Consider the following 56,594-nt stretch of genomic DNA (forward strand, 5'->3'; position numbering starts at 1 on the left):
CTCCGCGAGATGCCACTTGTGCACGCGACACGCCGTGAAAGGCGTGCACAAGTGGCATCTCGCGGGGGGCGCCGGGTGTCAGCGGAAGGGGACGGGGACCGCGTCGGGGGTCGACCATCGGAGGGCGAGCCGCTCACGGAAGCCGTCGCGCCGCAACTCCGCCTCGAGAGCGTCGATGACGATCGGCAGCAGCGCCCGCCGCTCCACCAGCACGTCGAGCACGAGCTCGGCGCCGTCCGTGAGGAGCACCGAGCCGACCTCGGGCAGCACCGCGATCCACTGACGCCCGCCCACCTGCACGTGCCGGTGCCGGCGGAGTCGGCGGAGCAGCTCGGGCAGCGCCCGCGAGTCGAGGCCGCCGACGTCGGCGCGGAGAGCGATCATGTTACCGACAGTGCCCACCCTCGGCATCCGCCCGGTGAACACGCGCCCCTCCCCCGGTGTCCCGGCGTCGGCGAACGGCTCGGGAACGACACGGCCGGGAACAGCACAGCCGGAAACAGCACAGCCCCCGACCGGATTCCGATCGGGGGCTGTGTCTCTGGTGCGCGAGGGGGGAGTTGAACCCCCACGCCCTTTCGGGCACACGGACCTGAACCGTGCGCGTCTGCCTATTCCGCCACTCGCGCTCACCAACGGCACCGAAGCACCGACGAGAAAGACTAGCACCCCCACGGCCGACACCGGAAACCGGGCCCCGCGACCACGGGATTCGCGTGCCACCTCGGGCTCGCAGAACGGTCCTCGGCTCGCGAGATCGGCGTATTCGAGCGTGCCGGACGCCGTTCCACACGCCGGAGCCCACCCGTCCGCACCGGCGCGCTCCGCAGCCCGAATCCCGCTCGGGGAGGCCGTATCCAGAGCATCCCAGTAACATGCCCGTAGCCGTGCGCGGCGCAGACACGAGATCGGAAGCGGACCGGGCGCGCAGACACCTCGATCCCAACGCGACCGCCGAGAGGCGAAGAAACGGAAGATCGGAAGACTGTGGGCATTCTGGACAACTTCGAGAAGGGACTCGAGCGCGTCGTCAACGGCGCTTTCGCTCGGACCTTCAAGTCGGGTCTGCAGCCGGTCGAGCTCGCCTCCGCTCTCCGCCGCGAGCTCGACACCACGGCGGCCGTGGTCACCCGCGACCGCATCCTCGTGCCCAACCAGCTGACCCTGCGCATGTCCGCCGCCGACCTCGACCGGATGGAGCGGATGGGCCCGACGCTCATCGACGAGCTCACCACGGTCGCCACCGAGCACGCCAAGAAGCAGGGCTTCCGCTTCTCCGGCCCGATCGACATCTCCCTCGCCGCCGACGAGTCGCTCAGCGCCGGGATGGTCGAGGTCGACTCCCGCAGCGTCAAGGGCGTCGTCGCCTCCACGCCCGCGCTCGAGATCGACGGCAAGCGCTACCCGATCACGAAGTCCAGGACGGTCATCGGCCGCGGCAGCGACGCCGACATCACGGTCGACGACTCCGGCACCTCCCGCAAGCACGTCGAGATCCTCTGGGACGGCGTCCGCGCCCAGGTCCACGACCTCGGCTCCACCAACGGATCCAAGCTCGACGGCAAGCCCGTCACCCAGGCGCCGCTCTCGCCCGGGCAGACCATCTCGATCGGACGCACGCGGATCGTCTTCCGCGTCGTCCAGGGCGCCGCACCCGCGCGCGCCGACCGCTCGCCGTCCGGTCCGTCCGGGCGCTCCTCCGAGGGATTCTGGGACGACCGGCTATGAGCGAGCTCACTCTCTTCCTCCTGCGCATCGCGTTCCTCGCGCTGCTGTGGTTCTTCGTGTTCGGCATCGTCTACGCGCTGCGCTCCGACCTGTTCGGCCAGCGGGTGCGCAAGCTGCCCGCCGGCCAGCAGCCGGCCGCCGGCCAGGACGCCGCTCCGTTCGTCACGGCCGCGCAGCCCGTCGTGGCCGCCGCGGCGGTCCCCGCCCCCGCACCCCAGCCGTCGGCCCCCTCCGCGCGGCGCCCCCGCGAGGAGCGCACCGACTCCGGCGGCGTCGCCACCGTGCACACCGCGCAGCGCCTCGTCATCACCTCGGGCCCGAAGCGCGGCACCGAGCTCGAGCTCAACGGCGAGCCGCTCACGATCGGCCGCTCCTCGGAGTCGGCGCTGGTGATCCGCGACGACTACACCTCGACGCACCACGCGCGCCTGCTGATCTGGAACGACGAGTGGATGATCCAGGACCTCGACTCCACCAACGGCACGTTCCTCGACGGCCGCCGCGTCGGCGCCCCCACCAAGGTGCCGCTGAACACCCCGGTCAAGGTCGGCACGACGACCTTCGAGCTGCGGCGGTCGTAGCGCGTGGCAGCCACACCCGACAGCGCCGCGGAGACGGGCGTCACGCGCGAGAGCGCCGCCGTCTCGCACGTCGGCCGCATCCGCTCCAACAACCAGGACTCCGGCTACGCGGGCCGGCAGCTCTTCGTCGTCGCCGACGGGATGGGCGGGCACGCGGGCGGCGACGTCGCCTCCTCCATCGCTATCAAGCGCATCGCCCAGGCCGACCGCACCTACGCCTCCACCTACGAGGCGGAGGACGAGCTGAAGCGCACCCTCCTCGCCGCGAACACGATGCTGGCCGACGCCGTCGTCGACCACCCCGAGCTCACCGGCATGGGCACCACCGTCAGCGCCATCGTCCGCGTGGGCGAGTCGGTCGCCATCGCGCACATCGGCGACTCCCGGATCTACGTGCTGCGCGACGGCAAGCTCGAGCAGGTCACCACCGACCACACCTTCGTCCAGCGACTCGTCGACTCCGGCCGCATCACCGAGGAGGAGGCGATGACGCACCCGCGCCGCTCCGTCCTCATGCGGGTCCTCGGCGACGTGCACACGAATCCCGAGATCGACACCCTCACCCTCGAGACCGAGCCGAACGACCGCTGGCTGATCTGCTCCGACGGCCTCTCCGGCGTCGTCCCGCACGACGAGATCCAGAAGGAGCTCTCCCGGGACGAGACGGCGCAGCAGGTCGCCGACCGCCTGATCCGCGACAGCCTCTCGCACGGCGCACCGGACAACGTGACCGTCGTCATCCTCGACGTCCCGGGCGCCGGCGACACCGCGCAGATCCTCGCGCCGACGGCAGAGCCCGTGATCGTCGGCTCCGCCGCCGCGCCGACGCCGCTCAGCACCGACGACTCGCAGAACCGGATCCGCATCCCCGGCCTCCGCCTGCACACCCGCGCCCCGGCCGCCCAGGGCCCGACCCACTTCGAGCCCGCGTCCGAGGACTACCTCGACGAGCTGATCGAGGAGGACCGCCGCCGGCACCTGCGCCGCCGGATCACCTGGCTCGTCGGCCTCTCGCTCGTGCTGATCGCCGGTTTCCTCGGCGTCCTGCTCGCCTACGACTGGACGCAGTCGCGCTTCTACGTCGGCACCGACGGCCAGAACGTGATCATCTACCAGGGCATCCAGCAGTCGGTCGGCCCGCTCTCGCTCTCCGGAGTGAAGGAGGACACGGGGATCCCCCTCGACTCCCTCCGCGACTACGACGTCGAGCAGCTCGAGCAGACGATCAGCGCCGACTCCTACGCCGGCGCGGTCGACATCGTCGAGCGCCTGACGGACGCGAACGGAGCACCGTGACCGCCACCGCCACTCCCCCCGTGACCCGCGAGCGCCCGCGCTTCCTCCGCCAGCGCCTGCGCAACCTCGAGCTCCTGCTGCTGATAGGCGCCTGCCTGATCGACGCCTCGGCGATCGTCCTGGTCCAGCTCGGCGCCCTCGGCGCGGTCGACACCACCCTCGTCTCGCTCGGCGCCGGCCTCTCCGGCCTCGTGCTGGTCGTCCACGTCGTGCTGCGCTTCGCGGCGCCCGAGGCCGATCCCTTCCTCCTGCCGATCGCCACCGTCCTCAACGGGCTCGGCGTCGCCGAGATCTACCGGATCGACATCGCCGACGGCGCGACCGGCTGGGAGTCGGTCGCCGTCCGGCAGATCATCTGGAGCGGCCTCGCGATCGTCGCCGCGATCGTCGTCCTGCTGGTGATCCGCAACCACCGCGTCCTCTTCCGTTACACCTACGTGGCCGGATTCGCGGCGATCGTGCTGCTCCTGCTCCCCCTCCTGCCGTTCATCGGCAAGGAGGTCAGCGGCGCCCGCGTCTGGATCGGCATCGGCGACTTCTTCAGCTTCCAGCCCGGCGAGATCGCCAAGATCGCGCTCGCGGTCTTCTTCGCCGGCTACCTCGTCCGCAACCGCGACTCGCTCTCGATGGTCGGCAAGACCTTCCTGAAGATGCGCTTCCCGCGGCTGCGCGACCTCGGTCCGATCCTCGTGGTCTGGGCGGTGACGATGGGCGTCATCGTCTTCCAGCGCGACCTCGGCACCGCGCTGCTCTACTTCGGCCTCTTCCTCGTGATGCTCTACGTGGCGACCGGCCGCACCAGCTGGGTGCTGATCGGCGTCGGCCTCTTCCTCGGCGGCGCGATCCTCGCCAGCCAGACCCTCGGCTATGTCGGCAACCGCTTCGCGAACTGGCTCGACGCCTTCAGCTCCGACCGCTACGGCGCCGACCCCGGCGGCAGCTACCAGCTCGTGCAGGGACTGTTCGGCCTCGCGCACGGCGGCCTGCTCGGCACCGGCCTCGGCCAGGGCATGCCCGACATCACCCCGGTCCCGCAGTCGGACTACATCATCGCGAGCCTGGGCGAGGAGCTCGGCCTCGCCGGCCTCTTCGCGATCTTCGGCCTCTACCTCCTGCTGGTCTCGCGCGGCTTCCGGATCGGCTTCGCCGGCCAGGACGACTTCGGCAGGCTCCTCGGCGTCGGGCTCTCGTTCGTGATCGCCCTGCAGTGCTTCATCGTCATCGGCGGTGTCACCCGCGTCATCCCGCTCACCGGCCTCACCACGCCGTTCCTCGCCGCCGGCGGCTCGTCGCTCGTCGCGAACTGGATGATCGTCGCCGTCCTGCTCCGCCTGTCCGACACAGTGCGCAATCAGCCGCGTCTGGTGGTGTGACTCCCCGATGAACCGAGAACTCAAGCGCGTGAGCTTCGTCGTCCTGGCGATGTTCGTGGCCCTCTTCGTGTCCACCTCCACCATCCAGGTCCTCCAGGCCGACACCCTCTCCGAGGACTCCCGGAACACCCGGACGCTGTACGAGAGCTTCTCGACGGAGCGCGGCGTCATCCTCGCCGGCGGGGAGCCCATCGCCTCCTCGACGCCGTCCGACGACATCTACAAGTTCCAGCGCCAGTACGCGAACGGACCGCTCTACTCGGCGGTGACCGGCTACTTCACCCTGAACCAGGGCACGACGGGCATCGAGCGCTCGCTGAACGACTACCTCTCCGGCACCTCGAACTCGCAGTTCTTCGACGAGATCAACAACCTCGTCACCGGCCAGGACCCCAAGGGCGCCTCGGTCGAGCTCTCGATCGACCCGGTCGCGCAGCAGGCGGCGTTCGACGCCCTCGGCGACTACACCGGAGCGGTCGTCGTCACCGAGCCGGCCACCGGCCGCATCCTCGCGATGGTCTCCAAGCCGACCTTCGACCCGACCGCTCTGGCGTCGCACGACACCGACGACGTCCTCGCGGCGTACCGCGCGCTGAACGACGACCCGACCGATCCGCTCGTCAACCGCGCGATCGGCGGCTCGCTCAACCCGCCCGGCTCGGTCTTCAAGCTCGTCGTCGCCTCGGCCGCCCTCGAGTCCGGCCGCTTCACGCCGGACTCCAGCTTCCCGAACGTCCAGGCGTACACCCTGCCGGGCTCGAGCTCGCAGGTGACCAACTCCGGCGGCGGCCTCTGCGGCTCCGGAGACACGGTGACCCTCGCCACGGCGGTCTCGCTCTCCTGCAACGTGCCGATGGCCGAGATGGGCGTGCAGCTCGGCGCCGCCGCGATCCGCGCCCAGGCGGAGAAGTTCGGCTTCGACACCGAGCTCGAGATCCCGATGTCGGTCGAGGCGAGCACCTACCCGCAGACCACCGACGACGCGCAGACGGCGCTGACCGCCTTCGGCCAGTACGAGGTGCGCGCGACTCCGCTGCAGATCGCGATGGTCTCCGCGGCGATCGCGAACGGCGGCGAGGTGATGCAGCCGAACCTCGTCGACGTCATCCGCTCGCAGGACCTCAGCGTGCTGCAGCGCTTCGAGGAGAAGTCGCTCGGCCGGGCCGTGAGCACCGAGACGGCGGACGCCGTGAAGGCCATGATGGTCGCCAGCGTCCAGGGCGGCGCGGCGACGAATGCAACAATAGGTGGCGTCACGGTGGCCGGTAAGACCGGCACCGCTGAGAACGGCGGGGACGACCCGTACACCCTCTGGTTCACCGGATTCGCTCCTGCGGACGATCCGCAGTACGCCATCACCGTCCTCGTGGAGGACGGCGGGGGGCTCGGCCAGACCGGGTACGGCAACCTGATCGCCGCACCCATCGCACAACAGGTACTAGAGGCGGTGCTGAACAAATGAGACCCACATCAGGCCTCACCTTCGGGGGACGCTACGAACTGCAGTCCCGGATCGCCATCGGCGGCATGGGAGAGGTGTGGCAGGCGACGGATCTCGTCATCGGCCGCACGATCGCGATCAAGATCCTCAAGGACGAGTACCTCGGCGACCCCGGGTTCCTCGAGCGCTTCCGCGCCGAGGCCCGGCACGCCGCGCTCGTCAACCACGAGGGCATCGCCAACGTCTACGACTACGGCGAGGAGGACGGCTCGGCCTACCTCGTGATGGAGCTGGTGCCCGGCGAGGCGCTCTCCACGGTCCTCGAGCGCGAGCGTGTGCTGTCGACTGACAAGGTCCTCGACATCGTCGCGCAGACCGCGCTGGCCCTGCACGCAGCACACGCCGCGGGCCTGGTGCACCGCGACGTGAAGCCCGGCAATCTCCTGATCACGCCCGACGGCCGCGTGAAGATCACCGACTTCGGCATCGCCCGCATCGCCGACCAGGTCCCGCTCACCGCGACCGGCCAGGTCATGGGCACCGTTCAGTACCTCTCCCCGGAGCAGGCGAGCGGCCAGCCAGCCTCCCCCGCGACGGACATCTACTCGCTGGGCATCGTCGCGTACGAGTGCCTGGCAGGCCGCCGGCCGTTCACCGGCGAGTCGCAGGTCGCCATCGCGATGGCCCAGATCAACGACACCCCGCCGGAGCTGCCGGTCACGGTCGCGGAGCCCGTGCGCAACCTGGTCTACTCCTGCATCGCGAAGAAGCCGGTCGACCGGCCGGCGACCGCCGCGCACCTCGCCCGCGCCGCGCAGGCCCTGCGCTCGGGCGACGTCCGCGGTGCCGCCCTCGCGGTGCCGGCCGTCGCCGCCGACCTGCCCAACACCCAGGCCACGACCGTCCTGCCCTCCGCCGCGGGAAACGCGACCCAGGCGACGACGATTCTCGGCGCCGGAGCGACCACCGCCTTCGCGGCGAACCCGCCGACGGGCGCCCTGGACGAGACGATCGAGGCCGAGGAGCCGCGCAAGCGCAGCCCCTGGACCTGGCCGCTCGTCGCCCTGATCGTGATCCTCGCCGTGGTGATCGGCGGCACGATCTTCGCGCTGACCAGCAACGGCGGCACCGAGGCCGAGCCGACGCCGAGCCAGACGGTCAGCCAGACCCCGTCGCAGGCGCCGTCCCCCTCGCAGACCCCGTCGGCGACGCCGAGCTCGAACATCGTCGTCATCAACTCCTCCGACTACGTCGGCCGCCCCTTCGACGAGGTCGAGGCCGAGCTCACCGAGCTCGGGATGGGCGTCCAGCGCGAGGAGGGGTCCAGCGCCCCCAGCTCGGACCAGGTCGGCGCGGTCGAGGAGGTCAACCCGACCGCCAACGTGATCAAGGGCACCACGATCGTCGTCACGACCTACACCGAGGTCGCCGTCCCCGGTGCCCCGACCGCCGTCCCGACCGTCACCCCCGCCGCGTCGAGCGTCGAGCCCGGCGACACGTTCAACGTCACCTGGAGCAACTACAACCAGTGCCCGAGCGGAACCTCCGTGACCGGTTACCGCGTGACCGTGGCCGGCGAAGGCGCGACCGTGACGAGCACCAACCCGTCGACGTCGACCACCGCGACGATCCAGGCCGGCGAGTCCGCGGGCACGATCGACATCACCTACACGGTGCTCTGCGGCGAGCCCGAGTCCCCCGCCTCGCCGACCCTCTCGGTCCCCGTCGTGGCCCCGACCCCGACGCAGACCCCGACGTCGACGGCCACCCCGACCTCGTCGGCGCCGGCATCGAACGCCCCCGACGAGCGCTGACCCTCCCCGCTCGAACGAGCCCGCCCTCCGACCGCGACCGCGGAACCGGAGGGCGGGCTCCTCGCTTTCAGCGGCCTTCCGGTCGGCGCGTCGAGGACCCGGCGTCGCGCGCCGGGCTGCCAGGAGGCGCCCGGGTACACTTGCCGTGGCTCCCCGGGGGCCGTGCCACACGGAAGTACAGGGCGGGAGCGTGCGCGTGACGGATGAGGGACGCCTGATCGCAGGACGGTACCAGGTCGGGCCCCGGCTCGGTCGCGGTGGGATGTCCGAGGTCTACCTCGGCACCGACACCCGCCTGGGGCGCACGGTCGCGATCAAGGAGCTCAAGCTCTCGCTGTCCTCCGACTCCGCGTTCCGCCTGCGCTTCCGGCAGGAGGCGCAGTCCGCGTCCCGCATGTCGCACCCGACCATCGTCCGCGTGTTCGACGCCGGCGAGGAGGTCTCGCTCGACGACACCGGTGCGGAGTCGCGCCGTCCGTTCATCGTGATGGAGCACATCGAGGGGCGCCTGCTGAAGGACGTCATCGCGGAGGGACCGGTCGAGGTCGACGAGGCCGTCCGCATCACCGAGGGCATCCTCACCGCGCTCGAGTACTCGCACCGCGCGGGGGTCGTCCACCGCGACATCAAGCCCGGCAACATCATGCTGACCCCCTCGGGCCAGGTGAAGGTGATGGACTTCGGGATCGCCCGCGCCGTCTCCGACTCCGCCGCGACCGTGGCGCAGACCACCGCCATCCTCGGCACCGCCGCCTACTTCTCGCCGGAGCAGGCGAAGGGCGAGCAGGTCGACGCGCGCAGCGACCTCTACTCCGCCGGCATCGTCCTCTTCGAGCTGCTCACCGGCCGCGCTCCCTTCCGCGGGGACACCCCGGTGGCCGTCGCCTACCAGCACGTCAGCGAGACGCCCCCGGCGCCCAGCTCGATCAATCCCGCCGTCTCGCCCGCCCTCGACGGCGTCGTCGCCCGAGCGCTGTCGAAGGACCGCTACGAGCGCTTCCAGGGAGCGGCCGAGTTCCGCGACGACCTGCGCGACGCCGCGGCCGGCCGCCTCCCCGACCACCGCCCGATCGACGAGCTGACCACGTCTCTCTTCGCCGCACGCAGCGGCGGCGGCATGAACGACTCCGAGCTCGCGCTGCGCCAGCTCGCGGAGGACAACTCGATCGTCCGCACCCAGCGCCGCCCGCCGGTGCTCTGGATCTGGTCGTCGATCGTCGTGCTCGCCGTCATCGTTGCGGCGCTGGTGATCTGGGTGCTCACGCTCCAGCCGACGACCACGCTGCCCTCGCAGTCGCGCGAGGTCCCCGTGCTGACGGGCACCAGCTACGACAGCGCGCAGTCGACCCTCACCGAGCTCGACCTGGTGGCGAGTCAGCTCGCCGAGTTCAGCGACACGGTCCCGGCCGGCGAGGTGATCCGCACCGATCCCGGCTCCGGCACCATCGTCGCGCCCGAGACGGTCATCCGTGTCTACGTCTCTCAGGGCGCCCAGCCGGTGGCCGTTCCCGAGACGGCGGGGTCGACCCTCGAGGAGGCGATCGCCGCCCTCACCGGGGCCGGCTTCTCGGAGGGATCGCAGACCCGCCAGAACTCGCCCACCGTGCCGGGCGACGTGGTGCTCTCCAGCACTCCTGCCGGCGGCCAGCAGCTCGCCCCGGGAACGCCGGTCGACCTCGTCGTCTCCTCGGGCCAGGTGACCCTGCCCGACCTCGTCGGCCAGACGCTGAGCACCGCCCTCGCCACCCTGGCGTCCGAGCAGCTCCAGCTGATCGGCGAGGAGGCTCCCGACGAGACCTGCGACTCCGTCCGGGCCAACCCCCCGATCACCACCCAGTCGATCGCCCCGGGCGACGTCCCCCAGGGCTCGACCGTCGAGCTCGGCTTCTGCGCCGGTTGACCCTCGCGCCCTGAGGGGCGTATCGAGACCCACCGTCGCCAGCAGAAATGGTCTGCCGACTCGTCCTCCCGGCGCTGGTGGATCTCGAGACGCCCGCGGCGCGGGCTCCTCGATCAGCATGAGGATCCCCACGCCGACAAGGTGATCTCTCGCGGGAGACCCGCCGTGGAAGAGACGCCTGCAGAACATGCTGGTCGAGTAGTCCCGGAGGGGCGTATCGAGACCCGCCCACCCCGAGGACGTCGGTCTCCTCCCCGCCCTGCGCTGGCGCCGAAGGCGCCCTCTCCGCTCGATACGCCCGCTGCGCGGGCTACTCGATCAGCATGGACGACACCCGCTGCTCTACGCGCGCCAGGCAGCGTCCGCGAGCGGCGGCGCGAGCCGCAGCACCCCGTCGTCCGGCGAGCCGGCCTCCATCGACGTCCCCACCCTTCCGCGGATGTCGCTCGGAGTGAGACCCTCGCGGCGCTTCAACGCCCGGCGGAGGTGATCGGCGGACGAGAAGCCCGACGCCGCAGCGATGGCCTCGAGCGGCACCTCGCGCGGTCGGCGCCGGAGCAGCTCGACGGCGCTGGCGACCCGCGCGCGCTCGATCTCGCTCGCCACCGTCGTCCCCGCGTCCTCGAAGAGCCGCTGCAGCGACCGCGTGGACACGTTGACCGCGTCCGCGACCGCCTCCGGGGTGCACCGCGGGGTCCGGTGAGTCCGGTCGATCACGGTCCGCGCTCGGCCGAGGGTCGCCGCGCGCACGCTCGTCGTCCCGGGCTGAGAGCCGGCCGAGGCGAGGAAGGCGCTCACGAGCAGCTGCTTGACCACGTGCCCGAAGCCGTCGACCTCGTGGTCGGACGGGAGTCCCGTGCCCGACTCCGCCGCGAGCGCGAACGCCGTCGTGAAGGCGAAAGCCGCACGGGTGGACCGGGCGTCCGGATCGAGCGCGTACACGTTCGAGCCGAGATCGAAGCCGTAGCGGCGCATCTCGTCCGCGCGGATCGTGATCTGGAGGGAGGTGACGGGCATCGTCGACTCTGTGGTGAAGGTGGTGGTCCCCGGCTGGTAGGCGATCGAGCCCGGCCGCAGGAGCACCGTCCGATCCGGCCCGACGAGCCGGACTGCGCCCTCGATCAGGAAGCTGAAGCTCAGCATCGACGTGTCGTCGGCGCCCCAGGTCCCCCGGAGGACCCGCAGCGGCGAGGTCGTCAAGAGGACGACGCTGATGCCGGCCGCGGTGAAACCGGAGCCCGCCATGCGCGGAACAGTGCCCGGCTTGACGACGATGCGCGGGCCCAGTGTCTCGAGCTCGCGAATTCCGGAATAAGCCCAAGAAATCGATTCCACCATGTGATGCCTCGGAATTCTCTTCTCGACGGCACCGGTCCCCTAACCGGCGCCCTCCGATTATGCCCGTCGAGCCCCCCGCATCATCCGCCAGGGCTCCGTCAAATCACGCCACCCGCTCGGGGGGATCGCGGAAGCACGCGAGTGGGACTTCCCTGTCGTGGCGCGGATCCCGGAACGAGTGCGCGCTCTCATAGCGCGTCGGTGGCGCGGATCGCACCCCTTCTGACGCTCATGTGGGACCCCCATCAGGGGGACACAAGTACGGGTGATTTCTCGGACAGCAAGCTGCGAATGGTGCGTCGATAAGCGGTGAATGAGCCTGCTCGGCCGGTTCGATAAGCGGTGCCCGAGCGTTCGCAACGACTGGGCTCCGCATTCCGCTCCGCGCCTATCGGGTCGGACGGGGCAGCTCCGTCTCGACGAGCCAGTTCGAGATCAGCCGACGACCGCCCTCGGTGAGAACGGATTCGGGGTGGAACTGGACGCCGACCGCGGGCGCGGACCGATGGCGCAGCGCCATCACGACCCCCTCGGCGGTCCCCGCGATGACGGCGAGCTCCGCAGGCAGTGTCGAGCGCTGGACGGCCAGCGAGTGGTAGCGCATCGCCGTGAACCCTGACGGGATCCCGGAGAACAGCGGATCGCCGTCGTGCACGACCGCCGAGGTCCGGCCGTGCATCAGCTCCGGGGCCTCGCGGACGCGGGCACCGAGGGCGTGAGCGAGAACCTGGTGCCCGAGGCAGACCCCGAGGAGCGGCTGCGCCTCGGCCAGGGCGTGCCGGGCGAGCGCCACCGACGTGGGGACGACCTCCGGTCGGCCCGGCCCGGGCGACAGCACGATCCCGTCGCTCCCCGCTGCGCGCTCGATCGCGTCGCGCGGAGCCAGCTCCGCTCCCTCGACGACGTCGACCTCCGCCCCGGCCTCGCGCAGGTAGGCGACGAGCGTGAAGACGAAGCTGTCGTAGTTGTCGACGACCAGGATCCGCGTCATCGCGGCGACCGCCTCGGGGGCCGGCTCACGTCCCGACGGTGACGTTCTGATCGAGCACGAGCGACTGCACCCAGGGGAAGACCCACTCGGCGAGTGCGGCGAGCACCGCCACCACCAGCACGATCACGAAGAGCAGCCGGAGCCACCAGGGTCCGGGCAGGACCCGCCAGAGTGCCGAGTACACGGTCAGCCCTCCTGCGCGAGAGACGCGGCGATCTCGGCCGGCGCACCCGCGGAGCGCGGCTGCCAGGACTCGAAGACGCCGTAGGCGATGATCCGCTCGGCGGTGGAGTAGAGCGGATTGCAACTCGTGAGGGTGATCAGCCGGTCGGTCGCGACGGCGCCCGTCGTCCACGGGACGGGATCGATGACCTGGATCTCCGAGGGCTGCACGTACTCGAGGTTCCGGAACCGGTAGGTGTACCAGCCGTCCGCCGTCTCGATGTAGATCGCGTCGCCGAGCTGGAGCTCGTCGATCAGGTGCATGCCGCCGCCGTAGGCGCTGCGGTGCGCCGCGAGGGCGAAGTTCCCCACCTCGCCCGGCATCTGCGTGCCCGGGTAGTGGCCGATGCTGCCTTCGTCGAGGACGTTCTCGGCGTCCACGCCCTCCGCGATGGTGCGGACCCAGCCCTCGCCGTAGCGCGGGATGTAGAGGTTGCCGAAGGAGGTGTCGAGTGCCGCCACCGGAGCGATCACCGGATCACCGAAGCCGGCGGGGGTCTCGCTCGGCACCGTCGAGGGCTCCGGTGCGGGAGCGGCATCACCCCAGCTCTGCCGGAGCTCCGCGGCCTCGGAGGTCTGCTGGCCGGCGATCACCGCGTCGTTCCACCAGAGCTGCCAGCCCAGATAGAGCAGGACGAGCGCTCCGGCCGTCATGAGCAGCTCGCCGAGGACGCCGAAGAATGTCAGGCGGCGGCGCGGTCGCCCTGTGCGCTCTCGTCGGTCGCGCGGTCGCAGCGGTGCGGCAGCGGGCGACGGGGCGGTCATGCGACGAGTCTAGGCGCGGGGCGCGCGCGTCCGACGGGCTCCGCGGCCCCTGGCGCGTTCCGCACAGCCGCTCCTGCGCGCCTGCACGGCATCCCCCCGGCCTCGCGCTCCCGGTCGACGGCCGTCGCCCGGTACAGTGGAAGGCATGGCACGAGCGACGAAGAGCCCGAAGCCCGAGCGCGACGAGGCCCGGACCGGTGAGGACGCACCCAATCCGGTGTGGTTCAAGCCCGTCATGTTCGGGTTCATGCTGCTGGGTCTCGCGTGGATCATCGTCTTCTACGTGAGCCAGGGCACGCTCCCCGTGCCGGATCTCGGCAACGCGAACATCCTCATCGGCTTCGGGATCGCCTTCATCGGCTTCCTCATGACGACCCGCTGGCGCTGATCACACCAGCATGAACGACGCCCCGTCCGGTCCGCCGACGGGGCGTTCGTCGTCCCCGGGATCGGGTCTCCCGCCGGCCCTCGCATCGTCCGTCGCGCGCCTGCGTGCGGCGGGCTGCGTCTTCGCGGAGGAGGAGGCGGAGCTCCTGCACGAGGCGGCGGCCGACTCGGACCGCCTCGACGCGCTCCTGCGGCGCCGTGAGGCCGGGGAGCCGCTCGAGCAGATCCTCGGCTGGGTCGCCTTCCGCGGGCTGCGCGTTCCGGTCTCCCCCGGCGTCTTCGTGCCCCGACGGCGCACCGAGGCCGTCGTCGACGCGGCGCTCGAACTGCTGGACGGGAGAGGGCCCGCGACCGTCCTCGACCTCTGCTGCGGTGTCGGAGCGATCGGGCGGGCCCTTCTCGAGGAGCGCGACGGCCTCACCGTCCACGCGGCCGACCTCTCCCCCGCCGCGGTCGCCTGCGCCCGGCGGACCCTGGCGGGACTCGCCTCCGTCCACCGGGGCGACCTGTTCGCTGCCCTCCCCGAGGATCTCCGAGGCCGGATCGACCTCGTCGTGGTCAATGCGCCCTACGTGCCGACCGCGGCGATCGCCCTGATGCCGCCGGAGGCCCGCCTGCACGAGCCGGCGTCGACCCTCGACGGCGGAGGTGACGGCCTCGCGCTGCACCGCCGGATCGCGGCGGAGGTCCTGCCCTGGCTGAGCGACGACGGCGCGGTCGTCATCGAGACCAGTCGAGAGCAGGCGGAGCGGACGGCGGCACTCTTCGCGGACGTGGGATTCGACCCGTCGATCCTCCTCGACGAGGACCTCGACGCCACGGTCGTCTCCGCCCCGCGACGGCGAACTACACGCGTGTAATTATCCCCAGGTGTTGAAACTCCTGTGGACAACTCCGGACCTCGCGCCAGTCCGCGGATGCGGAGCCTGATCGGGCACGCATCGGCGGCGTGACAGGGCAGGATCGCCGATCAGGAGGCCGTCCCACCGGCTGCTCCGAATGACAGCGGCGTAGTTCTCCCCAGTGTTAACAACTCTGTGGATAACTTCGTCCCCAGCTGTGGACGGATGCTGTGGACAGTCTTGGACGCCCTGTGGACGAGCTCGTGGGGCGGCGCCGAGGCGGCTCAGGCCAGGACGTACGCCCCGACGGTGATCGCCACGAGGCCGACGCCGATCAGCCCGACGAGAAGGTTCTGAGTGCGCCGCTGCGAGCGCTGCCGCGTCCGCGTGAAGACCAGCCCGATGAGAGCACCGGCCACCAGGCCGCCGACGTGCGCCTGCCAGGCGACGTTCATCCCGGGCAGGAAGCCGATCACGAGGTTGAGCCCGACCAGCACCAACAGCTGCGAGGCCTGCCCGCCGAGGTGGCGGAGGATCACGAGGTATGCGCCCATCAGCCCGAAGATGGCGCCCGAGGCGCCGATCACCGGCGTCAGCGGGCTGGAGAGGAGCAGGACGCCGACCGAGCCGGCGAAGCCGCTGAGGAGGAACAGCGTCAGGTAGCGCCCGCGGCCGAGCATCCGCTCGAGCGCCATGCCGAAGACCCACAGCGTGTACATGTTCAGCAGGAGGTGGAAGGGCACCACGAAGAAGAGGGATGTGCTGTGCGCGAAGATCGACGTGATCATCCGCCACGGCTCGAAGCCCGCGCCGAAGCCGGGCAGCGTGTACGCCGGGAAGTAGGCGATCGCGTTGAGCACGGTGTTCCCGATGAAGGGGAGCACCTCGAGGATCCAGACCAGGACGCAGAGCGCGATGATCGCGTAGGTGACGGTCGGCTGGTCGGCCCGAGTCATCGCCCGGACCCGTGACACGAGCGGTCCGCGGACGCGCGGGGCCTCGCTGCGCTGCTGCGCCATGTCGTCCGGGCAGATGACGCCGACCGGGGCGGGGGTCTGGCACTCGCCGCAGATCGTGCGACCGCACCGCTGGCAGCGCACGAAGCTCTGGCGATCGGGGTGGCGGTAGCAGGTGTAGGTGCTGCTGCTCGGCGGGACCTGGGTCACGGACGTTCCTCCGGGAGAGAGAGAACGAGGGCCGGGCCCAGACGGACCCGACCCTCGATGAGTGGTGGAGAGGCGCTCAGACCTCGGTGATCTCGACGCTCTCGATGACGACGTCCTCGAGGGGCTTGTCGCGACCGTCGGTCGCCACGGCCGACAGCGCGTCGACGACCTTCTTGGACTCGTCGTCGGCGACGGCGCCGAAGATGGTGTGCTTGCCCTGGAGCCAGGTGGTCGGCGCGACGGTGATGAAGAACTGCGAGCCGTTGGTGCCGCGCCCCGCCTGCTTGCCGGCGTTCGCCATCGCGAGGATGTAGGGCTGGGTGAAGTCGAGCTCCGAGTTGATCTCGTCGTCGAACTGGTAGCCCGGGCCGCCGATGCCCTGGCCGAGCGGGTCGCCGCCCTGGAGCATGAAGTCGGGGATGATGCGGTGGAAGACGGTGCCGTTGTAGAGCGGCTCCTTCGTCTTCGCGCCCGTCGCCGGGTGGGTCCATTCGATGTCGCCGGTCGCGAGACCGACGAAGTTGCGGACCGTCTTCGGCGCGTGGTTGCCGTAGAGGTTGACGACGATGTCGCCCTTGGTCGTGTGGAACGTCGCGACTGCGGTGTGCAAAGGCATGGGTGGATTCTCGCACAGCGGCTCTGTAGGGCTCCGCAACGCCGGGTGTCAATGCGCTGGGTGCGCTATGCGCGGGTCGCGGGATGAGTGGCAGTATTGAGCCGTTGTTCGCCGCTCGTAGCCGATGGAGGACCAAGTGGGTCTGTCACGTAAGCACAAGAAGGATCTCAAGCGCCTCCGCAAGAACGCCGAGGCGGTCTGGAGTGAGCAGCAGGAGGTGCTGGCGCACGCCGCCTCCGTTCTCGAGAAGAGCCGCCGCCACGCGACCAAGTACGCGAAGAAGGAGGTCGTGCCGGCCGTCAAGGACGCCTACTCGAGCCGGGTGAAGCCCGTCTACGACAACGGGGTCTCCGCCGTCGAGGGCACGTACTCCTCCGCACGCGACGCCTACAAGCACAAGGTCCTCCCGACCTTCGCCGCTGTCGGCGGCACCGCCGCGGCCGCGTTCGAGGCCGCCAAGGACTCGAAGAACCGCGCGAAGCTCGCCGAGATCTCGAAGGCGCGCTGGGAGGAGCTCACCACTCCCCCGAAGAAGAAGAACAAGGTCGGCACGGTCTTCGCGATCGGCGCCGCCCTCGTCGCCGTCGGAGGCATCGGCTACGCCGTCTGGCAGACGTTCCGCGCCGACGACGAGCTGTGGGTCGCCGAGGACGAGCCGGCCAGCGCCGCGCAGTCGCCGGCGTCGACCGCTTCCTGAGTCGCCGCGTGAGGCCCGGACACCGCACTGCGGGTCCGGGCCTCACGCGTGTCCGGTGGTGCGCGGTCCGCGGTTAGGCTGCTGAGGTGGACATCCGGGTCGCCGCGTACGGCGTGATCATCGACGGCGAGCGCATGCTCCTCGCGCACTGGAGTCAGGGGCCCTGGGAGGCGTGGACGCTTCCCGGTGGCGGGATCGACGAGGGCGAGTCGCCCGCGGACGCTGCCGTGAGGGAGATCTTCGAGGAGACCGGCTACCACGCCGAGCTCGAGGGGCTGATCGGCGTCGACTCGCACGTGATCCCCGCGCATCGCCGCAGCGACCCCGACGCCGGCCCGCTGCACGCGATCCGCGTCGTCTACCGCGCTCGCGTGACCGGCGGCGAGCTGACCCACGAGGTCGACGGGTCGACCGACGCCGCCGCGTGGTTCCCCCTGGCCGAGGTCGAGGGCCTCGAGCGCGTCGAGCTGATCGACGTCGCCCTGACGATGAACGAGGCCTGGTCGCTGCGCTGACGACGGGTCTCGATACGCCCCTGCGGGGCTACTCGACCAGCATGCAGCGCCGGCCGGCCGTGCTGCATCGCCGACGGACTGCGATGCTCCTCCGCGTCAGCCTCGGTCCGCCGCGGTCCGGCCGCTCCATGCTGATCGAGCAGCCCGCGCAGCGGGCGTATCGAGATCCGCCTCCCGAGGAATCGTCTGATGCCCGCCGGCGTTGTCTCCCCTGTGATCGTCGAGCTCTACACGTCCGCGTTCTGCGGCGCCTGCAACGCGGCCCGCTCCGTGCTCGAGCGCGCGGCGGAGCTCGTCCCCGCAGCGGAGATCCGCGAGTTCGACGTCGCCTTCGCGCCCGAGGCAGCGGAAGCCGCGGACATCCGCTCCACCCCGACGGTCGTGGTCCGCGACGCCGACGGCCGCGCGGTGTTCCGTGCGGAGGGAGCGCCATCGCTCCCCCAGGCGCTCTCCGCGCTCGCCCTCGCCGTAGGGTGACCTCGTGCCGCATCGTCGTCGAGTCGCCAGCGTCGCGGTCGTGCTGGCGGCCACGGCCTCGCTGACGCTGTCCGGCTGCGCCACGGAGCCCGTCTCGGAGGCGACCGTCGGCATCGGCCGCGGCGGGCAGCGCGCCGAGGTGCTCGGCGTCGTCGTCGTCTGCTCGGGAGCCGTCGACGGCCTCGACCTCGCCGTCGAGGACACCGCTCCCCTGCTGATCGGTGATCGCTCGCGGCGGATCACCCGCTGGGTCGCCCCGGAGCCCGTCGACGACATCGGCGCGACCGACCTCGCCGGCCGCACCGTCTGGCCCGCCGACCGGGAGATCGAGCGCTTCCCCCTGGGCGTCGACCTCACTCTCGGCGCCTACGCCGTCGGCGGATCGGTCATCGGCCGCCCCGTGGTCTTCACCGCCGAGCAGTTCGACACCCTGTCCGTCGGCGAGATCATCGTCGGCGACATCCGCGACGGCACCTCCGAGACCCTCTCCGTCGAGAACTTCCTCGGCCTGGCCTGTCAGCCCCGCTGACCCCGCCGCCGCCCGCCAGAGGACGAGTTGCTCGCAGTCCGGAGAGCCCTTATTAAGGTTTATCCATTTTTCCTTGAGTACACTCGAGGATGACCGAGGATGAGAGCCCTCAGAGCCACGGATCCTGGCCTGCGGTCGGCTTCGAGCAACGACCGTGGCGGCGGAGCGGGGACGAGGTGGCGTCGCGCCGACTCCTCCGCGCCGCGCCCGGCCCGTATCGAGCAGCGGTCCCGCCCTTCGTCGCGGACCTCGACGTCTCGCTGCCCTCCGATCTGCTCGCCGTCAGCGAGGATGCGAGCCGGGAGCTGACGCGGTTCGATGCTCAGGTCGGCACCCTCACCGCGCCCTTCGCCTCCATCCTGCTGCGGACCGAGAGCGCATCGAGCTCCGAGGTCGAGCAGCTCACCGCGAGTGCCAAGCAGGTCGCGCTCGCCGAGCTCGGCGATTCCTCGTCGACGAACGCTCAGCTGGTCGTCCGCAACGTCGCCGCGATGGAAGCGGCGATCGCGCTGTCCGACGAGCTGGACACCGATGCCGTGCTCACCATGCATCGCGTCCTGCTGGAGAGCACGGCCCCCGACATCGCCGGGCACTGGCGCGACCAGCAGGTGTGGATCGGCGGAGGCGGGGTGTCTCCGCACGGAGCCGTCTTCGTTCCTCCGCATCGCGAGCGCGTCCCGGCGCTGATGCTCGATGTCATGGAGTTCGCGCGCCGGGTCGACGTCCCCGTCCTCGCGCAGGTGGCGATCGCGCATGCGCAGTTCGAGACCGTCCATCCCTTCCCGGACGGCAACGGCAGGACAGGTCGCGCGCTCGTCCAGGGCATGCTCCGCGCTGCCGGCGTCACGGAGAACGTCACGGTCCCCGTCTCAGCCGGGCTGCTCGGCGACATGAAGCGCTACTTCGACGCGCTGACCGCCTACCGCTCCGGGCATGTCCGCCCGATCATCGAGACACTCGCCGACGCCGCCTTCGCCGCCGTGCAGAACGGACGGCGACTCGCCGCGGACATCGCGGCGATCGGAGCGCGGTGGGACGCCGGCATCCGCGCGCGGAGCGACTCCTCGGTGCATGCACTGCGGCAGCTGCTGCTCCGTCAGCCCGTGGTCACGATCGCGCTCGTCACCGCCGAGCTCGGGGTGAGCTTCCCGACAGCGGAGGCCTCCGTGCAGAAGCTCGTCGAGGCCGGAGTCCTCACGCAGTCGCGAGCGGGACGCAGGAACCGATCGTTCGAGGCCGTGGAGGTCCTGGCGGCCCTCGACGACTTCGCCGCCAGAGCGCGCCGACCGCGGCACGGCACGCACAGCGGGTGAGGAGGACCCGCGGACGGGTTCGAGTGTGGAGCCTAGGAGATTCGAACTCCTGACATCCTGCTTGCAAAGCAGGCGCTCTACCAACTGAGCTAAGGCCCCGGACCGGCGGCGGAACGCCGGCGAGAGTGGAACGGCCCGACACCTCGCGATGTCGGGCCGTTCGGCACGTGGGGGTACCAGGACTTGAACCTGGGACCTCTTCATTATCAGTGAAGCGCTCTAACCGCCTGAGCTATACCCCCGAAATGGCCAGATGTGACTCTACCCGACACCGGGTCAGAATCCCAATCGGCCGCTCCGCCCTACTGGTTGGTGAAGCCGACCAGCAGGCCGCCGGTGATCTTGACGCTGAGGTTGTACAGCAGCGCCACGATCGCCCCGAGGGCGGTGGTGACGATGGTGTTCAGCACCGCGACGACGACCGCGAAGCCCATGATCTGGGGCAGCGAGATGATCGTGTTGAGGTCGAACGCCTCCGCGCCGGCGATGTCCTGGACGAGGCCGTTGACCTCGTCGAAGACGCCGGTCTGCGCGAGCACCGTGTAGACGAGGTAGACGACGACGATCGTGATGATCGCCAACGTCAGACCGAGCAGGAACGACAGCTTGACGGCCGACCAGAAGTCGACGTACACCAGCTTGAGTCTGACCTGCTTCGCCGCCGGGCTCTTCGCGGACTTCTTGGCGAGCTTCTCGGCGACCGTGCTACTCATCGACGGACTCATCCTCCTCCGACACCGCTTCGGACTCGGCCGACGCCGCGGCGTCGGGATCCTCGTCCTGGGCGTCGAGATTGCGTTCGGTGTTCTTGGCGAGTGCGATGATGCGGTCGTCGTCTGCGAATCGTGCGAAGACGACTCCCATGGTGTCGCGACCCTTGGCCGGTACCTCGGCCACGGCAGAGCGTACCACCTTGCCACTGGCGAGGACGACGAGCACCTCGTCGTCCTCCCCGGTGATGATGGCGCCCACCAGGTCGCCGCGCTTCTCCTCGAGCTTGGCCACCTTGATGCCCAGACCACCGCGGCCCTGGAGCCGGTACTGGTCGACCGCGGTGCGCTTCGCGTAGCCGCCCTCGGTCACGACGAAGACGTAGCCCTCGTCGCTGACGACGTTGGCGTCCAGCAGTCGGTCGTCGCCGCGGAACGACATGCCCATCACTCCGGAGGTGGAGCGGCCCATCGGGCGCAGCGCCTGGTCCGAGGCGGTGAAGCGGATCGACATGCCCTTGCGGGAGACGAGCAGCACGTCGCTGTCCTCGTCGACCAGGAGCGCGGAGACGAGCTCGTCGCCCTCGCGGAGCTTGATCGCGATGATGCCGCCGGAGCGGTTGGTGTCGTACTCCATCAGCGCCGTCTTCTTGACGAGGCCGTCGCGGGTGGCGAGGACGAGGTAGCGGGCCGCCTCGTAGTCGCGGATGTCGAGGATCTGCGCGATCTGCTCGCCGGGCTCCAGCGCGAGGAGGTTCGCGATGTGCTGGCCCTTCGCGTCGCGGCTCACCTCCTGCAGCTCGTACGTCTTGGCGCGGTACACGCGGCCGGTGTTCGTGAAGAACAGCAGCCAGTGGTGCGTCGTGGTGACGAAGAAGTGCTCGACGATGTCGTCGGCCTTGAGCTGGGCGCCGCGCACGCCGCGGCCGCCGCGGTGCTGGGCGCGGTACGAGTCGCTCCGGGTGCGCTTGAGGTAGCCGCCGCGGGTGACGGTGACGACCATCTCCTCCTCGGGGATCAGGTCCTCGACGCTCATGTCGCCGTCGAAGCCGAAGAGGATCTCGGTGCGGCGGTCGTCGCCGAAGCGGTCGACGATCTCGTCGAGCTCGTCCGAGATGATCGTCCGCTGGCGCTCCGGGCTCGCGAGGATCGACTTGTAGTCCTCGATCTCGGCCTGGATCCTGTCGTGCTCGTCGATGATCTTCTGGCGCTCGAGGGCGGCGAGCCGGCGCAGCTGCATGTCGAGGATCGCGCGCGACTGCACCTCGTCGATGTCGAGGAGCTCCATCAGGCCGTCGCGGGCCTCCTCCACGGTGGGGGAGCGGCGGATGAGGGCGATGACCTCGTCGAGCGCGTCGAGCGCCTTGAGGTAGCCGCGCAGGATGTGGATCCGCGCCTCGGCCTCGTCGAGCAGGTACTGGGTGCGGCGGACGACGACCTCGACTTGGTGGTCGACCCACGCGCGGATGAAGCCGTCGAGCGAGAGCGTGCGCGGGATGCCGTCGACGATCGCGAGCATGTTCGCGCCGAAGTTCTCCTGCAGCGGGGTGTGCTTGTAGAGGTTGTTCAGCACGACCTTCGCGACCGCATCGCGCTTGAGCACGACGACGAGGCGCTGGCCGGTGCGGCCCGAGGTCTCGTCGCGGATGTCGGCGATGCCGGAGACTCGGCCGTCCTTGACCAGCTCGGCGATCTTGATCGCGAGGTTGTCCGGGTTCACCTGGTACGGCAGCTCGGTGACCACGAGGCAGGTGCGGCCCTGGATCTCCTCGATCGAGACGACGGCGCGCATCGTGATCGAGCCGCGGCCCGTGCGGTACGCGTCCTGGATGCCGCGGACGCCGAGGATCTGCGCCCCGGTGGGGAAGTCGGGGCCCTTGATGCGCTGCAGCAGCGCCTCGAGCAGCTCCTCGCGCGACGCCTCCGGGTTCTCCAGCGCCCACTTCGCGCCGGCGGCGACCTCGCGGAGGTTGTGCGGCGGGATGTTGGTGGCCATGCCCACCGCGATGCCGACCGAGCCGTTGACCAGCAGATTGGGGAAGCGCGCGGGCAGGATCGCCGGCTCGCGGGTGCGGCCGTCGTAGTTGTCCTGGAAGTCGACGGTGTTCTTGTCGATGTCCCGGACCATCTCGAGGGCCAGCGGGGCCATCTTGGTCTCGGTGTAGCGGGGGGCCGCGGCGCCGTCGTTGCCGGGGGAACCGAAGTTGCCCTGGCCGAGCGCCAGCGGGTAGCGGAGGCTCCACGGCTGGACGAGGCGCACGAGGGCGTCGTAGATCGCCGAGTCGCCGTGGGGGTGGAACTGGCCCATCACGTCGCCGACGACGCGGGAGCACTTGGAGAACGCCTTGTCGGGGCGGTAGCCGCCGTCGTACATCGCATAGATCACGCGGCGGTGCACGGGCTTCAGGCCGTCGCGCACCTCGGGCAGCGCGCGGCCCACGATGACGCTCATCGCGTAGTCGAGGTAGGAGCGCTGCATCTCGAGCTGGAGGTCGACCGGCTCGATCTTGTCGTGCCCGTGGATCACGACACCGGTCTCGGTGACGATGTCCTCGCCGTCGTCCGGTCCGGTGGGGGTGTCTGATTCGTCTGCCATGATCTCTGTCTTCTCAGGTGGGTCCGGGCCCCGGGTCGTGACGGGGGCGGGTCGCGCTGGGTGTCAGTGTTGTCGTCGCCGGCCGCTGAGGCCGCTGTGTGGTGCTTGTCGGGAATGCGACCCATTGAGGGTCGCCGTCACGTCTTCGAGGTGGTCGCGGCGGCGGTCCACAGGACCGCCGGGCTGCCGCCTTTCGAAGGACGTCCGATTCCTCGACATCGCTAGATGTCGAGGAACCGGACGTCCTTCGCGTTTTTTTGAATGAAGGAGCGGCGGGATTCGACGTCCTCGCCCATCAGGGTCGAGAAGATCTCGTCGGCGGCGGCCGCGTCGTCGAGGGTGACCTGGAGGAGGGTCCGCGTGGCGGGGTCCATCGTGGTCTCCCACAGCTCCTTGTAGTCCATCTCGCCGAGACCCTTGTAGCGCTGGATCCCGTTCTCCTTGGGCATGCGCTTGTTCGACGCGGCGCCGTGCGCGAGCAGCGCGTCGCGCTCCCGGTCGCTGTAGACGTACTCGTGCGGCGAGTTCGACCACTTGAGGCGGTAGAGCGGCGGCTGCGCGAGGTAGACGTAGCCGAGGTCGATCAGTGGGCGCATGTAGCGGAACAGCAGGGTCAGCAGCAGCGTCGTGATGTGCTGGCCGTCGACATCGGCGTCGGCCATCAGGATGATCTTGTGGTACCGCGCCTTGTCGGGGTTGAAGTCCTCGCCGATGCCGGCTCCGAAGGCCGTGATCATCGCCTGGACCTCGTTGTTGCCGAGGGCGCGGTCGAGGCGGGCCTTCTCGACGTTGAGGATCTTGCCGCGGAGGGGGAGGATCGCCTGGGTCTCGGGGTTGCGGCCCTGGACGGCGGAGCCGCCGGCCGAGTCGCCCTCGACGATGAAGATCTCGGAGATCGACGGGTCCTTCGACTGGCAGTCCTTGAGCTTGCCCGGCATGCCGCCGCCCTCGAGCAGGCCCTTGCGACGCGCGGTCTCCCGCGCCTTACGGGCTGCCATCCGCGCGGAGGCCGCTTGGATCGCCTTCCGGATGATGTCCTTGGCCTGGTTGGGGTTGCGGTCGAACCAGTCCGCGAGCTGCTCGCCGGCGACCCGCTGCACGAACGCCTTGGCCTCGGTGTTGCCGAGCTTGGTCTTGGTCTGGCCCTCGAACTGCGGCTCGCCGAGCTTGATCGACACGACGGCGGTGAGGCCCTCGCGGATGTCGTCGCCCGAGAGGTTCTCGTCCTTGTCCTTGAGCAGGTTGTTCGCGCGCGCGTACTTGTTGACGAGCGTCGTCAGCGCCGCCCGGAACCCCTCCTCGTGCGTGCCGCCCTCGTGCGTGTTGATCGTGTTCGCGTAGGTGTGCACGCTCTCGGTGTACGCCGTCGTCCACTGCATCGCGACCTCGAGCGAGATGCGGCGCTCGGTGTCCTCGGACTCGAAGTCGATGATCTCGGAGTGCACGAGATCGGACTTCTTCAGCGAGTTGATGTACTCGACGTAGTCGACGAGGCCCTTCTCGTAGAGGAAGACGTCGCTGCGCGGGCCGGAGGTCTCGTTCTCCCCCTCGCCGTCGAACTCGATCTCCTTCTCGTCGGTCAGCGCGATGCGGAGGCCCTTGTTGAGGAACGCCATCTGCTGGAACCGGGCGCGGAGGGTCTCGTAGTCGAACTCGACGGTCTCGAAGATCTCGGCGTTCGGCCAGAAGGTGATGGTGGTGCCGGTCTCGTCGCTCGGCCCGCCCTTCGCGAGCGGCGCCTCGGGCACTCCGTCCGCGAAGGTCATGCTGTAGGAGGCGCCCTGGCGCTTCACCTCGACCCCGAGGCGGGTGGAGAGCGCGTTGACGACGGACGAGCCGACGCCGTGCAGACCACCGGAGACGGCGTAGCCGCCGCCGCCGAACTTGCCGCCGGCGTGCAGGACGGTCAGGACGAGCTCGACGGTGGAGATGCCCTCGGTGGGGTGCATGTCGACCGGGATGCCGCGGCCGTTGTCGACGACGGTCAGGCCGCCGTCGGCGCGCATGACGACCTCGATGTTGTCGCAGTAGCCCGCGAGCGCCTCGTCGACGGCGTTGTCGACGATCTCGTAGACCAGGTGGTGCAGACCGCGCGGGCCCGTCGAGCCGATGTACATGCCGGGGCGCTTGCGGACCGCCTCGAGGCCCTCGAGGACCTGGATCTGGTTCGCGCCGTAGTCGCCGGAGGACTTCGTCGACATGCCGGCGGAGTGCGCGGCCTCCGACGGGGCGGCCTCGGCCGGGGCGGAGGCAGCGGAGGGGCCGGTGGAGCCGTTCGCGTCCAGGTCGTTCGCTGCGGGGGCTGACGTGGAGTCGGTCGGCTCGGGTGTCATAGCTGTGGAGTTCTCCTCTGACGGTCCGTCGCGGCGCGCAGGCGGATCTGGAGATCTCGCGCACGGGGTCGACGCTGCGGTTCGGCGGCCCTCCATTCTATCGCGCGGCGGCCGGTCGCGCGGCGCTCAGTGGCGATCTGACGAACGATTTCTCCGGGGTCGACCGAAAATGCGTCCTCAGCCGTAGGTATCGCGCGGACCACGCCCTGGAATCGACCTGGGGCCCTTTTTCCAGTTCGGGACGTCGGGCCCCTGGAAACGGATCGCGGTGATCCCCGCGTCCGGGTGGTTCACCGCGATGTGGTTCATGATCTCGATCCGCATCAGACGCAGCTGCGTCGACCAGGCCGTCGACTCGCACGCCACCGTGAGCACGCCGTCCACCACGCCGACCGGAGTGGAGTGCTTGGCCGTCTCCTCGCCGGCGATCGCCGTCCAGGACGACATCAGGTCGCCCTGGGCGAGGGGAGCGGTCCAGCCGAGCTTCACCGTGAGAGAGGAGAGCACGTCGCCGAGGTCGTGCGGATCGCGGCCCCCGCCGAACGGGGCGGCGTCGCCCTTGGGCTCGGCCCGGTCGACGGTCTTGCGCACCCGGCGGGGGGCGTCGCCGCCGAAGACCTCCTTGAGGTGCTGGTAGACGCGGGCGGCCTCGGAGTCGGGCGCGGGGGAGGGCGCGCCGCGGCGGGGGGAGTCAGCCACGGTCGGGCTCCGGGGCGGGCTCGGAGAAGGGCGCCGGCTCGGGCGCGGGCTCCGAATCGGGCTCGGGCTCCGAATCCTGCTCCTGCGTCGGCGCGGGCTCGGGGTCCGGCTCGGCCGCGGACTCGGCGGCGGCCGACTCGAGCGCGGCCGTCTCGGGCGCGGTCAGAGGCGTCTCCGGGACCACGACCGCGTCGGACTCGACGATGCGGCCCGCCTCGATCCGGACCGTGTGCGCCGCCAGCGCCGCGGGCACGTCGTCGAAGACCGCGGCCGTGATCAGCACCTGCTCGTAGTCGGCGACCACGGCGGCGAGCCGCTCGCGGCGGCGGGCGTCGAGCTCGGCGAAGACGTCGTCGAGCATCAGCACGGGGTCGCCCATGGGGGAGTCGCGCCGGAGCAGCTCGGCCGCGCCGAGCTTGAGCGCCAGAGCGAACGACCAGCTCTCGCCGTGGCTGGCGTAGCCCTTCGCCGGGAGGTCGTTGAGCTCGAACTGGACGTCGTCGCGGTGCGGCCCGACCAGCGAGATCCCGCGGTCGAGCTCTCGTCGGCGCACGGAGAGCAGGGCCGCGGAGAAGGCCGCGGCCAGCTCCGCCGGCGCCGCGGAGGCCTCGGCCGTCGCGACGGGCTCCTCGTCGTCGTCGACCGCTCCCTCGATGCTCAGGCGCGAGCGCAGGACCGGGCGCTGGTCCGCTCCGGCGACCGCCTCGTAGGCGGCGCGCACCGGGCCGCTCAGCTCGTCGACCAGGGTCAGCCGCGACTGGATGATCTCGGTGCCGAGGGCGACGAGGCGCTCGTCCCAGATGTCGAGCGTCCCGAGCTTCGCGGGATCGCGGACGCCGCTCGCCCGCGCGGACTTGAGGAGCGAGTTGCGCTGGCGGAGCACCCGCTCGTAGTCCGCCTGCACGGCGCTCATCCGCGGGGAGCGGAGGACGACCAGCTGATCGAGGAAGCGGCGGCGCGCGGACGGGTCGCCGCGGATGAGGAGGAGGTCCTCCGGCGCGAAGAGGACGCTCGAGAAGAAGCGGGGCAGCTCGCGCGGCTTGATGCCGCCGCGGTTGATCTGCGCGCGGTTGGCGGAGGAGCGGTTGATCTGCACCTCGGCGAGCAGGTCGCGGTCGCCGTTGCGCAGCCGTGCGCGGATCACCGCACTGTCCCGACCCGCGCGGATCAGCGCCTGATCGGTGGACACCCGGTGCGAGCCGAGCGTGGAGAGGTAGCCGAGCGACTCGACCAGGTTCGTCTTGCCCTGGCCGTTGCGCCCGACGAAGAGGTTCGGGCCCGGCGCGAGCGCGACGTCCACGGAGGCGTAGTTGCGGAAGTCGCTCAACGCCAGCTGCGTCACCTGCACGCGCTCACCTCCTCCGTGTCCACTCTGCCCGATGCTCCTGCGCCGGTCGCGGGGTCTCGATACGCCGCTCCGCGGCTACTCGACCGGCATGCAGGGCGACGATGGCCGCGGCCCCGAGAACGGCGACTCGGGCGGCCGCCGTCCCTGCGACGGTGGGTCTCGATACGCCGCTCCGCGGCTACTCGACCAGCATGGAACTCCGCCGTCCGCAGGACGCGACCCAGCAAGCCACCGCGTCGTCCGAAGGACGCGCCTCTCCCACCGAGCACAGCAGAAGCGGCCGCGCTCCCAGCGCAAGGTGCAGGCGGCCGGAGGCCCGCCGCCGCCGTGAGAGCATCCCTGCCTCACGGTGGCGGCGGGCCGCAGGTCGCCGTCCGCGACCGGCTCTGCGAAACGCGACGGCTTCGAGAAGCCGACCGCCGTGAGGCCGGGCAGGGACCGGCCTCACCGGTCGACTGAGCTCGACTCAGTCGACCGCTTTGACGGAGTGCCCGCCGAACTGGTTGCGGAGCGCCGCGACGGCCTTCATGGCGGGGGAGTCCTCCTGGCGGGAGACGAACCGCGCGAAGATCGACGCGCTGATCGTGGGGACGGGGACGGCGTTGTTGATGGCCTCCTCGATGGTCCAGCGGCCCTCACCGGAGTCCTGGACGTAGCCCTCGATGTGCTCGAACTCCGGGTCCTGCTCGAGTGCGCGGACGAGCAGCTCGAGGAGCCAGGAGCGGACGACCGTGCCGCGCTGCCACGCCTTGAAGGTGCCGGTGACGTCCTTGATGATGTCCTTGCGGGTGTCGAGGAGCTCGTAGCCCTCGGCGAACGCCTGCATCAGCGCGTACTCGATGCCGTTGTGCACCATCTTCGCGTAGTGGCCCGCGCCGACCTCGCCGACGTGGACGAAGCCCTCCTCGCGGGGGCCCTCGGGGCGCAGCGCGTCGAAGACGGGCATCGCGTACTCCACGAGCTCCTTGGGGCCGCCGACCATCAGGCCGTAGCCGTTCTCGAGGCCCCAGACGCCGCCGGAGACGCCGGCGTCGATGTAGTGGACGCCCTTGGGCTTGAGCAGCGCGTCGTGCTTGAAGTCCTCGGTGAAGCGGGAGTTGCCGCCGTCGATGACCAGGTCGCCCTCGCTGAGCTTCTCGGACAGGTCGGTGACGACGGCGTCCGTGATGGCGCCGGCCGGGACCATGACCCAGACGATGCGCGGCGCGGGGAGGGCGGCGATCATCTCGTCGAGCGAGGCGGCGTCCGAGACGTCCGGGTTGCGGTCGTAGCCGGTGACCTCGACGCCCTTCTCCCGCAGGCGGGAGCGCATGTTGTCGCCCATCTTGCCGAGTCCGACGAGTCCGATGTGCATGGTGAACCTTCCTGGGATTCGATGTCCGGCGGGCGGGTGCTCGCCGGGAGCAGGGCGGTCGCGGCGCTGCGATCGGGGAGGAGCGGTCAGCGCAGGAGCAGGTTCGGCTGGAGCAGGTAGCGGTAGCTGTCGCTCCCGGGCTGCTCGCGCGAGGTCTGCGCCGTGATCAGGACCGGTCCGGGCTTGTTGGGGTTCTCGGTCTTCGTGAACGCGATGCGCACGAACTCCGAGTGCACGGCCGCGAGGCCGTCGAGCAGGAACTGCGGCTTCAGCGACACGACGACGTCGACGCCGGTCACGATGGCGTCGATGCTCTCGGACGCCTGAGCCTGCTCGGAGCCGATGGCCTCGAGGGTGAGCCCGTCGCTGCTGAAGCTGAAGCGCAGGGCGGCCTCGCGCTCGAGGACGAGCGAGACGCGGCGGGTGGCCTCGATGAGGTCGCTCGTCGCCATCACCGCGTAGTTCTCGACGGAGGCGGGGAAGAGGCGCTTCACGGGCGGGAAGTTGCCCTTGATCAGGAGCGACGTGACCGTCTTGCGGTCGGCGGTGAAGGCGATCAGCTCGCGCTCGTCGCGCTGGGTGATCGCGACCGAGACGGTGCCGGAGTGGCTGAAGGTCTTGCCGACCTCCTGCAGGGTCCGCGCGGGGACCAGCGCGGTCAGCGGCTGGCTGGGAGCGGCGTTGTCGCCGTTGTCCCAGTCGATCTCGCGGACGGCGACGCGGTAGCGGTCGGTGGCGACGAGGCCGATGGTGTTCTCGGTGATCTCGAGCTGCACGCCGGTGATCACGGGAGTGACGTCGTCGCGGGAGGCGGCGACGGCGACCTGCGAGATCGCGGCGGAGAACGCGTCCGCGGGGACGAGGCCGGTGGAGGCGTCGATCTCGGGGATGCTCGGGTACTCCTCCACGGGCATCTGCAGCAGCGTGAAGTGCGCGGAGCCGGCCGAGACCGAGACGCGCGACTCCTCCGTCGCGACGCGCACCGGGGCGTTGGGGAGGCGGTTCGCGATGTCGGCGAGCAGCCGGCCGGAGACGAGGACCGTGCCGGTCTCCTCGACGTCGGCCGCGATCTGCGTCTGCGCGGAGACCTCGTAGTCGAACGAGGAGAGCGTGAGGCCCTCGGCGGTCGCCTCGATGAGGATGCCCGAGAGGATCGGCAGAGTCGTGCGCTGCGGCAGCAGCTTGACCGCGAACGACACCGCCTCGCTGAAGACATCGCGGTTGGCTTGGAACCTCACGAGAACACCCCTGACGAGTCGTGGACGAAGACCGACGCCCATCGTACTCGTCAGCTTCGACGTGCCCGGAAGCACGGCGCCCTCCCGGCGCAGCCGAGCCCTGTGGAGAGGTTGCCGGTCCGCCCCTGATTAAAGAGAGAACTGCGTTAACAGTGTTAACACGTGTGGAAACTGTGGAAAACGTCCGGGACCCCTACTCACGACTGCGATGCGGAGGGGGTCGAGCTGTGGACGGAGTGTGAGCGCGGTCGTGGACGGCCTGTGGAGGGATCCGACCGGGTCGTCCGGAGTGCACAGGCTGGTGCTCGGAGCGCACAGATCGAGGGCGGTTGTCCACAGTTATCCACAGGTTGCTCACACGTGTGGAAATCGACCGGAATCGTTCGATGTGGCGAACGACGGCGGGCGTGGCGGGGTGGCGAGGGTGGCGTAGCGGGAGACGGCGTCACCGGGAGGGTGGGTCTCGATACGCCGCTGCGCGGCTACTCGACCAGCATGCAGGGGCCGCTGCGCGGCTGCTCGACCAGAGGGAGAGGGAGCAGCCGGCGGCCGGCGGTCAGCGGTTGGTCTTGATGCGGGTGGTCAGCTCGGTGACCTGGTTGTAGATGCTGCGGCGCTCCTTCATGAGCTCCGAGATCTTCTTGTTGGCGTACATGACCGTGGTGTGGTCGCGGTTGCCGAACAGCTGGCCGATCTTGGGCAGCGAGAGGTTGGTCAGCTCGCGGCAGAGGTACATCGCGATCTGACGGGCGGTGGCCACGGCCTGCGAGCGCGACGAGCCGTAGAGGTCGTCGACCGTGAGCTTGAAGTAGTCCGCGGTGTGATTGATGATGTCGACCGGCGAGATGACGTTGTCCTCGTCGAGCGTGATCAGGTCCTTCAGGACCGTCTGCACCAGCGCCATGTCCACTGGGGTGCGGTTGAGGCTCGCGAACGCGGTGACGCGGATCAGCGTCCCCTCCAGCTCGCGGATGTTGCTGGACACCTTCGACGCCATGAACTCGAGGATGTCGTCCGGGACGAGCAGCTTCTCGCTGACGGCCTTCTTGCGGAGGATCGCGATGCGGGTCTCGAGGTCGGGCGCCTGCACGTCGGTGATCAGGCCCCACTCGAACCGCGAGCGCATGCGGTCCTCGAAGCCGGTCAGCGCCTTCGGCGGCAGGTCCGAGGTGATCACGACCTGCTTGTTGTGGTCGTGCAGCTGGTTGAAGGTGTGGAAGAACGCCTCCTGCGTCTCCGCCTTCCCCTGCAGGAACTGGATGTCGTCGATGAGGAGGATGTCGACGTTGCGGTACCGGCCGTGGAACGCGTTGCCGCGGTTGTTCGCGATCGAGTTGATGAAGTCGTTGGTGAACTCCTCGCTCGACACGTACCGCACGCGGATGCCCGGGTAGAGGCTCATCGCGTAGTGGCCGATGGCGTGCAGGAGGTGGGTCTTGCCCAGTCCCGAGTCGCCGTAGACGAAGAGCGGGTTGTACGCCTTCGCCGGCGCCTCGGCCACGGCGACCGCGGCGGCGTGCGCGAAGCGGTTGGAGCCGCCGATGACGAAGTTGTCGAAGCTGTACTTCGGGTTCAGCCGGGTGTCGGTCGCCGGCACGGTGCGCAGCTCCTCGACGACGCGGACCGGCGGGGCGACCGTGGCGGAGGAGCCGGTGACCGGCTCGAACGGGTTCAGCGACTCCGACGACGGGGAGTTCATCGGCTCGTGCTCGATGTCGGGGTTCACCACGAAGGCGAAGGTCGAGACGCCGAAGGAGTCGTCGAGGGCGCCGATCGCGCTCAGCAGCGGCACGCGGACGCGGTGCTCGAGCATCCCGCGGGTGAACTCGTTCGGGACCTCGAGATAGAAGGTGCCCGCCATGATGCCCTTGGGCTCCACCAGCGAGACGAAGCCGTACATCGGCGCGGTGATGCGCTCGTCCCGCGACAGCTCGCCGCGGATCACGTTCCACGCGTCGATCATCGACGTGTCGTCAGGCATCTGTCTCCGGTCCTCGGTCGCTCTCGAAATCCTGGCCGCCGCCTCGGGCTGTCGTCCGTCACGGCGGGCCCTCGGTTCCAGCGGAGATCCGGGGCCCGATCCCTGCACAGGCGCTTCCACAGGCCTCGCCGGATCCCCGCGATCACGCGGGAGGGGGCGGTTCGCGCCTGTGGATAACTGCGGCTCAACACCGTAGCCAACGGAGCCGACGGGAGACAAATCCACCACAGCGACACCCGCGTGTCAATGCGCGGAACACGCGGTCCCGTGTGCAGAATCGAGGTTTCGCCCGGCGCACATTTGACCGGTGGCGGCGGAGGACGTAGTTTAAGTCAGTTGACGCCTGCCCGGCGTCGTGAGCACGGTCCTCGCGGATCGCGCCGATCGACACCCGGGCACCCCCTCTTCCCGGACGAACCGGAGCCCCCGCCACCGGCGTGGAGCCCCGCTCGCACCGCGGAACCCGTACGTGGAGATCTGACTATGAGCAAGCGAACCTTCCAGCCGAACAACCGTCGTCGCGCCAAGGTGCACGGCTTCCGTCTGCGCATGCGCACGCGTGCCGGTCGCGGCATCCTGAGCGCTCGCCGCGCCAAGGGCCGCACCGAGCTCTCGGCGTAGCGCCTAGCGATTCCGTCCAGCGGTGCTGGCCAGAGCCCATCGCATCGTCCTCGGTGGCGAGTACCGGGCAGTCGTCCGTCGCGGTGTGCGGTCCACGGGACCGCACACCGTCACGTATGTCCGGAGGTCCTCCGGCGACGCACCGGTGCGGTTCGGCTTCATCGTGGCCAAGACGGTCGGGACGGCCGTGAAGCGGAACACCGTGCGGCGCCGGCTCAAGGCCGTCGCCTTCGAGCTCGTGCCGCAGCTGGAGTCCGGGACCGACGTGGTCGTGCGGGCGCTGCCCGGCAGCGCCGACGCTCCGTGGTCCGCACTGCGGCAGGACGTGGTCGCCGCCGTCACCCGTGCGCGCGCCGTCCGCACGGGCGAGGCGCTCCGGTGACGGCCGCTCCGTCGACGACCGCGCCGGTCGCCACCGCTCCCCGATCGTCGCGCGCCTCCTGGGCCGCCCGCCTGGGCTGGTTCCTCCTCCTGCTGCCGCGCAACATCGGCATCCTGCTGCTCGTCGTGTACCGGGCGGTGATCTCGCCGCTGTACGGCGACGTCTGCCGCTACTACCCGTCGTGCTCCTCCTACGCACTCCAGGCGGTCCAGCTCCACGGGCTCGTCCTCGGGTCCGTCCTCGGCGCCCGCCGACTCCTCCGCTGCCACCCGTGGGCGGCCGGCGGTGTCGACGACGTGCCGACCTCGATCCCCCTGCACCGACCGGCTCCCGGCCGGACCCGCTTCGCCGTGACGCGTTTCGGGTTCGTCGCGGGCCCTCGAAAGGACTGACCCCCTCCCATGGACCTCCTCGGCACGATTCTCTGGCCCCTCAAGTGGGTGGTCGAGCTGCTCCTCGTCGCCTTCCACCAGCTGCTGACCTTCACCGGCCTCGATGCGGCGGCCGGCATCACCTGGGTGCTGTCGATCGTGGGGCTGGTCCTCGTCATCCGCGCCGCGCTCATCCCGATCTTCGTCAAGCAGATCAAGAGCCAGCGCCGCATGATGGAGGTGGCGCCGCAGCTCAAGAAGATCCAGGACAAGTACAAGGGCAAGCGCGACCAGCTGTCCCGCGAGGCGATGTCCCGCGAGACGATGGAGCTCTACAAGAAGACGGGCACCAACCCGCTCGCCTCGTGCCTCCCGCTGCTGATCCAGATGCCGATCTTCTTCAGCCTGTTCTCGGTGCTGAACGCGGCCCAGCACAGCCAGCAGGGCGTCGGCCCGCTCGATGAGACGCTCGCGAAGCAGTTCGGCGAGGCCAACCTCTTCGGCATCGCCCCGCTGCACCAGTCGATCCAGGGTGCGCTCGCGGAGGGCGGCCAGGAGCTCGTCGTCGTCATCGCCGTCGTCATGGTGGTCCTGATGACCGCCTCGCAGTTCATCACCCAGCTGCAGATCGTCTCGAAGAACATGTCGCCCGAGGCCAAGGCCTCGCCGACGTTCAAGCAGCAGCGGATCCTCCTGTACATCCTCCCGCTCGTCTTCGCCTTCTCGGGCTTCGCCTTCCCCCTCGGCGTCATGTTCTACTGGCTGACCTCGAACATCTGGACGATGGTCCAGCAGTTCATCGTGATCCGGAACATGCCGACCCCCGGCAGCGAGGCCGCGAAGGCCCGCGAGGAGCGCCTGCGCCGCAAGGGCAAGCTCGTCGAGGAGACGACCGACGCCGGGACCGTCACGCTCGTCGAGAAGAAGGTCGTGCAACGCGCGCAGCCCGTCAGCAAGAACCGCTCCAAGAAGCAAGCCGGAAAGAAGTAGGCCCCCAGAATGACCGATTCGACGCAGATGTTCACCGGTGCTCCGGCGGCCCCGGACGCGCAGGCTCCGGCCGACGAGGAGCTCGCTCGGCGGGCCTCCTCCGCTGACGGCGGTGCCGCGCCGACGCTGTCCCAGCTCGAGGAGGAGGGCGACGTCGCCGCGGACTACATCGAGGAGTTCCTCGACATCTGCGACCTCGACGGCGACATCGACATCGAGGTCCGCAACGGCCGTGCCTACCTGTCGGTCACGGCCTCCGGCGACACCAACCTGCGCGTGCTCTCCCGCCCGGACGCGGTCCAGGCGCTGCAGGAGCTCACGCGCCTGGCGGTGCAGACGAAGACGGGCGGCTTCTCGAGGCTCATCCTCGACATCGGCGGTTCCCGGGACGCCCGCGAGGCCGAGCTGGCCCAGCTGGTCGACCGGGCGATCGAGCGCATCGAGGAGGGCGCGACGTCGGCGTCGCTGCCCCCGATGTCGTCCTACGAGCGCAAGCTCGTCCACGACATGGTCGGCGAGCGCGGTTTCGTGTCGGAGTCGCGCGGCGAGGCCCGCGAGCGCCACACCGTCATCACCCGCGGCTGAGCGTCGTGGAGCCGACCCTCGAGCCGGAGCCCGCTGCCGCCGCCGCGATCGCCGGTGAGCGACTGCCCGTCCTGCGGCGCTTCACGGAGGCGCTCGCCCGCGAGGGGGAGGAGCGGGGTCTCATCGGACCGCTGGAGCTCCCACGCCTGTGGACGCGGCACGTGCTCAACAGCGCCCTGGTGGCCCCTCTCCTGCGTCCGGGGCTCGTGGGTGATGTCGGCAGTGGTGCCGGCCTTCCCGGGGTCGTGCTGGGCATCGTGCGGCCGGACGTCCGCTTCGTGCTGATCGAGCCGATGGAGCGCCGGGTGCTCTGGCTGCAGGAGCAGGTCGACGCGCTCGAACTCGAGAATGTCTCGGTTCTGCGGGCCCGCGCTGAGGAGGTCCGGCTGGCGGAGCCGCTGGACCAGGTTACGGCGCGGGCGGTCAGTGCTCTCTCGAAGCTGATTCCGCTGACGGCGCCGCTGCTGCGGTCCGGTGGCGAGCTCGTCCTGCTGAAGGGCATCAACGCCGAGAAGGAGGTCGAGGCTGCGGCGAAGCAGATCCGCCGCTTCAAGCTCTCCCCGCCCGAGGTCGTCGTGCTCGGCGACGGCGTGCTCTCCGAGGTGACGAGGGTCGTCCGAGCTACAGTGGGATGATCGCCACGACGTCGCACGCGATCCCCTGAATCCTCGACTGTCGGTCCCTCGGTGCTGCCCCACTTCCACCCGCTGAGCGAAGGTTTCACGTGAAACGATCCGACCCCGCCGGACTGACCGGAGGATTCGACGCCTCGACCCCGCTCGCTCGCGAGATCGCCGACATGACGCGCCGGCGTGCGCTGCTGAACGCGCAGCCGCTGCCGAAGCCGGAGACGACGCGCGTCATCACGATCTCCAACCAGAAGGGCGGCGTGGGCAAGACCACGACCACCGTCAATCTGGCCGCGGGGCTCGCTCGAGGCGACGCGAAGGTGCTGGTCATCGACCTGGACCCGCAGGGCAACGCGTCGACGGCGCTCGGGATCGAGCACCGGGCCGAGACGGCGAGCGTCTACGACGTGATCGTGAACGACACTCCCCTCGCGGACGTCGTGCAGAAGAGCCCGGAGTTCGCGTCCCTCTACGGAGTTCCGGCGACGATCCATCTCGCCGGCGCCGAGATCGAGCTGGTCTCCCTCGTCGCGCGCGAGCAGCGGCTCCGCAGGGCGCTGGACCGGATGCTCAAGGGGATGGACGAGCCGTTCGACTACGTCTTCATCGACTGCCCGCCGTCGCTGGGGCTGCTGACGATCAACGCCTTCGTCGCAGCGCGCGAGGTGCTGATTCCCATCCAGTGCGAGTACTACGCGTTGGAGGGGCTCAGCCAGCTGCTGAAGAACATCGACCTGATCGAGCGGCACCTCAATCCGAACCTGGCGGTCTCGACGATCCTGCTGACGATGTTCGACGGTCGGACGAACCTGTCCAATCAGGTCGCGGCGGATGTGCGCGAGCACTTCCCGAAGGAGGTGCTGCGCGCCGTCATTCCTCGAAACGTGCGGATCTCGGAGGCGCCGTCCTACGGGCAGAGCGTGATCAGCTACGACCCGCAGTCGTCCGGCTCACTCGCGTACCTCGAGGCCGCGGCGGAGATCGCGCGCCGCGGCGTACCCAAGACCCCGGCGGCGACGCCCGATGGAGAGGACCGCTGATGGCGACCAAGCGCACAGGACTCGGCCGGGGCATCGGCGCCCTGATCCCGGTCAGCGACGACACCCGTTCGCGGCCTGTCGACGTCTTCTTCCCTGATCAGGTCGGTGCGGCGAACGCCGAGGACGAGCTGCTTCAGGTTCCCGGCGCACGACTCGCGCAGCTGTCGCTGTCGGAGATCGTGCCGAACGCGGCGCAGCCCCGGTCGGTCTTCGACCAGGACGAGCTGGCCGAGCTGGTGCACAGCATCCGCGAGTTCGGCGTGCTGCAGCCGATCGTGGTGCGGCCCGTCACCGGGCGCAAGGGCGCGAAGTACGAGCTGGTGATGGGGGAGCGGCGCTTCCGCGCCTCCAAAGCCGCCGGCCTGAAGACCATCCCCGCGGTGGTCAAGGACACGGTGGACGAGAACATGCTCCGGGACGCGCTCCTGGAGAACCTGCACCGCGCCGAGCTGAACCCGCTGGAGGAGGCGTCGGCGTACCAGCAGCTGCTGAGCGACTTCGGCATCACGCAGGAGGCGCTCGCGACACGTCTCGGCCGATCGCGGCCGCAGATCTCGAACACGCTGCGGCTGCTGCGGCTTCCCGCCGATGTGCAGGCACGGGTGGCGGCCGGCGTGCTCAGCGCGGGACACGCACGTGCGGTGCTGTCCGTCGAGACGCCCGAACTGATGCGCCGGCTCGCCGACAAGATCGTGAACGAGGACCTGTCGGTGCGGGCCGCTGAGGCGGCTGCCGCGCAGATGAAGGCTCCGAAGGCCAGCGCGCGCGAGCCGGAGGAGGAGCAGGGCGGCCATGCCGGGCACCTCAGCACGGTGGCGGAGCACCTCGGGGACCGATTGAACACCCGGGTGAAGGTGACGCTGGGAGCCCGCAAAGGGCAGGTGGTCATCGACTTCGCGACGATCCACGACCTGAACCGCATCCTCGCGGAGATCGGTGAGCCGACCGAGGTGTCGCTAGCGCCGTGAGGTGCACGCCCGTTTCACGTGAAACGGTGTGAGTACTGGGCAGGGTCTCGATACGCCGCTGGCGCGGCTACTCGACCAGCATGGTGGTAGGACGCACATGCGAGGAGCGCTGACGTCTCCCTCAATCGGTTGCCCGAGAGCATGCACATGCTGGTCGAGCAGGCGCGTAGCGTCGTATCGAGACCGAGCTGTCAGTCGCAGCGGATGTTGGTGCTCGGCGGGTGGGTCTCGATACGCCGCCGTGGGTGGCTACTCGACCAGCATGTTCGGGGCGGACGTCGCTGGTCAGGCGTCGGCGGGTCCAACCACCGCCTAAGGCGCTGGTAGCCACATGGTGGTCGAGTAGGCGCGGAGCGCCGTATCGAGACCACACCCTCCGATGCTGGCCGTCATTGCACTGATGATCCTGGGTCTCGAAACGCCGCCAAAGGCGGCTACTCGACCATCAAGCAGCGTTTCACGTGAAACGGCGGTGTGACCGATGGCCCGCGTATGACCGGAGCGGCGGGCACGGATGTTTCACGTGAAACGGAGGTCAGTGGGTGAGGGCCCGGCGGGCGAGGGTGGAGTAGACGTCGCCGAGGTAGCGGCCTGAGGCCTCGATGGCCTGGGGGACGAGGGAGGTCTCGGTCATGCCGGGGAGGACGTTGGCGTCGAAGAACCAGGGGAGGCCATCGGGATCGACGATGAAGTCGATGCGGGAGAGGTGGCGCAGGCCGAGCAGCTCGTGGACGGCGACCGCGACGCGGGAGACGTTGGCGAGAGCCTCGTCCAGGAGGCGGGCCGGGGTGTAGAAACGGGTCTCGCCCGCGTTGTAGCGGGCCTCGAAGGTGTATCGACCCGCTACCGGGGCGATCTCGACCGGGGGGAGGGCGAAGGGGCCGTCACCGAGGTCGAGGACCCCGACGGAGACCTCGGTGCCGATGATCTGCTGCTCGATGAGCGCGACCTCGCCGTAGGTGTAGGCGTCGACCATCGCACGCGGAAGCTCGTCGGTCTCCGACACGATGCTCACGCCCTGGGCGGAGCCGCCCTGCGCCGGCTTGACGACGAGCGGGCCGGGGAGGTGCGCGCGGACCTGATCGAGGATGCCTGCGGCGCCGAGCTCGCGGAACGTCTCGCGGGGGAGGGTGATCGAGCGAGGAGTGGCGATGCCGGCCCGCGCGACGAGCGTCTTCGCGGTCGGCTTGAACCACGCGAGGCGGGCGGCGTCCGTGCGCGAGCCCACGTAGGGGAAGCCGGCCGCCTCGAGCAGGCCGAGCAGCGCGCCGTCCTCGCCGCTCGCTCCGTGGACCGCGGGCCAGATCACGTCGGGACGCTGGTCGAGCAGCGCCGTCAGGAGACCGGCATCGGGTTCGCGGTGGGTGACGCGGTGCCCCATGGCCGAGAGGCGGTCGGCGACGCGACGACCGGAGCGCAGTGAGACGTCGCGCTCGTGGCTGATGCCGCCGCTGATCACGACGATGTCGAGGGTGCGGTCGAGGGTGGAGAAATCGGTCATGACCGGGCCTTCTGTCGTTCGTGGATCGCGGAGTCAGGAGATCTGGGGCGGGAGGACGGCGTCGCGCTGATCGACGCCGGAGCTTCTCCGCACTCGGGCGTCGGCGAAGGTGGAGAGCAGGTCGAGTTCGCCGTTGATGACCGTCGCGAGACGGCGGATGCCGTCGCCGATGCGCTCGGGAGTCGGGTAGCAGAAGGACAACCGGATGTTCTGCCGCCCGTCGCCGTTGCCGAAGAAGGCCGTGCCGGGCGTGTAGGCGACCAGCTCCTTCACCGCGCGGGGGAGCATCGCCTTCGAGTCGAGCTCCTCGGGGAGCGTGACCCAGACGTAGAACCCGCCGTTCGGATTCGTCCAGGTGAGACCGGGGAGGTGCGTCTCGAGCCCGCGAATCATCGCCTCCTTGCGCTCGCGGTAGACCCCGCGGAAAGTGTCGATCTGCGCGCGCCAGTCCGCCGTCGCCAGATACTGCGAGATCACGAGCTGACTGAAGGACGAGGGGCTGAGCACCGCCGCCTCGTTCGCGAGGATCAGCCGCTCGCGGATGGCGTGCGGCGCCAGCGCCCAGCCGATGCGGAAGCCGGGCGCCAGAGTCTTCGAGAAGGTGCCGAGGTAGATCACGCCGTCCTCCTCGAGGGAGCGCATCGCCTTCGGCGGCACGTCCTCGAAGTAGAGCAGACCGTAGGGGTTGTCCTCGAGCACGAGGATGCCCTCGCTCTTGCAGATCTCGAGGATCTCGACGCGGCGGTCCCAGCTCAGCGTGACTCCCGCCGGGTTGTGGAAGGTGGGGATCGTGTAGAGGAACTTGATCCGCTTGCCGGCGGCGCGCACGTGGGCGATGTGCTCGCGCAGCGCCTCGGGGATCAGTCCGTGCTCGTCCATCGCCACGTGCTCGATCTCGGCCTGGTACGAGCGGAAGATCACCATGGCGGTGACATAGCTCGGGCCCTCGGAGAGGACGACGTCGCCCGGGTCGAGGAACAGCTTCGAGACGAGCTCGAGGGCGTGCTGCGAGCCGGTGGTCACCACGACGTCGTCCGCGCTGGCCGAGATGCCCTCGAGCGCCATCACCTCGAGGATCTGCTCGCGCAGCACCGGGACGCCCTGACCGGAGCCGTACTGCAGCGCGACGGGTCCCTGCTCGCGCATAACGGTCGCCATCGCGTCGGTGACGAGGTCCTGGGGGAGGGCGGAGACGAACGGCATGCCGCCGGCGAGCGAGACCACCTCGGGGCGGGAGGCGACAGCGAACAATGCTCGGACCTCGCTGGCCGCGAGGCCGGCCGTGCGCTCCGCGTAAGAGTCGTACCAGGGGTCGAGGTTGGTGCCGGCGTTGATCACGGTGGTGTCGCTCCGCTCGATGGACAGGGTCTCCGACCGTCAGCCGGATCGATCCAGACTACTCGGCGGGGTCCGGGAGGACCGGGGGAGCGGGACGCCACTGCGCGGCCCGTGGCCTGCCTTCTGCGGCCGTTTCACGTGAAACATGAGGAGCAGCGGCCAGTAACGACGAAGCCCCCGCGCCACAGGGGCGCAGGGGCTTCGTCAGACGGTCGAACCGTGGGGGGTCGAACTCAGAGGAACGCGGCCAGGTCGGCCTCGAGGGCGGGCTTCGGCTTGGCGCCGATGACGGTCTTGACGACCTCGCCCTTCTGGTAGACCTTCATCGCCGGGATCGAGGTGATCTGGTACTTCGCGGCGATCTGCGGGTTCTCGTCGACGTTCAGCTTGACGATCTCGATCTTGTCGCCGTGCTCGGCCGAGATCTGGTCGAGGATCGGGGCGACCATGCGGCAGGGGCCGCACCACTCGGCCCAGAAGTCGACCAGGACGGTCTTCTCGGAGTCGAGGACATCGGCCTGGAACGATGCGTCGGTGACGCTCTTCGCGGTGGACATGACGATTTTCTCCTTCGTGAGCCGGCGGCGCCGACTCGAGTGCGGGTGGTGGGAGGGCTAGAGGGTGAGGAGCTCGGCGGCCGGAGTGCCCTCGGTGCTGGCGATGCCATCGGTGAGGGCGGCGAGGTAGTGCTCGGCGTCGAGGGCGGCGACGGTGCCCGAGGCGGCGGCGGTGACGGCCTGACGGTAGGTCGGGTCGATCACGTCGCCGGCGGCGAAGACGCCCGCCACGGAGGTCTGCGACGAGCGGCCGGTGACGGCGATGGTGCCGTCGGTCGTCAGGTCGAGCTTGCCGTGGACGATGTGGGTGCGCGGGTCGTTGCCGATCGCGATGAAGAGGCCGTCGAGCTCGAGCTTCGACTCGGTGCCGTCGACCGTGTTGCGCAGCTTGACGCCGTTGACGTGGTTCTCACCGGTGATGCCGGTGACCTCGGTGTTCCAGACGAACTCGATCTTCTCGTTGTCGCGGGCGCGCTTCTGCATGACCTTGGAGGCGCGGAGCGAGTCCTTGCGGTGGATGACGTAGACCTTCTCGGCGAACTTGGTGAGGAAGGTCGCCTCCTCCATCGCGGAGTCGCCGCCGCCGACGACGGCGATGGTCTTGCCCTTGAAGAAGAAGCCGTCGCAGGTGGCGCACCATGAGACACCGTGTCCCGAGAGGCGGTCCTCGTCGTGGAGGCCGAGCTTGCGGTAGGCGGAGCCGGTGGCGACGACGACGGTCTTCGCCTCGATGCTCTCGCCGGAGCCGAGGTGGATCGTCTTGGTCTCTCCCTCGAGGTCGAGGGAGACGACGTCGTCGTAGAAGGTGTCCGCGCCGAACTTCTCGGCCTGCTTCTGCATGGCCGTCATCAGCTCCGGGCCGAGGACGCCGTCCGGGAAGCCGGGGAAGTTCTCGACGTCGGTGGTGTTCATCAGGTCGCCGCCGATCTCGACGGACGAGGCGACGACCACCGGGTGCAGATCGGCGCGCGCCGCGTAGATGGCGGCCGTCCAGCCTGCGGGGCCGGATCCGATGATGACGATGTCGCGCACGGCAACTCCTCGAGGTCTGTGCTGAGCGGGGCTGTACCGGCGGTCCGCCGGAGGGGTGGTCTGCCCGGATCCGGTGCTGGGAGCGGATCCGCGGAGCCGGTCCCGCTCGCTCTGTCGTTCCCGGGCTCCAGGGGCTACAACACATCCTAGGCGGGGGCTATTCCGTGGCGTCCGGGGCACTCGGCCCGCGGTCAGGGTCGCCAATCGAATCTCCGCGGTGCGGCTCAGAAAGCCGCGTTGACCGGCTCTTTCTCCGCCGAGCCCGCGGGAGTGCCGCGCTGCCCGATCGACCGGCGCGAGATCAGGACCGTCAGCCAGCCGGCCGAGGCGAAGACCGCCGTCATCGCGACGACGTAGAACACCACCGCGATCATCCCACCGGGGACGATCGGCGGGTCCGCCAGGCGCGGATCGAGGAAGGGGTACGGGTACCAGACCTGCTCGTGCTTCATCTGGTCGTAGACGAGGGGCGCCCGGATGATCGTGTAGACGAACCAGGCGACCGGGAAGGCGAGCAGCGCGGGGACCACGGCCCAGGAGAGGCGGCGCCGGCCGGGCGCGAAGAGCCAGTCGAGGATCAGCGCGAGCGGCGCCACGACGTGCATGACCTCGTTGGTCCAGTCCTGGCCGGCACCGGCGCCGGTGACCACCGTGCCGCGCAGGAGCAGGTTGTAGACCACTCCGATCACGACCATGTAGGTGACGACGCCGGCCCGCAGCCAGGCGAACCAGCGCGGTTCCGGCAGGGTGCCGCGGGCGAGGACGACGGCACCGATCAGCAGGACGACCACCGCGAGCAGGCAGACCTCGACGGTGATGTAGCTGAAGAAGTTGGCGGCGAGCGTCGCGCGGTCGCGGAACCGGGCCTCGACCCAGAAGGCGTGCGAGTCGAGGAAGCTCACCGTGGTCGCGGTGAGGACGGCGGCCGCGACGAGCACGCGGAGGAGGACGAAGGTGGAGCGCATCGCGCCTTCCGGATCGGCGGGAGGGGGAGGGGGAGGCAGCTCTGCCGGAGGACGCCCCCACCCTTCCACGTCGCGCCCGGGGGCGCACCACCGGTCCGGTGACGTCCCAGTGTCGCGACGGGGGCTCTCAGGAACGCTCGGGCGTCCCGTGCCGCGTCAGCGCCCGAGGCGGCGGAGCAGCGGCGCGGCCATCGCGCGCAGCTCAGGGACGCGGAGGACCCAGAGCACGCCGAAGTAGACGAGGGCCATCACGACGCCGGTGAGCACCATCGAGATCAGGGCCTGCGGCCAGCCCGCGGCCGGGTAGTCGTCGGCCTGGGCGAGGACGAACATCACCAGAACACCGGCGCCGATCGCCGGAAGGGTCGCGGCGGCGTAGGTGGCGAAGCGGAGCACGATGCGCGTCCCTCCCCAGCCGCCGAGCTTCTTCCGGAGCATCAGGCACGCCATCAGCGCCTGGACGGCGACGCCCGCCGAGATCGAGAGCGCGACGAAGAACGCGGTCGAGTCGTCGGGGAGGAGGAAGGCGATCCCGCAGCCGACGACGATGATCGCGGTCTGCACCAGCGTGTAGAGGAACGGCGAGCGGCCGTCGTTGAGGGCGTAGAACCCGCGCTGCACGATCGCGAGCGTCGAGAACAGCGGCAGCACGATGACGTAGGCGGTGATGATCATGGCCATCTGCCCGGCGGCGACGGGATCGGTCGGCGCGAAGATCGTCGCGAAGGAGCGGGCGCAGACCACGAGGGCCGCCGTGGCGAAGAACAGGAAGAGCCCGACCACCCGGATCGAGGTGGAGATGTCGCTCCGGAAGTCCTTCATCTCGTTGCGCGAGGCGTGGCCGCTCATCTTCGTGTAGTACGCGGTGGCGATCGAGACGGCGATCACCGAGTGCGGGAGCATGAAGACGAGCCAGGCCTTCTGCAGCGCCGTGGCCGAGGCGTCCTCACCCGAGGAGGCGCTCACCGTGTTGTTCTCGATGAAGCCTGCGGCGACCGTCAGGAGCAGGGTCGCGAAGGTCCAGACGGCGATCCTCCCGGCGCGGCCGAGGCCGACCCCGCGCACGCTGAAATCGGGTCGGTAGCGCAGACCGACCCGCTTCCAGAAGAAGACGAGCAGCATCGCCTGCAGTGCCACTCCGAGGGTCGCCGAGCCCGCCAGCACCGCGATCATCTCGGGCGACCACTCCGTCGCCGTGCGGAGACCCTTGCCGTCGGAGCCGAAGAGCTGCTGGAAGGCCAGGAGCCCGCCGATGGCGACGACGTTGTTCACGACCGGTGTCCAGGTGAACGGACCGAAGGAGCCGCGGGCGTTGAGCACCTCGCCGAGGATCGTGTACAGCCCGTAGAAGAAGACCTGCGGCAGGCACCAGTAGGCGAAGGTGACGGCGAGGCGGGTCTGCTCCGGTCCGTACTGCGAGGCGTTCAGCTGGATCAGCAGGGGTGCGGCGAGCGTCGCGATCACGGCGGCACCGAGGAGGACGAGGAGCGCGAGGGTCAGCAGCTTGTTGATGTAGCGCTGACCGCCGTCGGCCTGGAGGCCGGCGCGCACGATCTGCGGCACGAGGACCGCGTTGAGCGCACCGCCCGCGATGATCGCGTAGATCGTGTTCGGGAGGCCGTTGGCGACGGTGAAGGCGTCGGCGCCCTGGCCGACGAGGCCGATGGTCTGGGTGAAGACCAGCGACATCACGAAGCCGAGGACCCGCGAGACCATCGTGCCGGAGGCGAGGACGGCGCTCGCGCGACCGAGGGAGAAGCTAGCCACGGGGATCCGTTCGGTCGTCGTCGAGGCCCGGCTGGACGGCGAGCGGGGCGTTGGGGTCCTCCTCGTCCTCCTCGGGGGTGTCGCCGCGGCGGCGCCGGCGGATGTTGCGGAGGATGCCCGCGCCGAAGACGAGGACGAGGAGGATGCCGACGCCCAGGGTGCCGACGGTCTCCCAGTCGGCGCGGACGTTGGTGACGATGCCGGTGGGAGCGCCGATGGGCGTGCCGTCCTGCGACGTCAGCTGCATCCGGAGCTCGGTCTCGCCGTTGCCGACGCGTGCCTTCACGGGAATGAGGACGCGGCCCTGCGAGCGGGCGTCGATCGCCGTCGGCTCGACCGAGGACTCGTCGATGTCGAGGACGGCGTTCGAGGTCGAGGCCTGGATCCGGACCGTCACCGGCCACGGCAGGTCGTTGCGGACGTAGACCGGGATGCTGGAGTCGCGGGAGAGCTGGGTGACGCTGTCGGAGCTCTCGATGGCGACGGAGGAGAGCGTGGTGTCGGCCTGCTCGCGGCTGGCGGTGACCGCCTCCTGCCAGCCCGCCGTGTCCTCGCGCCAGGTCACGGCGAGCAGGGCGAGGAGGTCGTTGCGGCGCTTGCCGCTGAGCAGCTCCGGCTCGGTGAGCACGGCCGAGAACGACTCGACGCGGGCGGCCGCGGTCAGCAGGTCGGACACGCCCTCGAGGCGCTGCTCCGACTCCGGGCTGTCGACGATCGTCGCGTCCTCGGTGGCGGGCGCGGTGAGGGCGGCGGCGAGGGACGAGCCCTCGGCCCAGGGCAGGGCGTCGACGGCGTCGAGGGTCTGCGCGAGGCGGACGCCGTCGATCGCGGCGCCGCGGTCGAGCGCGAGGACCACGTCGGGGGACTCGCCCTCCCGCTGCACCTGCGCGAGGTCGGCGGTGAGGTCGGCCGTGCTCGCGCGCCACTCCGAGTCGGTGCTCGCGCTGACCGCACGGTCGAAGGCGGTGGAGAGGGCACTGTCGGCGACGATGACGTCGTGGTCGTCGATGGCGGCTCGGGTCGTCGTGGTGACGCCGTCCGGCAGCTCGAGATTGTCGGAGGAGACGACCGTGCGGGTCATGCCGCCGGTGGCATACACGCCGAGATCCGCCGCGTGGACGGTGCCGTCGTCCGGCCAGGCGATGCGGCCGACCGTCGGCGACCAGTCGAACGCGAGGAGCGACTCGGTCGTCGGGCGCTCGGGGAGGTCCTGGGCGGTCGAGTCGCCGGGAACCGCCGTCGGGGTCGGCGTCCCCGTGCTCGTCGGCGCGAACAGGGTGGGATCGAGCGCGTACTCGAACGAGGTCGGCGCCAGGAGCGTGGACAGGCCGGACTGCGCCTGGGCGGCGACGTCCGCATCCGCGTAGGGCAGGGCGAAGACCTCGTTCGGCACCGACTCGAGCCGGTCCAGCCAGGCGGTCGCCGACTCCGGTGCCGTGTCGCCGAGGACCCGGATCGACGCGAGGATGCGCGGATCCACTCCGATGGTCACGGCGCGGCCGTCGACGGTGTCGAGCTGGCGCGAGAGCGTGCCGGTGGTCTGGGTGTAGTCCTGCAGCGTCTCGGCGGAGAGCAGGCCGTCTGCGGTGTCGGGGACCGTGAGCGGCACGAGGACGCTGACGCCGGTCTCCTGCTCGCTGGGGAAGCCGGTCGAGAGCTCGACGACGCCTCGGGCGGTCGCGACGGTGCCACCGGGGCTGGTGACGGTCACCGAGATCGCGTGGGTGCCGAACGCCTCCGGGTCGCGGATCGAGTCCGTGGAGAAGGGGAGCGAGGCCGCGGGGACGGTGACGCCGACCTGGGCGGAGCTGGAGGGGAGCAGTCGCACGTCGGCGCCGTCGCCGGTGCTCGTGCCCTCGTCCTCGGACTCGCCGTCGAGCCACTCGGCGAGCTCGGCCCGGGAGTCGAGGGTGTCCTCGTCGATCGCGACCTCGACGCGCGCGCCGTCGATCGACTCGGTGGTGCCGTTGCGCACGGAGATCGCGAGCTGGAGGTCGTCGCCGGGGAGGAGGACGCCGTCGTTCGCCGCGCCGACCGTCGCCGTGACGGTGGCCTGCCCGGACTCGAGGGCCGTGCGCTCAGCGGCGTCCGCCGCCGCGGGGAGGGCGCCGCCGAGGAGCGCGATCGACAGCGCAGCGGCACCGGCGGAGCGGAGCAGCTGCGGGACCGCTCGCCGGGGGCGGGGGCGATCGGAGGGGGTGAGGTCGCGCCGACGCATCGAACTCACTCGGCCTCCATGCGGGTGATTCTACGGGCAGGCCCTCGGGCGGCCGTCTGCCGGGCCGCGGGATGCGCTGCGGAGTCGCTCAGGAGCCGTAACCGGTCGAGGCGGTTGCACTCCGGCGCGCACCGCGGCCCGGTCACGCCTCCCCGGTAGGATCTGCCGGATGCACAGCGTCCAGACCGCCCTCGAGACCCTCCGAGCTCTCGCGGCGACACCGACGGTGGCCCGGCTCGCGGAGGCGTTCGCCGCGCAGGGCCACGAGCTCGCGCTGGTCGGCGGCCCCGTCCGCGACGCCTTCCTGGGCCACGGCGTGCACGACCTCGACTTCACGACCTCGGCGCGGCCGGACGACATCGTGCGGATCGTCGCTCCGATCGCCGAGGCGCACTGGGACATCGGCCGGGCGTTCGGCACGATCGGCGCGCGGATCGCCGGCGAGACGGTGGAGATCACCACCTACCGCAGCGACAGCTACGACGGGGTCAGCCGCAAGCCCGAGGTCGAGTTCGGCGACAGCCTGGAGGGCGACCTCGTGCGCCGCGACTTCACCGTCAACGCGATGGCGCTGCGGCTGCCCGAGATCGTGCTGGTCGACCCGGCCGGGGGAGTGGAGGACATGCTCGCCGGCCGGCTGCGCACTCCGGCCGCCGCCGACCTCTCCTTCGGCGACGACCCGCTGCGGATGCTGCGCGGCGCGCGGTTCACCTCGCAGCTCGGCTTCCGGACGACCGACGAGGTCGAGTGGGCGATGGCCGAGCTGGCCCCGCGCATCGACGACGTCTCCGCGGAGCGGGTGCAGGAGGAGCTGCGGAAGCTCCTCGCGACCGCCTCGCCGCGGGCCGGACTCGAGCTGCTCGTCGACACCGGTCTGGCCGGTTACTTCCTCCCCGAGCTGCCGGCCCTCCGCCTGGAGCAGGACGAGCACCACCACCACAAGGACGTCTACGTGCACAGCCTCACGGTGCTGGAGCAGGCGATCGCGCTGGAGGGGCAGCGGAACCCCGGCGCGGCGCCGGACGTCACCCTCCGCATCGCGGCGCTGCTGCACGACATCGGCAAGCCCGCGACGCGGCGGCTGGAGCCGGGCGGAGCGGTCAGCTTCTACCACCACGACCTCGTCGGCTCGAAGCTGGCGATCAAGCGGCTGCGCTCGCTGAAGTTCGACAAGCAGACCATCGCCGACGTCGCCCGGTTGATCGAGCTGCACCTGCGCTTCTTCGGCTACACCGAGGGCGCCTGGACCGACTCGGCCGTCCGCCGCTACGTCACCGACGCCGGCCCGCTGCTCGAGCGGCTGCACATCCTGACCCGCGCCGACGTGACGACCCGCAACACCCGCAAGGCCGACCGGCTCGCGCACGCCTACGACGACCTGGAGCAGCGGATCGCGGAGCTCGCCGAGAAGGAGGAGCTCGCCTCGAAGCGGCCCGACCTCGACGGCACGCAGATCATGGCGATCCTGGAGCTGCCGCCGGGGCGCGAGGTGGGGCTGGCGTACAAGTTCCTGCTCGAGCTGCGGCTCGAGGAGGGTCCGCTCGGCGAGGAGGAGGCCGCCCGGCGGCTGAAGGAGTGGTGGGCGGCGCGCTGAGCGTCGTCGCGCGGGATCGGGAGCCGATCAGTCCCGGTCCGTGAGAACGGACTGCCAGTCGCGCGGCACCCGGTCCGCCGGTCCGGGCGTCGACTGGTCGGCGGGGTGGCTCTGCGGGTCGGCGAGACGCGGACCGTCGGCGTAGTCGTCCGTCCGGTAGTCCCAGAACCACTCCTCGCCGGGCTCGAAGCTCCGGATGACCGAGTGGCCGGTCTCGTGGAAGTGCGCGGTCGCGTGCCGATTCAGCGAGTCGTCGCAGCAGCCGATGTGCCCGCAGAGCGCGCAGCGGCGCAGGTGCAGCCACCACGAGCCGGACTGCTCGCACTCGACGCAGCCGGGGCCGCTCGGCGGGACGGAGGGGTCGATCGTCTGCTGCGTCGTCATGCGCTCAGCTTGTCCCTCCGCGCCGTCCGGCACCAGATCCGTCCCGTCCTCCGGACGACCGTCTGAACGGTTCTCGAAATTCGGAGCGATCCCTCCGTGTCGCGACGCGGCAGGCCTATCGTGGAGCCACTTCTCCCCTGCTTCGGGGAGGAGCGCACGCTGACGTCGACTCGGGCGTGCCCCGGGCCGACCCGAGCACGGAGGTACGACCATGCCGTATGTGACCACGGACGACGACGTCGAGATCTACTACAAGGACTGGGGATCCGCGGACGCGCAGCCGATCGTGTTCCACCACGGCTGGCCGCTGTCCTCGGACGACTGGGACGCGCAGCTCCTCTTCTTCCACGCGCACGGCTACCGCGTGATCGCGACCGACCGCCGGGGCCACGGGCGGTCGGCCCAGGTCGGCACCGGACACGACATGGACCACTACGCCAGCGACGTCGACGCCGTGGTGCGGCACCTCGACCTGCACGACGCGGTCCACATCGGCCACTCCACCGGCGGCGGCCAGGTCGCGCGCTACGTCGCGCAGTACGGCCAGCCGCAGGGCCGCGTGGCGAAGGCGGTCCTCGTCTCCTCCGTGCCGCCGCTGATGGTGCAGACGGAGGCGAACCCCGAGGGCACACCGATGAGCGTCTTCGACGGGTTCCGCGAGGCGCTCGCCGCGAACCGCGCCGAGTTCTTCCAGGCCGTCGCGTCGGGTCCGTTCTACGGCTTCAACCGCGACGGCGCGGAGGTCTCGCAGCCGGTGATCGACAACTGGTGGCGCCAGGGGATGACGGGCAGTGCGCTCGCGCACTACGAGGGCATCACGGCGTTCTCGGAGACGGACCAGACGGAGGACCTGAAGGCGATCACCGTCCCGGTCCTCGTGCTGCAGGGCGACGACGACCAGGTCGTGCCGTACCAGGACGCGGCGCTGAAGCAGCACGAGTTGCTGCAGGACTCGACGCTGAAGATCTACGAGGGCTACCCGCACGGCATGCTGACCACCCACGCCGACGTGCTCAACCCGGACCTGCTGGCGTTCATCCAGCGGTAGCGCGTCCCGGTGACGGCGGGATCCGGCGGGCGACCGCGGATCCCGCCGGATCGGCCCTGGGCTCGGAGCCCCGCGGATGGTAGGGTCGTCAGGTTGTCCATGACCAGACGCACTCGCGTCCGCGGGAGTGGGCAGATGCTACATACCCTCCTGTCACGGAAATACCGTGGCCGTTCAGTCCGAAGGAGGTGGGTTAGTGACGCATCAGTACGAACTCATGGTCATCCTGGATCCCGAGATCGATGAGCGCACCGTCGCTCCGAGTCTCGACAAGTTCCTCAACGTCATCCGCACCGATGGTGGATCCATCGACAAGGTCGACGTCTGGGGCCGCCGTCGTCTGGCGTACGAGATCAACAAGAAGTCCGAGGGCATCTACGCCATCGTCGACTTCACGTCGACCTCGGCCGCCGCGAACGAGCTCGACCGTCAGCTGAAGCTGTCGGAGGCCGTCATGCGCACCAAGGTGCTCCGCGCCGAAGAGGGCATCGCCCAGGTCGCCGCCGCCAAGAAGCTCGCCGACGAGAAGGCCGCCCGCAAGGCTGCCAAGGCTCCGGCCGCTCCCAAGGCGTAACGCTGATGGCCGGCGAGACGATCATCACCGTGGTGGGGAACCTCACCGCCGACCCCGAGCTGCGCTACACGCAGGGCGGGCTCGCGGTCGCGAACTTCACCATCGCCTCCACGCCGCGCACCTTCGACCGTCAGGCGAACGACTGGAAGGACGGCGAAGCGCTGTTCCTCCGGGCCTCCGTCTGGCGCGAGTTCGCCGAGAACGTCGCGGGGACGCTGACCAAGGGAAGCCGCGTCGTCGCGACCGGCCGCCTGAAGCAGCGCTCCTACGAGACGAAGGAAGGCGAGAAGCGCACCAGCATCGAGCTCGAGATCGACGAGATCGGCCCCTCGCTGCGCTACGCGACCGCTCAGGTCACGCGCGCGGCCGGTGGCGGCGGTGGACGCGGTCAGGTCGGCGGCGGCGGCGGTGGCAACCAGGGCGCGAGCCAGGGCGGCTTCGGCGGCGGCAACGGCGGCAACCAGGGGGGCTCCGGCGGAAACGGCGGCGGCAACCGCGGTGGCGGCCAGGCCGAGGAGCCGTGGGCGCCCAGCGCTCCGGCCGGTGGCGACGTGTGGAGCACGCCGGGCAGCTACAACGACGAGACGCCGTTCTGAGCCTCCGGCTCGAGCGCGCCCTCACCTGAATCACGCGTCCCCGCCCCGAGAGGGGTGCCGACGGACGCGAACCAGAATCTAAGGAAACCACTATGGCTGGAAAGAGCAGCGGCGACCGCCGCAAGCCGATCCGCGGCAAGGGCGCGAAGAACGCGGCCCCCGCGAAGTCGGTCCGCGTGGGCGTCATCGACTACAAGGACGTCCCGACCCTTCGCAAGTTCATCTCCGAGCGCGGCAAGATCCGCGCCCGTCGCATCACCGGCGTCTCCGTCCAGGAGCAGCGCCTCATCGCCCGCGCCGTCAAGAACGCCCGCGAGATGGCGCTCCTGCCCTACGCCGGCAGCGGAAGGTAGGTAGAAGATGTCCAAGGTCATCCTGACCCACGAGGTCGACGGGCTCGGCTCCGCCGGCGACGTCGTCGACGTGAAGAACGGGTTCGCCCGCAACTACCTCATCCCGCAGGGCTTCGGCGTCGCGTGGACCCGCGGTGGCGAGAAGCAGGTCGAGCAGATCAAGTCGGCGCGAGCCGCTCGTGAGCACAAGACCATCGAGGAGGCTCAGCACACGAAGCAGGTCCTCGAGGCCAACCGCGTGAAGCTGACCGTCAAGGCCGGCAAGGACGGTCGCCTCTTCGGCTCCGTCAAGACCTCCGACATCGCGACTGCGGTGGCGGCGGCCGGCTACGGCGAGCTCGACAAGCGCAAGATCGTGATCTCGAACGCGATCAAGAACGTCGGCGAGCACGAGGCCGTGGTGCGTCTGCGCGACGACATCCAGGCCACCGTGAAGCTGCAGGTGGTCGCGGCCAAGTAAGGCCGCGAGAACGCCGCGGAGGGCGGTGCGACGGGACATCACGGTCCCCTCGCACCGCCCTTCGTCGTTGCGGTTCTCCACAGCTCCATCCACATACACCCTCGCGGGAGGGCAACCTTCAATGTGGTCTGGAGACTCTTTTCCCCACACACCTGTGGAAAGCGGGAAAAGCCTGGTCAGGCGGCTGAAAAAACTTGTCCGACAGTCGAGTTCCCACAGGGTTCTCCACATGTTGCCCACAGCGGTCGCGGCGTTTCCCGCTCGTTCTCCACAGTTCTCTCCACAGGGTGGTTTGACCCCGGCGGCGGGCGGTCCGTAGTGTGGCGCAGCGCCCCGCGAGGGGAGCGGGGCGGGCGCCGAGCGTCCGCTGTCGGAGGTCGGGCGTAGACCTGTTCCCGGCACTCGCGACAGACGGCTCGACCGTGTCGCCACCCGTTCCGCGAGGCACCCGACAGGAGGAGGCGAAGGCATGACGATCGCGCACCTGGCGGTTCCCGGCTCGGACGGACGAGACGGGCGGGACTCCCGAGGGGACTCCCCGCGCAGCAACGAGCGCACGCCCCCGCACGACCTGCTCGCGGAGCAGTCGGCGCTCGGCGGCATGCTGCTCTCGAAGGACGCCGTCGCCGACGTGGTGGAGAGCGTCAAGGCGACCGACTTCTACATCCCCAAGCACGAGATCGTCTTCGAGGCGATCCTGGCGCTCTACTCGCACGGCGAGCCGACCGACGTCATCGCCGTCACCGACGAGCTGACCAAGCAGGGCGAGCTGCAGCGCGCCGGCGGCGCCGACTACCTGCACTCGCTCACCGCGATGGTGCCGACCGCGGCGAACGCGGGCTACTACGCGTCGATCGTGGCCGAGCGCGCGCTGCTGCGCCGCCTGGTCGAGGCGGGCACCCGCATCGCGCAGATGGGCTACCAGGGCGAGGGCGAGGTGCTCGACCTCGTCAACACGGCGCAGGCGGAGATCTACAACGTCACCGGGTCGGAGACGGCGGAGGACTACGTCCCGCTGACCGACGCGGTGACCGTCGCCATCGACGAGATCGAGGCCGCGGCGCACAAGGACGGGGCCTTCACCGGCGTGCCGACCGGCTTCGCCGACCTGGACGACCTCACCAACGGCTTCCACCCCGGCCAGATGATCATCGTCGCGGCGCGACCGGCGCTGGGCAAGTCGACGCTCGCGCTCGACTTCGCCCGCGCCGCCGCGATCAAGCACAACATGGCGACGATCTTCTTCTCGCTCGAGATGGGGCGCAGCGAGATCGCGATGCGCCTGCTCTCGGCCGAGGCGTCCGTTCCGCTGCAGCACATGCGCAAGGGCACGGTCGACCAGCGCGACTGGACGACCATCGCCTCCACCCGCGGCCGCATCAACGACGCCCCGCTCTACATCGACGACTCGCCGAACCTCACGCTCGTCGAGATCCGCGCGAAGTGCCGCCGGCTCAAGCAGCGCATCGGCCTGAAGATGGTCGTCATTGACTACCTCCAGCTGATGACCTCGGGCAAGAAGGTCGAGAGCCGCCAGCAGGAGGTCTCCGAGTTCTCGCGTGCGCTGAAGCTGCTCGCGAAGGAGCTGCAGGTGCCGGTCATCGCGCTGTCGCAGCTGAACCGTGGACCGGAGCAGCGCGCCGACAAGCTGCCGGCGATCTCCGACCTCCGCGAGTCCGGCTCGATCGAGCAGGACGCCGACATGGTGATCCTCCTGCACCGCGAGAGCGCCTACGAGAAGGACAACCCTCGCGCGGGCGAGGCCGACCTCATCGTCGCCAAGCACCGCAACGGTCCGACCCGGACGGTGACCGTGGGCTTCCACGGCCACTTCTCCCGCTTCGCGGACATCCCGGCGGTCTGACGCTCGTGGCTGCACAGGATCCGGTCGAGGAGGTCGCGCTCGACGGGGAGAGCATCCGGCTCGGGCAGTTCCTGAAGTTCGCGGGGATCCTCGACTCCGGGGGCGAGGTGAAGGAGGCCGTCGCGGACGGCTTCGTCAGTGTGAACGGCGAGGTGGACCGGCGGCGCGGGCGGCAGCTGGCGGTCGGCGACGTCGTCGAGTTCGGCGGGCGCCGGTTCCGCGTCGGGGCGTAGGACTCGTCCGGACGTCTCCTCTTCCGGGCGCCGCGGGTGCGTGGCTAGCATCGGGGCGTGCGACGCCGGAGTCGCACCGGTCAGGAGGCTCCGATGGGGTTCGTCAGCTACGGGATGCTCGTGTCGATCGACGGGTTCGTCGCGGCGGCGGACGGCGACATCTCCGGGTTCCCCGCGCCCGGGCCCGCGCTGCACCGGGTCTTCAACGACGGGCAGCGGGCCGCCGCCCTCTCGGTCTACGGCAGCCGGATGTGGCGGATGATGGCGTACTGGGGCCGGCCGGATCCCGAGTGGGACGAGATCGCCGAGGACTTCGCACAGGCGTGGGTCGAGACTCCGAAGGTCGTCTTCTCGTCGACGGTGACCGAGGTGCCCGAGGGTGTGACGCTGGTCGCCTCCGATGCGGTCGACGCGTTCCGGCGGATCAAGGCCGAGACCGACGGCGCGATCGAGGTGAGCGGGCCGGCACTGGCCGCCTCGCTCGGGGCGGCCGGGCTGATCGACGAGTACCGGCTCTACACGCAGCCGTTCGTGCTGGGCGGCGGGACGCCGTACTTCGCTGCGGGGTTCCGACCGGAGCTGCGTTTCCTCGGCAGCGAGCCGCTGCCGGAGGGCGCGGTGCTGACGCGGTACGCGCCGCGGTGAGCGGTCAGCGGCAGCATCTTGCTGCGTCGGACGCCAAGGACTCGACGTTCCGCGCCGGTACCGGTCCGACAGTCCCCGCCGCGTGGGAACCTGGTAAAGTCGAACCAATCGACCCCCTCCCAAGCCTCTCCTTGAAGCTCAAATGGGAGGGGCCTTTTTTATGGGTATCGGGGTACTGCAGTGGCTCTGAAGCCGAGCCTTTCGTGGGCGCAGCAGGTTCAGTTGCTTCGCCAGCGCGACCTCGCCATCGGTGACCCGGCGGCCTGCGAGAGATTCCTAGCGGCGCAGAACTACTACCGGTTCTCCGGCTATGCAAGGTATTTTCAGCGCGCCCCACAGGACGGCGACGACATGTTCGTCCAGGACACCTCCTTCGAAGGGATCCGGAGGATCTACGACGCAGACGAAGAGCTGAGGCAGTCGCTCAGCGCGCAGCTCGCGCGCGCCGAGATCCTCCTCCGCAGCCACACCGCTCATGTCATCGCCGATCGACACGGCCCCTACAGGTCGTATCTCTCGGGCGCCTTCTACTCGGAGGCTCCCTCTGTGGAGCCGACCGCGGAGGCGTGCCTCCGAGACATCGAACGCAGTCGGGAGAGGCACATTCTGCGGTTCACAGCGAACACTCGCGAGGTGGGGACTGCACGCTTCGATGCGCTGCCGATCTGGTCTGCAGTCGACGCTTGGTCGTTCGGCACGCTGTCGAAGTGCATCGAACGCGGTGATTCCGGGTCGTTGGCCGGCGCAGTCGCCTCGAGCCTCGGCGTCGCTCAGGCGGGATTCGCGTACCGAGTGCGGGCGCTCGTGTATCTCCGCAACAGGTGTGCTCACCACAGTCGGCTGTGGAACCACTCGATCATCGACGCCGGACCGACGCCGAACAACGTCCGGACGAAGGCGAAGCGTCTGGCCGGGCAGTTCGATCCGAGATCCGTGCTCGACGTCGTCGCGTCGCTTGATGACATCCTCCTTCGAGGTGCAGGCGCCGTAGCCATCCTTCCGTCGCTCTTCGTCGAGCACTCACCACACGAGCCCTTCTGGCGGGGACTCCGCGCGCCGCAGACCACTCACGATCAGCACGACCACATCCCCTGAGGAGACGGGTCGAAGCGCAGCGCCGATGGCCCGTCGGAAGACACGGCGTCTAGCCGAGGGTCGGACGTGCGGTCTCGCCGGCGCGGGGGTCCGCGTCGATCAGCTCTCCGTAGCGCTCGAGCTCGATCTGCTGCAGGGTCTTCCCTCTGGTCTGCGGGGCCCAGATCGCACCGACGGCGAGGGCGATCAGCAGCAGCGCGATCATGATGAGACCGACCACGGGGACGCCGCGGGCGGCGAGCACCGTCGGGAAGTAGTAGCTGAGCACCCCGACTGCGACGCGGGCGGCGAAGAACAGGACCCCCTGCGCGCTCGCGCGGTACGGGGTGGCGAACAGCTCGCTCGCCCACAGGCTGTAGAACGCTTGCGCGCCGATGCCCGCGGAGACTCCCCAGCAGACCGCGAACAGCAGGAGGACCGGGAGCGTGACCTCGGCGAACACGAGCAGCACCCAGGCGACGATCCCCAGTGCCGCACCGGCGGTGTACAGCAGCCTGCGGCTCACCCTGTCGCCGAACCGCATGAAGCCCAGCC

General features: G+C 70.0%; 56 protein-coding genes and 3 tRNA genes (1 of these 59 running past the window's edge). 32 read left to right on the forward strand and 27 right to left on the reverse strand.

Annotation, left to right across the window (positions count from 1 at the left end; translation table 11 throughout):
- Positions 1–78: 78 nt before the first annotated feature.
- Both MT351_RS18700 and MT351_RS18705 read right to left on the reverse strand, forming a co-directional pair.
- Positions 79–384, reverse strand: coding sequence for a hypothetical protein (locus MT351_RS18700; RefSeq protein WP_123706100.1), 306 nt, complete (start codon positions 382–384; stop codon positions 79–81).
- Between the two features lie 158 nt (positions 385–542).
- Positions 543–629, reverse strand: a tRNA-Leu gene (locus MT351_RS18705).
- Positions 630–987: 358 nt separating this feature from the next.
- On the opposite strand from MT351_RS18705, the gene MT351_RS18710 reads away from it, so the two are divergent.
- From MT351_RS18710 to pknB, 7 genes are all read left to right on the forward strand, one after another.
- Positions 988–1,728, forward strand: coding sequence for a DUF3662 and FHA domain-containing protein (locus MT351_RS18710; protein ID WP_123447236.1), 741 nt, complete (start codon positions 988–990; stop codon positions 1,726–1,728).
- Positions 1,725–2,309: an FHA domain-containing protein gene (locus MT351_RS18715; protein WP_123706102.1), complete on the forward strand. Its 585-nt coding sequence runs from the start codon at positions 1,725–1,727 to the stop codon at positions 2,307–2,309. The genes MT351_RS18710 and MT351_RS18715 overlap by 4 nt, the downstream gene beginning before the upstream one ends.
- A gap of 3 nt (positions 2,310–2,312) precedes the next feature.
- Complete coding sequence (locus MT351_RS18720; RefSeq protein ID WP_123447238.1) at positions 2,313–3,605, forward strand: Stp1/IreP family PP2C-type Ser/Thr phosphatase; 1,293 nt, start codon at positions 2,313–2,315, stop codon at positions 3,603–3,605.
- Entirely contained in the window at positions 3,602–4,978 is a 1,377-nt protein-coding gene (locus tag MT351_RS18725; RefSeq protein WP_132437325.1) for an FtsW/RodA/SpoVE family cell cycle protein, read from the forward strand. Before MT351_RS18720 ends, MT351_RS18725 begins: the two co-directional genes overlap by 4 nt.
- A 7-nt stretch (positions 4,979–4,985) precedes the next feature.
- Positions 4,986–6,440 (forward strand): penicillin-binding protein 2, encoded by a 1,455-nt coding sequence (locus tag MT351_RS18730; protein WP_132437324.1) that lies wholly within the window; start codon positions 4,986–4,988, stop codon positions 6,438–6,440.
- A complete protein-coding gene (locus MT351_RS18735; protein ID WP_132437323.1) occupies positions 6,437–8,233 on the forward strand; it encodes a protein kinase in 1,797 nt (598 codons plus the stop codon). Before MT351_RS18730 ends, MT351_RS18735 begins: the two co-directional genes overlap by 4 nt.
- Positions 8,234–8,429: 196 nt before the next feature.
- The gene (pknB, locus tag MT351_RS18740; RefSeq protein ID WP_123736306.1) at positions 8,430–10,133 is read left to right on the forward strand and encodes a Stk1 family PASTA domain-containing Ser/Thr kinase; all 1,704 of its coding nucleotides are present in this window, start codon (positions 8,430–8,432) and stop codon (positions 10,131–10,133) included.
- Between the two features lie 342 nt (positions 10,134–10,475).
- Here pknB and MT351_RS18745 read toward each other — a convergent pair whose 3' ends face one another.
- The 4 genes from MT351_RS18745 to MT351_RS18760 form a co-directional block, all read right to left on the reverse strand.
- Positions 10,476–11,378, reverse strand: a complete 903-nt coding sequence (locus MT351_RS18745) for a helix-turn-helix domain-containing protein (RefSeq protein ID WP_243582950.1) — start codon at positions 11,376–11,378, stop codon at positions 10,476–10,478.
- Positions 11,379–11,859: 481 nt separating this feature from the next.
- A complete protein-coding gene (locus tag MT351_RS18750; RefSeq protein WP_132437322.1) occupies positions 11,860–12,462 on the reverse strand; it encodes an aminodeoxychorismate/anthranilate synthase component II in 603 nt (200 codons plus the stop codon).
- A 25-nt stretch (positions 12,463–12,487) separates the two neighbouring features.
- On the reverse strand, positions 12,488–12,646 hold the full coding sequence (locus tag MT351_RS18755; protein WP_165909114.1) for a hypothetical protein: 159 nt from the start codon (positions 12,644–12,646) through the stop codon (positions 12,488–12,490).
- 2 nt (positions 12,647–12,648) lie between these two features.
- Positions 12,649–13,449 (reverse strand): class E sortase, encoded by an 801-nt coding sequence (locus MT351_RS18760; RefSeq protein ID WP_132437321.1) that lies wholly within the window; start codon positions 13,447–13,449, stop codon positions 12,649–12,651.
- Positions 13,450–13,594: 145 nt separating this feature from the next.
- Here MT351_RS18760 and MT351_RS18765 point away from each other — a divergent pair, with 145 nt between their 5' ends.
- Together MT351_RS18765 and MT351_RS18770 are read left to right on the forward strand one after the other, a co-directional pair.
- Positions 13,595–13,837 (forward strand): cell division protein CrgA, encoded by a 243-nt coding sequence (locus MT351_RS18765; protein WP_123447247.1) that lies wholly within the window; start codon positions 13,595–13,597, stop codon positions 13,835–13,837.
- 10 nt (positions 13,838–13,847) lie between these two features.
- The gene (locus MT351_RS18770; protein WP_132437320.1) at positions 13,848–14,696 is read left to right on the forward strand and encodes a putative protein N(5)-glutamine methyltransferase; all 849 of its coding nucleotides are present in this window, start codon (positions 13,848–13,850) and stop codon (positions 14,694–14,696) included.
- Positions 14,697–14,962: 266 nt separating this feature from the next.
- Here MT351_RS18770 and MT351_RS18775 read toward each other — a convergent pair whose 3' ends face one another.
- Complete coding sequence (locus MT351_RS18775; RefSeq protein ID WP_123447249.1) at positions 14,963–15,844, reverse strand: rhomboid family intramembrane serine protease; 882 nt, start codon at positions 15,842–15,844, stop codon at positions 14,963–14,965.
- Positions 15,845–15,920: 76 nt separating this feature from the next.
- Positions 15,921–16,460, reverse strand: coding sequence for a peptidylprolyl isomerase (locus MT351_RS18780; protein ID WP_123447250.1), 540 nt, complete (start codon positions 16,458–16,460; stop codon positions 15,921–15,923).
- 136 nt (positions 16,461–16,596) lie between these two features.
- Between MT351_RS18780 and MT351_RS18785 the strand changes: the two genes are divergently transcribed.
- The 5 genes from MT351_RS18785 (at position 16,597) to MT351_RS18805 (ending at position 19,991) form a co-directional block, all read left to right on the forward strand.
- Positions 16,597–17,157 (forward strand): hypothetical protein, encoded by a 561-nt coding sequence (locus MT351_RS18785; RefSeq protein ID WP_123706109.1) that lies wholly within the window; start codon positions 16,597–16,599, stop codon positions 17,155–17,157.
- Between the two features lie 86 nt (positions 17,158–17,243).
- Positions 17,244–17,672 (forward strand): NUDIX hydrolase, encoded by a 429-nt coding sequence (locus tag MT351_RS18790; protein WP_123736156.1) that lies wholly within the window; start codon positions 17,244–17,246, stop codon positions 17,670–17,672.
- A gap of 189 nt (positions 17,673–17,861) precedes the next feature.
- Positions 17,862–18,149, forward strand: a complete 288-nt coding sequence (locus MT351_RS18795) for a thioredoxin family protein (protein ID WP_132437319.1) — start codon at positions 17,862–17,864, stop codon at positions 18,147–18,149.
- Between the two features lie 4 nt (positions 18,150–18,153).
- Positions 18,154–18,678 (forward strand): hypothetical protein, encoded by a 525-nt coding sequence (locus tag MT351_RS18800; RefSeq protein WP_132437318.1) that lies wholly within the window; start codon positions 18,154–18,156, stop codon positions 18,676–18,678.
- Positions 18,679–18,854: 176 nt separating this feature from the next.
- The gene (locus MT351_RS18805) at positions 18,855–19,991 is read left to right on the forward strand and encodes a Fic family protein (RefSeq protein ID WP_243582951.1); all 1,137 of its coding nucleotides are present in this window, start codon (positions 18,855–18,857) and stop codon (positions 19,989–19,991) included.
- 26 nt (positions 19,992–20,017) lie between these two features.
- On the opposite strand, the gene MT351_RS18810 is transcribed toward MT351_RS18805, so the two are convergent.
- From MT351_RS18810 to dnaA, 10 genes are all read right to left on the reverse strand, one after another.
- Positions 20,018–20,090, reverse strand: a tRNA-Ala gene (locus tag MT351_RS18810).
- A 69-nt stretch (positions 20,091–20,159) separates the two neighbouring features.
- Positions 20,160–20,233 (reverse strand) — tRNA-Ile (locus tag MT351_RS18815).
- A gap of 60 nt (positions 20,234–20,293) precedes the next feature.
- Positions 20,294–20,704: a DUF3566 domain-containing protein gene (locus MT351_RS18820; RefSeq protein ID WP_123447255.1), complete on the reverse strand. Its 411-nt coding sequence runs from the start codon at positions 20,702–20,704 to the stop codon at positions 20,294–20,296.
- The gene (gene gyrA / locus MT351_RS18825) at positions 20,697–23,297 is read right to left on the reverse strand and encodes a DNA gyrase subunit A (RefSeq protein ID WP_123447256.1); all 2,601 of its coding nucleotides are present in this window, start codon (positions 23,295–23,297) and stop codon (positions 20,697–20,699) included. Before gyrA ends, MT351_RS18820 begins: the two co-directional genes overlap by 8 nt.
- A 221-nt stretch (positions 23,298–23,518) precedes the next feature.
- Positions 23,519–25,498, reverse strand: coding sequence for a DNA topoisomerase (ATP-hydrolyzing) subunit B (gene gyrB / locus MT351_RS18830; protein WP_132437453.1), 1,980 nt, complete (start codon positions 25,496–25,498; stop codon positions 23,519–23,521).
- Between the two features lie 309 nt (positions 25,499–25,807).
- Positions 25,808–26,329 carry a DUF721 domain-containing protein gene (locus MT351_RS20395; RefSeq protein ID WP_123447257.1) on the reverse strand — a complete coding sequence of 174 codons (522 nt, stop codon included), beginning with the start codon at positions 26,327–26,329 and terminating at the stop codon, positions 25,808–25,810.
- Complete coding sequence (gene recF / locus MT351_RS18840) at positions 26,322–27,677, reverse strand: DNA replication/repair protein RecF (RefSeq protein ID WP_243582952.1); 1,356 nt, start codon at positions 27,675–27,677, stop codon at positions 26,322–26,324. The genes MT351_RS20395 and recF overlap by 8 nt, the downstream gene beginning before the upstream one ends.
- A 466-nt stretch (positions 27,678–28,143) precedes the next feature.
- Positions 28,144–29,031: a phosphogluconate dehydrogenase (NAD(+)-dependent, decarboxylating) gene (gnd, locus tag MT351_RS18845; RefSeq protein WP_123736150.1), complete on the reverse strand. Its 888-nt coding sequence runs from the start codon at positions 29,029–29,031 to the stop codon at positions 28,144–28,146.
- Between the two features lie 86 nt (positions 29,032–29,117).
- A complete protein-coding gene (gene dnaN, locus MT351_RS18850; protein WP_123447260.1) occupies positions 29,118–30,269 on the reverse strand; it encodes a DNA polymerase III subunit beta in 1,152 nt (383 codons plus the stop codon).
- 556 nt (positions 30,270–30,825) lie between these two features.
- Positions 30,826–32,250: a chromosomal replication initiator protein DnaA gene (gene dnaA / locus MT351_RS18855; protein ID WP_123706115.1), complete on the reverse strand. Its 1,425-nt coding sequence runs from the start codon at positions 32,248–32,250 to the stop codon at positions 30,826–30,828.
- A gap of 483 nt (positions 32,251–32,733) precedes the next feature.
- Here dnaA and rpmH point away from each other — a divergent pair, with 483 nt between their 5' ends.
- The 8 genes from rpmH to MT351_RS18895 all read left to right on the forward strand — a co-directional run bounded on the left by rpmH (position 32,734) and on the right by MT351_RS18895 (position 37,836).
- Positions 32,734–32,871, forward strand: a complete 138-nt coding sequence (gene rpmH / locus MT351_RS18860; RefSeq protein ID WP_055784512.1) for a 50S ribosomal protein L34 — start codon at positions 32,734–32,736, stop codon at positions 32,869–32,871.
- 22 nt (positions 32,872–32,893) lie between these two features.
- Positions 32,894–33,253 carry a ribonuclease P protein component gene (gene rnpA / locus MT351_RS18865; protein ID WP_123447262.1) on the forward strand — a complete coding sequence of 120 codons (360 nt, stop codon included), beginning with the start codon at positions 32,894–32,896 and terminating at the stop codon, positions 33,251–33,253.
- A 71-nt stretch (positions 33,254–33,324) separates the two neighbouring features.
- On the forward strand, positions 33,325–33,645 hold the full coding sequence (yidD, locus tag MT351_RS18870; RefSeq protein ID WP_123447535.1) for a membrane protein insertion efficiency factor YidD: 321 nt from the start codon (positions 33,325–33,327) through the stop codon (positions 33,643–33,645).
- 9 nt (positions 33,646–33,654) lie between these two features.
- A complete protein-coding gene (yidC, locus tag MT351_RS18875; RefSeq protein ID WP_123736149.1) occupies positions 33,655–34,614 on the forward strand; it encodes a membrane protein insertase YidC in 960 nt (319 codons plus the stop codon).
- A 9-nt stretch (positions 34,615–34,623) separates the two neighbouring features.
- Positions 34,624–35,199, forward strand: a complete 576-nt coding sequence (locus MT351_RS18880; protein WP_243582953.1) for a R3H domain-containing nucleic acid-binding protein — start codon at positions 34,624–34,626, stop codon at positions 35,197–35,199.
- Between the two features lie 5 nt (positions 35,200–35,204).
- Positions 35,205–35,834, forward strand: a complete 630-nt coding sequence (gene rsmG, locus MT351_RS18885; RefSeq protein ID WP_374204792.1) for a 16S rRNA (guanine(527)-N(7))-methyltransferase RsmG — start codon at positions 35,205–35,207, stop codon at positions 35,832–35,834.
- Between the two features lie 164 nt (positions 35,835–35,998).
- Entirely contained in the window at positions 35,999–36,868 is an 870-nt protein-coding gene (locus tag MT351_RS18890; RefSeq protein WP_123706250.1) for a ParA family protein, read from the forward strand.
- A complete protein-coding gene (locus tag MT351_RS18895; protein ID WP_243582954.1) occupies positions 36,868–37,836 on the forward strand; it encodes a ParB/RepB/Spo0J family partition protein in 969 nt (322 codons plus the stop codon). The genes MT351_RS18890 and MT351_RS18895 overlap by 1 nt, the downstream gene beginning before the upstream one ends.
- A gap of 535 nt (positions 37,837–38,371) precedes the next feature.
- Here the strand turns inward: MT351_RS18895 and MT351_RS18900 are convergent.
- The 7 genes from MT351_RS18900 to MT351_RS18930 all read right to left on the reverse strand — a co-directional run bounded on the left by MT351_RS18900 (position 38,372) and on the right by MT351_RS18930 (position 47,214).
- A complete protein-coding gene (locus tag MT351_RS18900; RefSeq protein WP_243582955.1) occupies positions 38,372–39,337 on the reverse strand; it encodes a D-alanine--D-alanine ligase in 966 nt (321 codons plus the stop codon).
- A gap of 33 nt (positions 39,338–39,370) precedes the next feature.
- The gene (locus MT351_RS18905) at positions 39,371–40,675 is read right to left on the reverse strand and encodes a PLP-dependent aminotransferase family protein (RefSeq protein ID WP_374204793.1); all 1,305 of its coding nucleotides are present in this window, start codon (positions 40,673–40,675) and stop codon (positions 39,371–39,373) included.
- A 233-nt stretch (positions 40,676–40,908) separates the two neighbouring features.
- Positions 40,909–41,232: a thioredoxin gene (trxA, locus tag MT351_RS18910; RefSeq protein WP_123447267.1), complete on the reverse strand. Its 324-nt coding sequence runs from the start codon at positions 41,230–41,232 to the stop codon at positions 40,909–40,911.
- A 57-nt stretch (positions 41,233–41,289) separates the two neighbouring features.
- Positions 41,290–42,264, reverse strand: a complete 975-nt coding sequence (gene trxB / locus MT351_RS18915; protein ID WP_123736143.1) for a thioredoxin-disulfide reductase — start codon at positions 42,262–42,264, stop codon at positions 41,290–41,292.
- Positions 42,265–42,488: 224 nt separating this feature from the next.
- The gene (locus MT351_RS18920) at positions 42,489–43,229 is read right to left on the reverse strand and encodes a Pr6Pr family membrane protein (RefSeq protein ID WP_243582956.1); all 741 of its coding nucleotides are present in this window, start codon (positions 43,227–43,229) and stop codon (positions 42,489–42,491) included.
- 156 nt (positions 43,230–43,385) lie between these two features.
- Positions 43,386–44,996: a murein biosynthesis integral membrane protein MurJ gene (gene murJ / locus MT351_RS18925; RefSeq protein ID WP_243582957.1), complete on the reverse strand. Its 1,611-nt coding sequence runs from the start codon at positions 44,994–44,996 to the stop codon at positions 43,386–43,388.
- Positions 44,989–47,214: a DUF6049 family protein gene (locus MT351_RS18930; RefSeq protein WP_243582966.1), complete on the reverse strand. Its 2,226-nt coding sequence runs from the start codon at positions 47,212–47,214 to the stop codon at positions 44,989–44,991. The genes murJ and MT351_RS18930 overlap by 8 nt, the downstream gene beginning before the upstream one ends.
- Positions 47,215–47,383: 169 nt before the next feature.
- On the opposite strand from MT351_RS18930, the gene MT351_RS18935 reads away from it, so the two are divergent.
- Positions 47,384–48,808, forward strand: coding sequence for a CCA tRNA nucleotidyltransferase (locus MT351_RS18935; RefSeq protein ID WP_243582958.1), 1,425 nt, complete (start codon positions 47,384–47,386; stop codon positions 48,806–48,808).
- Between the two features lie 27 nt (positions 48,809–48,835).
- Here MT351_RS18935 and MT351_RS18940 read toward each other — a convergent pair whose 3' ends face one another.
- Entirely contained in the window at positions 48,836–49,192 is a 357-nt protein-coding gene (locus tag MT351_RS18940; protein ID WP_123706124.1) for a UBP-type zinc finger domain-containing protein, read from the reverse strand.
- A gap of 211 nt (positions 49,193–49,403) precedes the next feature.
- Between MT351_RS18940 and MT351_RS18945 the strand changes: the two genes are divergently transcribed.
- The 9 genes from MT351_RS18945 (at position 49,404) to MT351_RS18985 (ending at position 56,060) form a co-directional block, all read left to right on the forward strand.
- On the forward strand, positions 49,404–50,240 hold the full coding sequence (locus tag MT351_RS18945) for an alpha/beta fold hydrolase (RefSeq protein ID WP_123736138.1): 837 nt from the start codon (positions 49,404–49,406) through the stop codon (positions 50,238–50,240).
- Between the two features lie 196 nt (positions 50,241–50,436).
- Positions 50,437–50,814 (forward strand): 30S ribosomal protein S6, encoded by a 378-nt coding sequence (gene rpsF / locus MT351_RS18950; protein WP_123447279.1) that lies wholly within the window; start codon positions 50,437–50,439, stop codon positions 50,812–50,814.
- Positions 50,815–50,819: 5 nt separating this feature from the next.
- Positions 50,820–51,410, forward strand: coding sequence for a single-stranded DNA-binding protein (locus MT351_RS18955; RefSeq protein WP_123447280.1), 591 nt, complete (start codon positions 50,820–50,822; stop codon positions 51,408–51,410).
- 92 nt (positions 51,411–51,502) lie between these two features.
- Positions 51,503–51,763 carry a 30S ribosomal protein S18 gene (gene rpsR / locus MT351_RS18960; protein ID WP_056039813.1) on the forward strand — a complete coding sequence of 87 codons (261 nt, stop codon included), beginning with the start codon at positions 51,503–51,505 and terminating at the stop codon, positions 51,761–51,763.
- A 7-nt stretch (positions 51,764–51,770) separates the two neighbouring features.
- On the forward strand, positions 51,771–52,223 hold the full coding sequence (gene rplI / locus MT351_RS18965) for a 50S ribosomal protein L9 (RefSeq protein ID WP_123447282.1): 453 nt from the start codon (positions 51,771–51,773) through the stop codon (positions 52,221–52,223).
- Positions 52,224–52,692: 469 nt separating this feature from the next.
- Positions 52,693–54,087 carry a replicative DNA helicase gene (gene dnaB, locus MT351_RS18970; protein ID WP_123447283.1) on the forward strand — a complete coding sequence of 465 codons (1,395 nt, stop codon included), beginning with the start codon at positions 52,693–52,695 and terminating at the stop codon, positions 54,085–54,087.
- 5 nt (positions 54,088–54,092) lie between these two features.
- Positions 54,093–54,320 (forward strand): RNA-binding S4 domain-containing protein, encoded by a 228-nt coding sequence (locus tag MT351_RS18975; RefSeq protein WP_123706127.1) that lies wholly within the window; start codon positions 54,093–54,095, stop codon positions 54,318–54,320.
- A gap of 93 nt (positions 54,321–54,413) precedes the next feature.
- A complete protein-coding gene (locus tag MT351_RS18980; RefSeq protein ID WP_243582959.1) occupies positions 54,414–54,965 on the forward strand; it encodes a dihydrofolate reductase family protein in 552 nt (183 codons plus the stop codon).
- A 180-nt stretch (positions 54,966–55,145) separates the two neighbouring features.
- A complete protein-coding gene (locus tag MT351_RS18985) occupies positions 55,146–56,060 on the forward strand; it encodes an Abi family protein (RefSeq protein ID WP_243582960.1) in 915 nt (304 codons plus the stop codon).
- Positions 56,061–56,109: 49 nt separating this feature from the next.
- On the opposite strand, the gene MT351_RS18990 is transcribed toward MT351_RS18985, so the two are convergent.
- Positions 56,110–56,594, reverse strand: the final stretch of a protein-coding gene (locus MT351_RS18990) for an MFS transporter (protein ID WP_243582961.1). The gene runs 835 nt beyond the window's last position; 485 of the gene's 1,320 nt are visible here — the last part of the coding sequence; its start codon lies beyond the right edge, outside the window — the gene reads right to left on this strand; it ends in the stop codon at positions 56,110–56,112.

Source organism: Rathayibacter sp. VKM Ac-2926 (assembly GCF_022815565.1).
Lineage (GTDB): Bacteria > Actinomycetota > Actinomycetes > Actinomycetales > Microbacteriaceae > Rathayibacter > Rathayibacter festucae.

Coding starts and splice junctions, on each gene's coding strand:
- MT351_RS18700 (WP_123706100.1), bottom strand. CDS start 384: ATGATCGCTCTCCGCGCCGACGTCGGCGGCCTCGACTCGCGGGCGCTG.
- MT351_RS18715 (WP_123706102.1), top strand. CDS start 1,725: ATGAGCGAGCTCACTCTCTTCCTCCTGCGCATCGCGTTCCTCGCGCTG.
- MT351_RS18730 (WP_132437324.1), top strand. CDS start 4,986: ATGAACCGAGAACTCAAGCGCGTGAGCTTCGTCGTCCTGGCGATGTTC.
- MT351_RS18735 (WP_132437323.1), top strand. CDS start 6,437: ATGAGACCCACATCAGGCCTCACCTTCGGGGGACGCTACGAACTGCAG.
- MT351_RS18745 (WP_243582950.1), bottom strand. CDS start 11,378: ATGGCGGGCTCCGGTTTCACCGCGGCCGGCATCAGCGTCGTCCTCTTG.
- MT351_RS18750 (WP_132437322.1), bottom strand. CDS start 12,462: ATGACGCGGATCCTGGTCGTCGACAACTACGACAGCTTCGTCTTCACG.
- MT351_RS18760 (WP_132437321.1), bottom strand. CDS start 13,449: ATGACCGCCCCGTCGCCCGCTGCCGCACCGCTGCGACCGCGCGACCGA.
- MT351_RS18765 (WP_123447247.1), top strand. CDS start 13,595: ATGGCACGAGCGACGAAGAGCCCGAAGCCCGAGCGCGACGAGGCCCGG.
- MT351_RS18770 (WP_132437320.1), top strand. CDS start 13,848: ATGAACGACGCCCCGTCCGGTCCGCCGACGGGGCGTTCGTCGTCCCCG.
- MT351_RS18780 (WP_123447250.1), bottom strand. CDS start 16,460: ATGCCTTTGCACACCGCAGTCGCGACGTTCCACACGACCAAGGGCGAC.
- MT351_RS18795 (WP_132437319.1), top strand. CDS start 17,862: ATGCCCGCCGGCGTTGTCTCCCCTGTGATCGTCGAGCTCTACACGTCC.
- MT351_RS18820 (WP_123447255.1), bottom strand. CDS start 20,704: ATGAGTAGCACGGTCGCCGAGAAGCTCGCCAAGAAGTCCGCGAAGAGC.
- gyrA (WP_123447256.1), bottom strand. CDS start 23,297: ATGGCAGACGAATCAGACACCCCCACCGGACCGGACGACGGCGAGGAC.
- gyrB (WP_132437453.1), bottom strand. CDS start 25,498: ATGTCGACGAAGTCCTCCGGCGACTACGGCGCGAACCAGATCCAGGTC.
- gnd (WP_123736150.1), bottom strand. CDS start 29,031: ATGCACATCGGACTCGTCGGACTCGGCAAGATGGGCGACAACATGCGC.
- dnaA (WP_123706115.1), bottom strand. CDS start 32,250: ATGCCTGACGACACGTCGATGATCGACGCGTGGAACGTGATCCGCGGC.
- rpmH (WP_055784512.1), top strand. CDS start 32,734: ATGAGCAAGCGAACCTTCCAGCCGAACAACCGTCGTCGCGCCAAGGTG.
- yidC (WP_123736149.1), top strand. CDS start 33,655: ATGGACCTCCTCGGCACGATTCTCTGGCCCCTCAAGTGGGTGGTCGAG.
- MT351_RS18880 (WP_243582953.1), top strand. CDS start 34,624: ATGACCGATTCGACGCAGATGTTCACCGGTGCTCCGGCGGCCCCGGAC.
- MT351_RS18890 (WP_123706250.1), top strand. CDS start 35,999: ATGACGCGCCGGCGTGCGCTGCTGAACGCGCAGCCGCTGCCGAAGCCG.
- MT351_RS18895 (WP_243582954.1), top strand. CDS start 36,868: ATGGCGACCAAGCGCACAGGACTCGGCCGGGGCATCGGCGCCCTGATC.
- MT351_RS18900 (WP_243582955.1), bottom strand. CDS start 39,337: ATGACCGATTTCTCCACCCTCGACCGCACCCTCGACATCGTCGTGATC.
- trxA (WP_123447267.1), bottom strand. CDS start 41,232: ATGTCCACCGCGAAGAGCGTCACCGACGCATCGTTCCAGGCCGATGTC.
- MT351_RS18920 (WP_243582956.1), bottom strand. CDS start 43,229: ATGCGCTCCACCTTCGTCCTCCTCCGCGTGCTCGTCGCGGCCGCCGTC.
- MT351_RS18930 (WP_243582966.1), bottom strand. CDS start 47,214: ATGCGTCGGCGCGACCTCACCCCCTCCGATCGCCCCCGCCCCCGGCGA.
- MT351_RS18935 (WP_243582958.1), top strand. CDS start 47,384: ATGCACAGCGTCCAGACCGCCCTCGAGACCCTCCGAGCTCTCGCGGCG.
- MT351_RS18940 (WP_123706124.1), bottom strand. CDS start 49,192: ATGACGACGCAGCAGACGATCGACCCCTCCGTCCCGCCGAGCGGCCCC.
- MT351_RS18945 (WP_123736138.1), top strand. CDS start 49,404: ATGCCGTATGTGACCACGGACGACGACGTCGAGATCTACTACAAGGAC.
- MT351_RS18955 (WP_123447280.1), top strand. CDS start 50,820: ATGGCCGGCGAGACGATCATCACCGTGGTGGGGAACCTCACCGCCGAC.
- rpsR (WP_056039813.1), top strand. CDS start 51,503: ATGGCTGGAAAGAGCAGCGGCGACCGCCGCAAGCCGATCCGCGGCAAG.
- rplI (WP_123447282.1), top strand. CDS start 51,771: ATGTCCAAGGTCATCCTGACCCACGAGGTCGACGGGCTCGGCTCCGCC.
- dnaB (WP_123447283.1), top strand. CDS start 52,693: ATGACGATCGCGCACCTGGCGGTTCCCGGCTCGGACGGACGAGACGGG.
- MT351_RS18980 (WP_243582959.1), top strand. CDS start 54,414: ATGGGGTTCGTCAGCTACGGGATGCTCGTGTCGATCGACGGGTTCGTC.